General features: G+C 70.9%; 51 protein-coding genes and 2 pseudogenes (2 of these 53 running past the window's edge). 38 read left to right on the top strand and 15 right to left on the bottom strand.

The window, feature by feature from the left end:
- Positions 1-610 carry the 3' portion of a tRNA (adenine-N1)-methyltransferase gene (locus ABZ396_RS13235; protein ID WP_358915346.1) on the top strand. The gene continues 293 nt to the left of window position 1, outside the view, so only the last 610 of its 903 coding nucleotides appear in the window; its start codon lies beyond the left edge, outside the window; its stop codon occupies positions 608-610.
- Positions 611-916: 306 nt separating this feature from the next.
- A complete protein-coding gene (locus ABZ396_RS13230) occupies positions 917-1,498 on the top strand; it encodes a hypothetical protein (RefSeq protein ID WP_358915344.1) in 582 nt (193 codons plus the stop codon).
- Positions 1,499-1,544: 46 nt separating this feature from the next.
- Here the strand turns inward: ABZ396_RS13230 and ABZ396_RS13225 are convergent, their stop codons facing one another.
- Positions 1,545-1,850 carry a ferredoxin gene (locus tag ABZ396_RS13225; protein ID WP_358915342.1) on the bottom strand — a complete coding sequence of 102 codons (306 nt, stop codon included), beginning with the start codon at positions 1,848-1,850 and terminating at the stop codon, positions 1,545-1,547.
- A gap of 546 nt (positions 1,851-2,396) precedes the next feature.
- Here ABZ396_RS13225 and arc point away from each other — a divergent pair.
- The 6 genes from arc (at position 2,397) to prcA (ending at position 8,612) form a co-directional block, all read left to right on the top strand.
- Positions 2,397-4,163 (top strand): proteasome ATPase, encoded by a 1,767-nt coding sequence (gene arc, locus ABZ396_RS13220; protein WP_358915340.1) that lies wholly within the window; start codon positions 2,397-2,399, stop codon positions 4,161-4,163.
- A gap of 244 nt (positions 4,164-4,407) precedes the next feature.
- On the top strand, positions 4,408-5,919 hold the full coding sequence (gene dop / locus ABZ396_RS13215; protein WP_358915338.1) for a depupylase/deamidase Dop: 1,512 nt from the start codon (positions 4,408-4,410) through the stop codon (positions 5,917-5,919).
- A 189-nt stretch (positions 5,920-6,108) separates the two neighbouring features.
- Entirely contained in the window at positions 6,109-6,327 is a 219-nt protein-coding gene (locus tag ABZ396_RS13210; RefSeq protein WP_358915581.1) for a ubiquitin-like protein Pup, read from the top strand.
- A 49-nt stretch (positions 6,328-6,376) separates the two neighbouring features.
- Complete coding sequence (locus ABZ396_RS13205) at positions 6,377-6,982, top strand: endonuclease VII domain-containing protein (RefSeq protein ID WP_358915336.1); 606 nt, start codon at positions 6,377-6,379, stop codon at positions 6,980-6,982.
- Positions 6,934-7,779: a proteasome subunit beta gene (gene prcB / locus ABZ396_RS13200; RefSeq protein WP_358915334.1), complete on the top strand. Its 846-nt coding sequence runs from the start codon at positions 6,934-6,936 to the stop codon at positions 7,777-7,779. The genes ABZ396_RS13205 and prcB overlap by 49 nt, the downstream gene beginning before the upstream one ends.
- 71 nt (positions 7,780-7,850) lie before the next feature.
- Positions 7,851-8,612 (top strand): proteasome subunit alpha, encoded by a 762-nt coding sequence (gene prcA, locus ABZ396_RS13195; protein ID WP_358915332.1) that lies wholly within the window; start codon positions 7,851-7,853, stop codon positions 8,610-8,612.
- A gap of 71 nt (positions 8,613-8,683) precedes the next feature.
- Here prcA and ABZ396_RS13190 read toward each other — a convergent pair whose 3' ends face one another.
- A complete protein-coding gene (locus ABZ396_RS13190) occupies positions 8,684-9,697 on the bottom strand; it encodes a LacI family DNA-binding transcriptional regulator (protein ID WP_358915330.1) in 1,014 nt (337 codons plus the stop codon).
- 89 nt (positions 9,698-9,786) lie between these two features.
- Between ABZ396_RS13190 and ABZ396_RS13185 the strand changes: the two genes are divergently transcribed.
- The 11 genes from ABZ396_RS13185 to ABZ396_RS13135 all read left to right on the top strand — a co-directional run bounded on the left by ABZ396_RS13185 (position 9,787) and on the right by ABZ396_RS13135 (position 21,290).
- Positions 9,787-11,046: an MFS transporter gene (locus tag ABZ396_RS13185; RefSeq protein WP_358915328.1), complete on the top strand. Its 1,260-nt coding sequence runs from the start codon at positions 9,787-9,789 to the stop codon at positions 11,044-11,046.
- A gap of 9 nt (positions 11,047-11,055) precedes the next feature.
- Positions 11,056-12,417 (top strand): Pup--protein ligase, encoded by a 1,362-nt coding sequence (gene pafA, locus ABZ396_RS13180; protein ID WP_059196529.1) that lies wholly within the window; start codon positions 11,056-11,058, stop codon positions 12,415-12,417.
- 104 nt (positions 12,418-12,521) lie between these two features.
- Positions 12,522-13,523: an FKBP-type peptidyl-prolyl cis-trans isomerase gene (locus ABZ396_RS13175; RefSeq protein WP_358915326.1), complete on the top strand. Its 1,002-nt coding sequence runs from the start codon at positions 12,522-12,524 to the stop codon at positions 13,521-13,523.
- A 101-nt stretch (positions 13,524-13,624) separates the two neighbouring features.
- A complete protein-coding gene (locus tag ABZ396_RS13170; protein ID WP_358915324.1) occupies positions 13,625-14,002 on the top strand; it encodes an FKBP-type peptidyl-prolyl cis-trans isomerase in 378 nt (125 codons plus the stop codon).
- Positions 14,003-14,175: 173 nt separating this feature from the next.
- On the top strand, positions 14,176-15,141 hold the full coding sequence (locus ABZ396_RS13165) for a WYL domain-containing protein (protein WP_358915322.1): 966 nt from the start codon (positions 14,176-14,178) through the stop codon (positions 15,139-15,141).
- Between the two features lie 19 nt (positions 15,142-15,160).
- Positions 15,161-16,174 (top strand): WYL domain-containing protein, encoded by a 1,014-nt coding sequence (locus tag ABZ396_RS13160; RefSeq protein ID WP_358915320.1) that lies wholly within the window; start codon positions 15,161-15,163, stop codon positions 16,172-16,174.
- 195 nt (positions 16,175-16,369) lie between these two features.
- Positions 16,370-16,603, top strand: a complete 234-nt coding sequence (locus ABZ396_RS13155; RefSeq protein ID WP_358915579.1) for a hypothetical protein — start codon at positions 16,370-16,372, stop codon at positions 16,601-16,603.
- Between the two features lie 10 nt (positions 16,604-16,613).
- Positions 16,614-16,808: a hypothetical protein gene (locus ABZ396_RS13150; protein WP_358915318.1), complete on the top strand. Its 195-nt coding sequence runs from the start codon at positions 16,614-16,616 to the stop codon at positions 16,806-16,808.
- Positions 16,809-17,067: 259 nt separating this feature from the next.
- On the top strand, positions 17,068-17,361 hold the full coding sequence (gene tatA / locus ABZ396_RS13145; protein WP_358915316.1) for a Sec-independent protein translocase subunit TatA: 294 nt from the start codon (positions 17,068-17,070) through the stop codon (positions 17,359-17,361).
- 47 nt (positions 17,362-17,408) lie between these two features.
- Positions 17,409-18,353 (top strand): twin-arginine translocase subunit TatC, encoded by a 945-nt coding sequence (tatC, locus tag ABZ396_RS13140; RefSeq protein ID WP_358915314.1) that lies wholly within the window; start codon positions 17,409-17,411, stop codon positions 18,351-18,353.
- A gap of 84 nt (positions 18,354-18,437) precedes the next feature.
- A complete protein-coding gene (locus ABZ396_RS13135; RefSeq protein WP_358915313.1) occupies positions 18,438-21,290 on the top strand; it encodes a DEAD/DEAH box helicase in 2,853 nt (950 codons plus the stop codon).
- A 58-nt stretch (positions 21,291-21,348) separates the two neighbouring features.
- Here the strand turns inward: ABZ396_RS13135 and atzF are convergent, their stop codons facing one another.
- Genes atzF through ABZ396_RS13115 form a run of 4 tightly spaced genes read right to left on the bottom strand, consistent with a single transcriptional unit; the run spans position 21,349 to position 27,954 of the window.
- On the bottom strand, positions 21,349-23,004 hold the full coding sequence (atzF, locus tag ABZ396_RS13130) for an allophanate hydrolase (protein ID WP_358915311.1): 1,656 nt from the start codon (positions 23,002-23,004) through the stop codon (positions 21,349-21,351).
- A gap of 17 nt (positions 23,005-23,021) precedes the next feature.
- Complete coding sequence (locus tag ABZ396_RS13125; RefSeq protein WP_358915309.1) at positions 23,022-26,534, bottom strand: 5-oxoprolinase/urea amidolyase family protein; 3,513 nt, start codon at positions 26,532-26,534, stop codon at positions 23,022-23,024.
- A complete protein-coding gene (locus ABZ396_RS13120; protein ID WP_358915307.1) occupies positions 26,531-27,133 on the bottom strand; it encodes an urea amidolyase associated protein UAAP2 in 603 nt (200 codons plus the stop codon). The genes ABZ396_RS13125 and ABZ396_RS13120 overlap by 4 nt, the downstream gene beginning before the upstream one ends.
- Positions 27,130-27,954 (bottom strand): urea amidolyase associated protein UAAP1, encoded by an 825-nt coding sequence (locus tag ABZ396_RS13115; RefSeq protein WP_358915305.1) that lies wholly within the window; start codon positions 27,952-27,954, stop codon positions 27,130-27,132. Before ABZ396_RS13115 ends, ABZ396_RS13120 begins: the two co-directional genes overlap by 4 nt.
- A gap of 185 nt (positions 27,955-28,139) precedes the next feature.
- Between ABZ396_RS13115 and ABZ396_RS13110 the strand changes: the two genes are divergently transcribed.
- From ABZ396_RS13110 to ABZ396_RS13085, 6 genes are all read left to right on the top strand, one after another.
- Positions 28,140-28,766 (top strand): helix-turn-helix domain-containing protein, encoded by a 627-nt coding sequence (locus ABZ396_RS13110; RefSeq protein WP_358915303.1) that lies wholly within the window; start codon positions 28,140-28,142, stop codon positions 28,764-28,766.
- A 358-nt stretch (positions 28,767-29,124) separates the two neighbouring features.
- A complete protein-coding gene (locus ABZ396_RS13105) occupies positions 29,125-30,747 on the top strand; it encodes an ATP-binding protein (RefSeq protein WP_358915301.1) in 1,623 nt (540 codons plus the stop codon).
- Complete coding sequence (locus tag ABZ396_RS13100) at positions 30,744-31,151, top strand: roadblock/LC7 domain-containing protein (protein ID WP_358915299.1); 408 nt, start codon at positions 30,744-30,746, stop codon at positions 31,149-31,151. The genes ABZ396_RS13105 and ABZ396_RS13100 overlap by 4 nt, the downstream gene beginning before the upstream one ends.
- Positions 31,148-31,576, top strand: a complete 429-nt coding sequence (locus ABZ396_RS13095) for a DUF742 domain-containing protein (RefSeq protein ID WP_358915297.1) — start codon at positions 31,148-31,150, stop codon at positions 31,574-31,576. Before ABZ396_RS13100 ends, ABZ396_RS13095 begins: the two co-directional genes overlap by 4 nt.
- Positions 31,557-32,177 (top strand): ATP/GTP-binding protein, encoded by a 621-nt coding sequence (locus tag ABZ396_RS13090; RefSeq protein WP_358915296.1) that lies wholly within the window; start codon positions 31,557-31,559, stop codon positions 32,175-32,177. The genes ABZ396_RS13095 and ABZ396_RS13090 overlap by 20 nt, the downstream gene beginning before the upstream one ends.
- Positions 32,178-32,199: 22 nt before the next feature.
- On the top strand, positions 32,200-33,687 hold the full coding sequence (locus tag ABZ396_RS13085; RefSeq protein WP_358915295.1) for a cytochrome P450: 1,488 nt from the start codon (positions 32,200-32,202) through the stop codon (positions 33,685-33,687).
- Between the two features lie 5 nt (positions 33,688-33,692).
- Here ABZ396_RS13085 and ABZ396_RS13080 read toward each other — a convergent pair whose 3' ends face one another.
- The gene (locus tag ABZ396_RS13080) at positions 33,693-34,640 is read right to left on the bottom strand and encodes an RluA family pseudouridine synthase (protein ID WP_358915294.1); all 948 of its coding nucleotides are present in this window, start codon (positions 34,638-34,640) and stop codon (positions 33,693-33,695) included.
- Between the two features lie 47 nt (positions 34,641-34,687).
- On the bottom strand, positions 34,688-36,217 hold the full coding sequence (locus tag ABZ396_RS13075; protein ID WP_358915293.1) for an amino acid permease: 1,530 nt from the start codon (positions 36,215-36,217) through the stop codon (positions 34,688-34,690).
- Positions 36,218-36,353: 136 nt separating this feature from the next.
- Here ABZ396_RS13075 and ABZ396_RS13070 point away from each other — a divergent pair.
- Positions 36,354-37,030: pseudogene (locus ABZ396_RS13070) on the top strand (ABC transporter permease); the annotation flags it as partial.
- Positions 37,031-37,120: 90 nt separating this feature from the next.
- Here ABZ396_RS13070 and ABZ396_RS13065 read toward each other — a convergent pair.
- On the bottom strand, positions 37,121-37,969 hold the full coding sequence (locus ABZ396_RS13065; RefSeq protein ID WP_358915292.1) for a siderophore-interacting protein: 849 nt from the start codon (positions 37,967-37,969) through the stop codon (positions 37,121-37,123).
- Positions 37,970-38,082: 113 nt separating this feature from the next.
- Positions 38,083-39,027: a 5'-3' exonuclease gene (locus ABZ396_RS13060; RefSeq protein WP_358915291.1), complete on the bottom strand. Its 945-nt coding sequence runs from the start codon at positions 39,025-39,027 to the stop codon at positions 38,083-38,085.
- 171 nt (positions 39,028-39,198) lie between these two features.
- On the opposite strand from ABZ396_RS13060, the gene ABZ396_RS13055 reads away from it, so the two are divergent.
- The 5 genes from ABZ396_RS13055 (at position 39,199) to ABZ396_RS13035 (ending at position 45,318) form a co-directional block, all read left to right on the top strand.
- Positions 39,199-40,272, top strand: coding sequence for a glycine betaine/L-proline ABC transporter ATP-binding protein (locus tag ABZ396_RS13055; RefSeq protein ID WP_358915290.1), 1,074 nt, complete (start codon positions 39,199-39,201; stop codon positions 40,270-40,272).
- Complete coding sequence (locus ABZ396_RS13050; RefSeq protein WP_358915289.1) at positions 40,265-42,052, top strand: ABC transporter permease/substrate binding protein; 1,788 nt, start codon at positions 40,265-40,267, stop codon at positions 42,050-42,052. The genes ABZ396_RS13055 and ABZ396_RS13050 overlap by 8 nt, the downstream gene beginning before the upstream one ends.
- 849 nt (positions 42,053-42,901) lie before the next feature.
- Positions 42,902-43,879 (top strand): hypothetical protein, encoded by a 978-nt coding sequence (locus ABZ396_RS13045; protein WP_358915288.1) that lies wholly within the window; start codon positions 42,902-42,904, stop codon positions 43,877-43,879.
- A gap of 153 nt (positions 43,880-44,032) precedes the next feature.
- Positions 44,033-44,602 carry an XRE family transcriptional regulator gene (locus tag ABZ396_RS13040; RefSeq protein WP_358915287.1) on the top strand — a complete coding sequence of 190 codons (570 nt, stop codon included), beginning with the start codon at positions 44,033-44,035 and terminating at the stop codon, positions 44,600-44,602.
- Positions 44,602-45,318, top strand: coding sequence for a helical backbone metal receptor (locus ABZ396_RS13035; protein ID WP_358915286.1), 717 nt, complete (start codon positions 44,602-44,604; stop codon positions 45,316-45,318). The genes ABZ396_RS13040 and ABZ396_RS13035 overlap by 1 nt, the downstream gene beginning before the upstream one ends.
- On the opposite strand, the gene ABZ396_RS13030 is transcribed toward ABZ396_RS13035, so the two are convergent.
- Positions 45,230-46,348: a TDT family transporter gene (locus ABZ396_RS13030; protein ID WP_358915285.1), complete on the bottom strand. Its 1,119-nt coding sequence runs from the start codon at positions 46,346-46,348 to the stop codon at positions 45,230-45,232. The genes ABZ396_RS13035 and ABZ396_RS13030 overlap by 89 nt on opposite strands.
- Positions 46,349-46,419: 71 nt before the next feature.
- Here ABZ396_RS13030 and ABZ396_RS13025 point away from each other — a divergent pair, with 71 nt between their 5' ends.
- Positions 46,420-47,340, top strand: coding sequence for a LysR family transcriptional regulator (locus ABZ396_RS13025; RefSeq protein ID WP_358915284.1), 921 nt, complete (start codon positions 46,420-46,422; stop codon positions 47,338-47,340).
- Between the two features lie 215 nt (positions 47,341-47,555).
- Here ABZ396_RS13025 and ABZ396_RS13020 read toward each other — a convergent pair whose 3' ends face one another.
- Positions 47,556-48,242: a gamma-glutamyl-gamma-aminobutyrate hydrolase family protein gene (locus ABZ396_RS13020; RefSeq protein WP_358915283.1), complete on the bottom strand. Its 687-nt coding sequence runs from the start codon at positions 48,240-48,242 to the stop codon at positions 47,556-47,558.
- Positions 48,243-48,295: 53 nt separating this feature from the next.
- On the bottom strand, positions 48,296-49,030 hold the full coding sequence (locus ABZ396_RS13015) for an FCD domain-containing protein (protein WP_358915281.1): 735 nt from the start codon (positions 49,028-49,030) through the stop codon (positions 48,296-48,298).
- A gap of 95 nt (positions 49,031-49,125) precedes the next feature.
- Here ABZ396_RS13015 and ABZ396_RS13010 point away from each other — a divergent pair, with 95 nt between their 5' ends.
- From ABZ396_RS13010 to ABZ396_RS12995, 4 genes and pseudogenes are all read left to right on the top strand, one after another.
- Positions 49,126-50,484, top strand: coding sequence for a glutamine synthetase family protein (locus ABZ396_RS13010; RefSeq protein ID WP_358915280.1), 1,359 nt, complete (start codon positions 49,126-49,128; stop codon positions 50,482-50,484).
- Between the two features lie 8 nt (positions 50,485-50,492).
- Positions 50,493-51,872 carry an aldehyde dehydrogenase family protein gene (locus tag ABZ396_RS13005; protein WP_358915278.1) on the top strand — a complete coding sequence of 460 codons (1,380 nt, stop codon included), beginning with the start codon at positions 50,493-50,495 and terminating at the stop codon, positions 51,870-51,872.
- Positions 51,869-52,660: a 3-oxoacyl-ACP reductase gene (locus tag ABZ396_RS13000; protein ID WP_358915277.1), complete on the top strand. Its 792-nt coding sequence runs from the start codon at positions 51,869-51,871 to the stop codon at positions 52,658-52,660. The genes ABZ396_RS13005 and ABZ396_RS13000 overlap by 4 nt, the downstream gene beginning before the upstream one ends.
- Before the next feature lie 39 nt (positions 52,661-52,699).
- A pseudogene (locus ABZ396_RS12995) lies at positions 52,700-52,774 on the top strand (DUF2510 domain-containing protein); the annotation flags it as partial.
- A 753-nt stretch (positions 52,775-53,527) separates the two neighbouring features.
- On the opposite strand, the gene ABZ396_RS12990 reads toward ABZ396_RS12995, so the two are convergent.
- Positions 53,528-54,730 carry an amino acid deaminase/aldolase gene (locus tag ABZ396_RS12990; protein WP_358915275.1) on the bottom strand — a complete coding sequence of 401 codons (1,203 nt, stop codon included), beginning with the start codon at positions 54,728-54,730 and terminating at the stop codon, positions 53,528-53,530.
- Positions 54,731-55,721: 991 nt separating this feature from the next.
- Positions 55,722-56,018 (bottom strand): hypothetical protein, encoded by a 297-nt coding sequence (locus ABZ396_RS12985; RefSeq protein WP_358915273.1) that lies wholly within the window; start codon positions 56,016-56,018, stop codon positions 55,722-55,724.
- A 214-nt stretch (positions 56,019-56,232) separates the two neighbouring features.
- Between ABZ396_RS12985 and ABZ396_RS12980 the strand changes: the two genes are divergently transcribed.
- Both ABZ396_RS12980 and mycP read left to right on the top strand, forming a co-directional pair.
- Positions 56,233-57,048 carry a hypothetical protein gene (locus ABZ396_RS12980; protein WP_358915271.1) on the top strand — a complete coding sequence of 272 codons (816 nt, stop codon included), beginning with the start codon at positions 56,233-56,235 and terminating at the stop codon, positions 57,046-57,048.
- Positions 57,045-57,671: the 5' portion of a type VII secretion-associated serine protease mycosin gene (gene mycP, locus ABZ396_RS12975; RefSeq protein WP_358915269.1), read on the top strand. The gene runs 537 nt beyond the window's last position; 627 of the gene's 1,164 nt are visible here — the first part of the coding sequence; its start codon is at positions 57,045-57,047; its stop codon lies off the right edge, out of view. Before ABZ396_RS12980 ends, mycP begins: the two co-directional genes overlap by 4 nt.

Raw genomic sequence — 57,671 nt, 5'->3', positions numbered from 1 at the left:
CCTCTCCTTCGCCGACATCTTCCCCGGCGCCCGCGTCGTCGAGGCCGGCGTCGGCTCCGGCTCGCTCAGCAGCTTCCTGCTGCGGGCCATCGGCGACCAGGGCATGCTGCACAGCTACGAGCGCCGCGCGGACTTCGCCGAGATCGCCCAGCAGAACGTGGAACGCTACTTCGGCGGCCCGCACCCCGCCTGGCAGCTCACCGTCGGCGACCTCCAGGACAACCTGTCGGACACCGACGTCGACCGTGTCATCCTCGACATGCTCGCCCCCTGGGAGTGCCTGGAGGCCGTCTCCAAGGCGCTCGTGCCCGGCGGCATCCTGTGCTGCTACGTCGCCACCACCACCCAGCTCGCGCGGACCGTCGAGTCCATCCGCGAGATCGGCTGCTTCAACGAGCCGACCTCCTGGGAGACGATGATCCGCAACTGGCACGTGGAAGGCCTCGCCGTCCGCCCCGACCACCGGATGATCGGCCACACCGGCTTCCTGCTCACCGCCCGCCGCCTCGCCGACGGCGTCGAGCCCCCCATGCGCCGCCGCCGCCCCGCCAAGGGCGCCTACGGCGAGGACTACGACGGCCCCAACGCCGACGGCGGCACCGGCCGCTGAGCCGTCCCGTCGTCGTCCGTCGCCGCGTCAACGTACGAGCGCCGCTGCCGAGTTCCCCGACCCGACGGGAGCCCCGCAGCGGCGCTCACGCGTTGACACGACAAGGCGTCGGCGCGGCACACGAGTTGTCCAGCCGGACCCCCGGCCCCCGGACACGCGGGGCCCACCACCGGCACAGCCCCACTCCACTCCACCCCACCTCCCCCCCCGTCGCGGAAGCCCACCCCCGCCGTTCCCACCCACTGTGACGTGTGGCACTATGCAGGCCATCCCCCACCGGCACAGGCCTCGCAGGAGACACTCCTAGTGCAGCAATCCGTGGTCCCGGAGCTCGCTCACACCGACACCCGCCCCATGCACTGGCTCGCCACCGCCACTGCCCTGACCGGCGTTGTCGCCCTGTCATCCCTCTTCCAGCCGGGCGCGGCCAAAGCCGCCCAGCCCACCGCCGGCACCGAGGCCAAGCCCGCCCCCGCGGCCACCGCGCCGCCCAGCACCACCGGCGTGGACTTCCCCCTCGACTGCGGCCCCGTGAAAGAGAGGGTCGTCAAGAAAGCCACCGGCGACCTCGACGGCGACGGCAGACCGGAAACCGTGGCGGTGGTCCACTGCGACTCGGCCATGGGCACCCCGCCCGACGGCGTCTACGTCCTCACCCAGGCCGCCGACGCCACCCGCCCCCGCGTCGTCGCCACCCTCGTCGATCCCAAGGACCGGCTCACCGTCACCGACTTCACCGTCGCCGCCAAAACGGTCACCGCGACCCTGCTCGGCTATTCCTCGGACAATGTGCCCAGTTGCTGTCCGGACGTGAAGACCGGCGCCACCTGGCAGTGGAACGGCCACACCTTCGTCCGCTCCACCCCCGCGGCCACCCACAGCGTCTGACCACCGCACCGGCACGACCCACAGGCCACGCGGGGTGGCCGGAAAGTCACTCCGCGTCCGGCCCGTGGACCTCGACCCGGTCCGTGACCCGGCGCACATGAATGCACTCGCCCGGACACTCCCGCGCCGAATCCACCACATCCGTGAGCAGCGGCAACGGCACCGGGACGGTCGCCCCCTTCGCCTGCAGCAGCTCGTCGTCCACGCCCTTCACATAGGCCAGGCCGTCGATGTCCAGCTCGAACACCTCCGGGGCGTACTGGGCACAGATTCCGTCGCCCGTACAAAGATCCTGGTCGATCCAGACCTCAAGCGCCTCCGCGCCGGCCAGGGCCTCCTGCTGCACGGTCATCTCTCCTGCCGTAGAAAGCGCCGGACAGCCGGACCCGGCGGTCACCCGGTCCCGCCCCGGCGGGTGTTGAACTCCTTCGACCCTACCCCCGCCCGAACCGCCCCCGGCCGTGCCCTCCACCCGTGCCCTCCACCCGCGCACCGACCCATGTCCGGCGCCCTCCGCCCGCGTACACGGCGCACCGGGCCGCGCGAGACGACGGCGCTCGGCCACCGGATCGATCGACTTGAGCCACCCCGCGGCCCATGGCCGCGATCACGCACACCACCCGACTGATTGCTCTGTGTAAGGGATGCCTCACTGGGGCACAACCCCTGAAAGACATCGAAGCGGACAACTCCGGTCAGTCACGAAGGGTTTTGACCGGCCCAGGCCTGGAACACGCAGCTTCTGAATCGCGTTGAGTGGGTATTCACCGGGCACGGGGGAGAAGCGATGGGTGACCGACGACACACCTTGACAGTCTTGGTGATCTAGGGGTTTCAATCGACACCCACCCAGGTAGGGTCTGGAAGCGTCCAGCTCCCCTTGGAGGAGGTGAGGACCGTGGCAGCCCACGACGACGACATGAACCGCGGCATCCGCCCGGGACGAGGGTCCGACGACCCGGCCGGGCAGATTGCCTATCTTGAGCAGGAGATCGCCGTCCTGCGACGCAAGCTCGCCGACTCTCCGCGGCACACGAGGATTCTCGAAGAGCGGATCGTCGAGCTGCAGACGAACCTGGCCGGCGTGTCCGCCCAGAACGAGAGACTCGCGAACACCCTCCGCGAGGCCCGCGACCAGATCGTGGCCCTCAAGGAGGAAGTCGACCGACTCGCACAGCCGCCGGCAGGCTTCGGTGTCTTCCTGCAAGCCATCGAGGACGGCACCGCAGACATCTTCACCGGCGGCCGCAAACTGCGGGTGAACGTCAGTCCAAGCGTCGACCTGGACGCCCTCAGGCGCGGCCAGGAAGTCATGCTCAACGAAGCGCTCAACGTGGTCGAGGCCATGGAGTACGAGCGCGTCGGCGACATCGTCACCCTCAAGGAGATCCTGGAGGACGGCGAACGCGCCCTGGTGCTGGGGCACACCGACGAGGAACGGGTGGTACGGCTCGCCGAGCCACTGCTGGACGTCACCATCCGGCCCGGCGACGCCCTCCTGCTCGAACCCCGCTCCGGCTACGTCTACGAAGTCGTGCCCAAGAGCGAGGTCGAGGAACTCGTCCTCGAAGAAGTACCCGACATCGGCTACGACCAGATCGGCGGCCTCGGCAACCAGATCGAGGCCATCCGCGACGCGGTCGAGCTGCCGTACCTCTACCCGGACCTGTTCAAGGAGCACGAACTGCGCCCGCCCAAGGGTGTCCTGCTCTACGGGCCTCCCGGATGCGGCAAGACGCTCATCGCCAAGGCCGTCGCCAACTCGCTGGCCAAGAAGGTCGCCGAGGTCACCGGCCAGGCCACAGGCAAGAGCTTCTTCCTCAACATCAAGGGCCCCGAGCTCCTGAACAAGTACGTCGGCGAGACCGAGCGGCAGATCCGCCTCGTCTTCCAGCGTGCGCGCGAGAAGGCCAGCGAGGGCACCCCCGTCATCGTCTTCTTCGACGAGATGGAGTCCCTCTTCCGCACCCGGGGCTCCGGCGTCAGCTCGGACGTGGAGAACACCATCGTCCCCCAGCTGCTCGCCGAGATCGACGGTGTCGAAGGCCTGACTAACGTGGTCGTCATCGGCGCCTCCAACCGCGAGGACATGATCGACCCCGCCATCCTGCGCCCCGGCCGCCTCGACGTGAAGATCAAGATCGAGCGCCCGGACGCCGAGGCAGCCAAGGACATCTTCGGCAAGTACCTCACCGAGCGCCTTCCCCTGCACGCCGACGACGTCGGCGAGCACGACGGCAGCAAGGCCACCACCGTCGCCAGCATGATCCAGACGGCCGTGGAACACATGTACACCGAATCCGAGGAAAACCGCTTCCTGGAGGTCACCTACGCCAACGGCGACAAGGAAGTCCTCTATTTCAAGGACTTCAACTCCGGCGCGATGATCGAAAACATCGTCGGACGCGCCAAGAAGATGGCGATCAAGGACTTCCTCGAGCACAAGCAGAAGGGCCTCCGCGTCTCCCACCTCCTCCAGGCCTGCGTGGACGAGTTCAAGGAGAACGAGGACCTGCCCAACACCACCAACCCCGACGACTGGGCCCGAATCTCCGGAAAGAAGGGCGAACGGATCGTCTACATCCGTACCCTCATCACCGGAAAGCAGGGCGCGGACACCGGGCGCTCCATCGACACGGTGGCAAACACCGGGCAGTACCTGTAAGACACAGGGCGGCTGCGGGTGCCCCCACCGGGTACCCGCAGCCGACTGTTTTTCCGGCCAAAACCGGAACCGAGGCGAGCAAGGCAATGACGCAAATGATCTCCCCACCAGCGCAAAGGCGTTCTAGGCTCTTTCCTACCGCCGAGTCGCGCAGTGCGGGGACGGGCACCGCACACGCACCGGAGCGCCAGCGGTACGCGAGCGGAGCCCACGACAGAGGGCTCCGCCGGGCAAGGAGGGCCGCATGACCGTACGGCGAGTAATGGGCATCGAGACGGAGTACGGCATCTCCGTCCCCGGCCACCCCAATGCCAATGCCATGCTCACCTCGTCCCAGATCGTCAACGCCTACGCGGCGGCGATGCACCGGGCCCGCCGTGCCCGCTGGGACTTCGAGGAGGAGAACCCGCTGCGGGACGCCCGAGGCTTCGACCTCGCCCGCGAGGCCGCCGACGCCAGCCAGCTCACCGACGAGGACATCGGCCTCGCCAACGTCATCCTCACCAACGGTGCCCGCCTCTACGTGGACCACGCCCACCCCGAGTACAGCGCCCCGGAGGTCACCAACCCCCGTGACGCCGTCCTCTGGGACAAGGCCGGCGAACGCATCATGGCCGAGGCCGCCGACCGAGCCGCCCAGCTCCCCGGCGCCCAGCCCATCCACCTCTACAAGAACAACACCGACAACAAGGGCGCCTCCTACGGGACGCACGAGAACTACCTGATGAAGCGGGAAACCCCCTTCTCCGACATCGTGCGCCACCTCACGCCCTTCTTCGTCTCCCGCCAGGTCGTCACCGGCGCCGGCCGCGTCGGCATCGGCCAGGACGGCCACGAACACGGCTTCCAGCTCAGCCAGCGGGCGGACTACTTCGAGGTCGAGGTCGGCCTGGAGACGACCCTCAAGCGCCCCATCATCAACACGCGCGACGAGCCGCACGCGGATGCCGAGAAGTACCGCCGGCTGCATGTGATCATCGGCGACGCGAACCTGTCGGAGATCTCGACGTATCTGAAGCTCGGGACCACGGCCCTGGTCCTCTCGATGATCGAGGACGGCTTCATCGCGGTCGACCTGGCCGTCGACCAGCCGGTACGGACTCTCCACCAGGTCTCCCACGACCCCACCCTCCAGCGACTCGTCACCCTCCGCAGCGGCCGCACACTCACCGCAGTCCAGCTCCAGATGGAGTACTACGAGCTCTCGCGCAAATACGTCGAGGAGCGCTACGGCGCCGACGCCGACGAACAGACCAGGGACGTCCTGACGCGCTGGGAGGACACCCTCAACCGCCTGGAGAACGACCCCATGAGCCTCGCGGGCGAACTCGACTGGGTGGCCAAGAAGGAGCTCATGGAGGGCTACCGCCGCCGCGACGACCTCGACTGGGACGCCGCCAAGCTCCACCTCCTCGACCTCCAGTACGCCGACGTACGGGCCGAGAAGGGCCTGTACAACCGCCTCGCGGCCCGCGGGCGCATGAAGCGGCTCCTGGCCGAGGCCGACGTCGAGAAGGCCCGCACGAGCCCGCCGGAGGACACCCGGGCGTACTTCCGCGGCCGCTGCCTGGAGCAGTACGCCGACGACGTCGCCGCCGCCAGCTGGGACTCGGTCATCTTCGACCTCCCGGGCCGGGACAGCCTCCAGCGCGTCCCAACCCTGGAACCACTACGCGGAACGCGAAATCACGTCAAGGAGCTCCTGGACCGCTGCCGCACCGCAGAAGACCTGGTCAAGGTCCTCTCCGGCGGCTGAACGGGTGCTCGGGCCGCACCGGGCGGCCGGGGTCAAAATCCCGCCGCCCGGGAATCATCGAGGTGGCCCCCGTAGGTTGGAGAAACTGCGGGGCCGATGTCGGACCCGGCTTGTAGGGTCTGATCATCACCGATCGGCAGGAAAGCCGACCTGTCGACCATGTCGGGCGAACTGAGCGGGGTGACGGTTATGGCAACCAAGGACACCGGCGGCGGACAGCAGAAGGCCACGCGCTCCACCGAGGAGGTCGAGGAGCAGGTGGCGGAGTCGCAGGCTTCGGAGGACGTCAAGGAGCGTCACGAGAAGCTGAGCGATGACGTGGACTCGGTTCTTGACGAGATTGACGATGTACTCGAGGAGAACGCCGAGGATTTCGTTCGGAGTTTCGTGCAAAAAGGTGGAGAGTAAAGGCGAATTGGTCGCTCTGCCTCCGAAGTGAAGGCGGCGGGGGGAGCGGGTGGCTGACGAGCCGGACGCGAAGCAGTGCAGGAAATGCGGGCGGGATCTGCCTTTTGCGCCGTTCGCACGGGACAGGAATCGGTGCGACGGCCTCCAGGTGCACTGCCGGGAGTGCGTGGCGGAATACAGCGCCGCGCACTACCGGCGTCGCCGGGGGGCCATCGGAAAGATCGTCCGGGAGAAGGCTGAGGTCCCGGAGGGGCACAAGCTCTGTCGGGCATGCGGTGAGGTCAAGCCGCACCGGGAATGGCATGGCAACGCGACCGCTTCTGATGGGCTGTCGACTCGCCGCAAGGCGTGCCGGTCCGCGCGGGGGCGGCAGGACCATCTCAAGCGTCAGTGCGGCATCACCGAAGCCGAACGCGAGGAGCTGATCGCCTCTCAAGGAGGCGTCTGCTGTATATGTCCGTCGGCTCCGCCCGCGCATGTGGATCACTGCCACAAGACGGGTAGGGTCCGTGGCGTACTGTGCTTCAGCTGCAACGCCGCGCTGGGGCAGTTCAAGGATCAGCCCGAGGCCATACGGCGGGCTGCAGCATACGTGGAAGGAAACGCGTGGAAGCCAACACTCGTAGCACCGGGCGTCTACCAGCTGCCTTCCTGACGCCTGGGTCCTCCTCGTTCATGGACTTTCTCGCCGACCACCAGCCGGAATTGCTGCCCGGCAAGCGGCAGTTGCCGCCCACGCAGGGGGTGATCGAGGCGCCGCACGGGACGACGATCGTGGCGGTGACCTTCCCCGGGGGCGTGGTTCTCGCCGGTGACCGTCGGGCCACGATGGGGAACGTGATCGCCCAGCGCGACATCGAGAAGGTGTTCCCGGCCGACGAGTACTCGGCGGTCGGTATCGCCGGCACCGCCGGCCTCGCCGTGGAGATGGTCAAGCTCTTCCAGTTGGAGCTGGAGCACTTCGAGAAGGTCGAGGGTGCGCAGCTGTCGCTGGAGGGCAAGGCGAACCGGCTGTCGACGATGATCCGTTCCAACCTCGCTATGGCCATGCAGGGGCTGGCGGTCGTGCCGTTGTTCGCCGGGTTCGACGTGGACCGGGGGAAGGGGCGGATCTTCTCGTACGACGTCACGGGTGGCCGTTCCGAGGAGCACAACTTCGCGGCGACGGGTTCCGGCTCGATCTTCGCGCGCGGGGCCATGAAGAAGCTGTTCCGTGAGGACCTGAGCGAGGAGCAGGCGGCCACACTGGTGGTGCAGGCTCTGTATGACGCGGCTGACGACGACTCCGCGACCGGTGGTCCCGATGTCGCCCGCCGGATCTACCCGATCATCACCGTGATCACCGAGGACGGGTTCCGCCGGCTCACCGAGGACGAGGCCTCCGGGCTCGCCCGTGCGGTGCTGGCCCGCCGTATGGAGGAGCCCGACGGTCCGCGCGCGGCGCTGCTCTGAGGCGCCCGGCGCTTGTTGTGAAGGTGATCCCAGTGACTTCGACGGAACCCTAAGGAAGGGGACGGATACCGGTGTCGACGCCGTTCTATGTCTCACCTCAGCAGGCCATGGCGGACCGTGCGGAGTACGCCCGGAAGGGCATCGCGCGCGGCCGGAGTCTGGTTGTGCTCCAGTACGCCGACGGCATCGTGTTCGTCGGTGAGAACCCGTCCCGTGCGCTGCACAAGTTCAGCGAGATCTACGACCGGATCGGTTTCGCGGCCGCCGGCAAGTACAACGAGTACGAGAATCTGCGGATCGGTGGTGTGCGCTACGCCGACCTGCGTGGTTACACCTACGACCGTGACGATGTGACGGCGCGTGGCCTTGCCAACGTGTATGCGCAGACGCTGGGCACGATCTTCTCCAGCGCGGCCGAGAAGCCGTACGAGGTGGAGCTGGTCGTCGCGGAGGTCGGGGAGATCCCGGAGGGTGACCAGATCTATCGGCTGCCGCACGACGGTTCGATCGTCGACGAGCACGGTTCGGTCGCGGTCGGTGGCGCTTCGGAGCAGATCAGCAGTTATCTGGACCGTGAGCACCGGGACGGCATGACCCTCGCGGAGGCTCTGAAGCTGGCTGTGACGGCTCTGTCGCGGGAGTCGAACGGCACTCAGCGGGAGATTCCCGCCGAGCGTCTGGAGGTCGCGGTGCTGGACCGCACGCGTCCGCAGAAGCGCAAGTTCAGGCGCATCGGCGGCCCGCAGCTGTCCCGGTTGCTGGAGTCCGACGGTGCCGCCACGGCGACCGAGGAGGCCGACGCGGCCGAGGACTCCGGCGGAGACGTCGAGTAACCCCGCTACCACCCCGCTCAGTGCGGCCCCGCCCGGCGAGTCGTCCGGGCGGGGCGCGGGCGTTTGCGCGGTCAGGGCCGTGGGGGCGCTGTGGAGCCTCGTACGACCAGCTCCACCGGGATGTCCCGCCCCTCCGGTTCGCGGCCCTCCAGGACCGCCAGGAGGGCGTGCATGCCGCGTTCGCCGAAGAGTTCCGCGTCCAGCCGTACCGTCGTGAGTTCTGGGTCGATGGCGGTGGCGAGGGCGAGGTCGTCGAGGCCGGTGACGGAGATGTCGTCGGGGATGCGCAGGCCTCGGCGGCGCAGGGCCTTGTAGGCGCCGGCGGCGAGCTTGTCGTCGTCGCAGACGAGGGCGGTGGGGTGGGGGCCGGGTGACGCCAGGGCGGCTTCCGTCGCCGTCAGGGCGCCTTCGATGGAGATCGGGGCATGGACGGTGCGCACCGAGGTGCCGGGGACTTCCGCCGTGCGTGCGGCCAGCTCACGCGCGCGTACCTCGAAGGTCCAGGAGGCGACGTCGGCGGCCAGGTGGAGGAAGCGGCGGTGGCCGAGGCCGAGAAGATGCTCGGCGACCTGGCGTACGCCGTCGGCGATGTCCAGGTTCACCGTGGCGGCTCCGAGGCTGCCGTCCGGGTCGCTGTCGAGCATCACCAGGGGGAGCTGGTCGCCACGGATGGCGGTGAGGGCGTCGGCGGCCATGGAGGAGGCGATGACGCCGTCGAGAGCGGCCTGGGCGGATGCGAAGGGGTCGCGGGCCTGGCCGATGCCTTCGGGGGAGGGGTAGACGACCACGCCGAAGCCGTTTTCGGCGGCCACGCGGGCGGCGCCGGTGTAGACGCCCGCGAAGAACTCTGTGGTGAGTGCGGGGACGACGAGGAGGACGGTGCGGGTGCGGCCGAGGCGCAGGTTGCGGGCGGCCAGGTTGGGCCGGTAGCCGAGGTCGCGTGCGGCTTCCCGGACGCGTTCGGCGGTGGCCTCGGACACGCGGCCGCGCCATTTGCCGCCGAGCACGAGTGACACCGCCGCCTGGGAGACGCCGGCGGCCTGGGCGACGTCGCGGCTCGTCGGGCGCGTGCTGCTGCGTGCCACCGGGTGTGCGCTCCTTCGTCTGGACGTGCGAACAGCGCACATGGTACGTATGGGAGCGGACGTTATACGTAAAACTTCGGAGGCGGGTCATGACCGCGGGGTACCTGGAGATCCTCAGGGCGAGGCACGCGGTCCGGTTGCTGACGGGCACCTTGGTGGGGCGGTTGCCGAACGCCACGGCCGCGATCGCGATCGTGCTGTTCGTGCGCGCGGAGGGTGGCACGTACAGCCTGGCGGGGGCGCTCGCGGCTGTGTACGGCGTCGCGAACGCGGTGGGCCAGCCGGTGCTCGGCCGGCTGGTGGATGTGCACGGGCAGCCGCGTGTCCAGTTGCCCGCCGCTCTCGTGTCGGCTCTCGCCATGGCCGGCTTCGCCTTCGCCGGCACCGATCCGCTGCCGCTCGCCTACGGGTGTGTGGCCGCGGCCGGGTTGTTCACGCCGCCTCTGGAGGGCGGTCTGCGTGCCCTGTGGCCGAGTGTGCTCGGCAGGGATGACCAGGTGCACACGGCGTATGCGATGGACGCGGTGGCGCAGGAAGTCATGTTCACGGTGGGACCGTTGCTCGTGACGCTGTGCGTGTCCCTGTGGTCGGCGCAGGCGGCCCTGCTGGTGGTGAACGCGGTGGGTGTGCTCGGGGCGCTCTCCGTGGTCCTCTCCCCGCCTTCGCGCGCGTGGCGTTCGGCGCCGCGTGCGGCGCACTGGCTCGGTGCACTGCGGTCGTCCGGGCTGCTGGCTCTGCTGGGTGCGTTTCTGTTCGTCGGGATCGCGCTGGGTTCCATCACGGTGGCGTCGGTGCCGTACGCGGACGAGCACGGCGGTGACCGGGTGTACGGCTGGATGATGGCGGGGCTCGGGCTGGGTGCGCTGCTCGGTGGAGCGGTGTACGGGGCACGGCGGTGGACGGGGGAGCCGGCGGGGCGACTGCGGGTGCAGGTGGCGCTTCTGGCGGTGTGTTATCTGCCGCTGATGGCGATGCCGGGCACGGTGGCCATGGTGTTGCTCACAGTGCTGGCGGGGGTGTTCCTGGCGCCGGCGATCGCATGTGGGTTCGTGCTGGTGGACCGGCATGCGCCGGTGGGGACGGTCACGGAGGCGTTCTCCTGGCTTGTGACGACGTTCACAGTGGGAGCGTCGGTGGGAACGGGCCTGGCGGGTCCGGTCGTCGAGGCGGGCGGGGCGCTGTGGGGGTTCGCGGTGCCGGGCGCGGCCGGGGGTGCGTCGTTGCTGGTCCTGGTGGTCACGGGGCGGGTCCTCGCAGCTCCCGGTGCGGGCGCGGTGGTTGCGGCTTCACCGGAAAATGATCCAAATCGTGCTGTCGAACCCCGTTTCAGCTCAGGGGATCGGGCGTAATGTTCACTCATGGACCGCCGCATTTTCGGGCTGGAGAACGAGTACGGCGTCACGTGCACGTTCAGGGGACAGCGCCGCCTGTCGCCTGACGAGGTGGCGCGGTACCTCTTCCGCCGTGTCGTGTCATGGGGCCGTAGCAGCAATGTCTTTCTGCGTAACGGCGCCCGGCTCTATCTCGACGTGGGCTCACATCCGGAATACGCGACACCCGAATGTGACAACGTGACCGAGCTGGTCACCCACGACAAGGCCGGCGAGCGCATTCTCGAAGGACTGCTGGTGGACGCCGAACGACGCCTGCACGAGGAAGGAATCGCGGGCGACGTCTACCTTTTCAAGAACAACACGGACTCGGCGGGCAACTCCTACGGTTGCCACGAGAACTATCTGGTGGCGCGGCACGGGGAGTTCTCCCGGCTCGCGGACATCCTCATCCCGTTCCTGGTGACCCGGCAGCTGCTGTGCGGCGCCGGCAAGGTGCTGCAGACGCCGCGCGGTGCGGTGTACTGCGTGAGCCAGCGGGCGGAACACATCTGGGAAGGCGTCTCCTCGGCGACGACCCGCTCCCGGCCGATCATCAACACACGCGACGAGCCGCACGCGGACGCCGAGCGCTATCGCCGCCTGCATGTCATCGTGGGCGACTCGAACATGTCCGAGACGACGATGCTGCTGAAGGTCGGTGCCACCGACCTGGTGCTGCGCATGATCGAGGCGGGCACGGTGATGCGGGATCTGACCCTGGAGAACCCGATCAGGGCGATCCGCGAGGTCAGCCATGACATCACGGGCCGGCGCAAGGTGCGCCTGGCCAGCGGCCGTGAGGCCTCCGCCCTGGAGGTGCAGCGGGAGTACTACGAGAAGGCCGTGGACTTCTGCGAGCGGCGCGGCATCCGCACCGGCACGGTCGAGCAGGTGCTGGAGCTGTGGGGCCGCACCCTGGACGCGATCGAGGCCGAGGATCTGGACCGGATCGGCACCGAGATCGACTGGGTGATGAAGTACAAGCTCATCGAGCGGTACCGGGCCAAGCACAACATGACCATGTCTCATCCCCGGGTGGCGCAGATAGACCTCGCTTACCACGACATTCACCGTCGTCGGGGTCTGTATTACCTGCTGGAGAGGAAGGGTCAAGCCGCGCGGATCTGCAATGACTTGAAGATCTTCGAAGGCAAGTCGGTGCCGCCGCAGACGACTCGGGCGCGGTTGCGCGGTGACTTCATCCGGCGGGCTCAGGAGCAGCGGCGGGACTTCACGGTCGACTGGGTGCATCTGAAGCTCAATGACCAGGCACAGCGGACCGTGTTGTGCAAGGACCCGTTCCGTTCGGTCGACGACCGGGTGGAGAAGCTCATCGCCGGTATGTGAGCGAACGCCACACGGGCGCCGTACGTTTACCGTACGGCGCCCGTGTCACGTCGTAGAGTTGCGCGCACGCATCCGCAAGATCGACCGATTACGAGGCTGTTTCCGTGCGCCGACGCTCCCTTCTCCTTGCCGCCGTACCCGCAGGACTGGTCACGCTTGCCGCGTGCGGCAACGACAAGTCCGCTTCCAGCAAGGCCAGCGCGGCACCGTCGGGTTCCGCCTCCTCGGCGCCGCCGCCGAAGATCGTGGAGGGGCCGTTGCCGGCGATCACGGCGGGTACGAAGTTCAACGAGAAGCCGACGGTGGCCAAGGGTTCCGGGGAGCCGTCGAAGAACCTGGCCGTCAAGACGGTGATCGCGGGCAGCGGCAAGGCGGTCGCGGAGAACGACTTCATCCAGGCCAACTACCTCGGGCAGATCTGGTCCACGGCGAAGGTCTTCGACGAGTCGTACGACCGCACGCCGCTGCTCATGCAGCTCGCCCAGGGCAGCATCATCGACGGCTGGCGGTACGGGCTGGCCGGGAGGAAGGTCGGCAGCCGGGTTCTGATGGCCGTGCCGCCGACCTGGGGTTACGGCCCTTCGGGCAACTCGCAGGCGGGTATCAAGGGCACGGACACGCTGGTGTTCGTCGTGGATGTGCTGAACTCGTTCAACTCCAAGAGCTCCAGCACCGGCAAGGAGGTCGCGCAGAGCGACCCCGCGCTGCCCAAGATCGGCACCAACACCGACGGGAAGGCTCCGTCGATCGACATCCCCAAGGCCGACCCGCCGAAGAAGCTGGTGTCGAACTACGTCCTGGAGGGCGACGGCCCGGAGGTGAAGTCGTCGCAGACGATCCTGTGCCAGTTCAAGGGCGTGGTCTGGGACAGCGGCAAGGCCTTCGAGCAGACGTACGACAGCGGGCGGCTGGCCCAGTTCCCGGTGCAGCAGATGCAGGAGGTCGTCAAGGGGCTGGCGCAGGGGATCACCGGGAAGAAGGTGGGTAGCCGGCTGATGATCGTCGTACCGCCGGATCTGGCCTACGGGGACAACCCGCCGAGCGGCGGTGTGGTGAAGAAGGGGTCCACGCTGGTGTTCTCGGTGGACGTGCTGGCCGCGATGTAGGCGATGCGGTCGCGGGAGCCCCGCCGGCCGCGCGGGCGCGAGAGCGGCGGGGATGAAAGACTGTCCGGGTTCCGTGTCGTACACAAGCAGGAGCTAGAGACGTGAGCATCGACAAGCCCGAGGTCGACTTCCCGGACGGCGAGCCCCCGGCGGACCTGGAGATCAAGGACATCTGGGAGGGCGACGGCGAGGCCGCCAAGGCCGGTGACTTCGTCAAGGTCCACTACGTGGGCGTCTCGTTCTCCTCCGGCGAGGAGTTCGACGCCTCCTGGAACCGCGGTACCCCGCTGGACTTCCAGCTCGGTGTCGGCCAGGTCATCCAGGGCTGGGACAAGGGCGTTCAGGGCATGAAGGTCGGTGGCCGCCGCCAGCTGACCATCCCGGCGCACCTGGCGTACGGCGAGCGTGGCGCGGGCTCGATCGCCCCGGGCGAGACGCTGATCTTCGTCTGCGACCTGGTGGGCGTGGCCAAGCGCTGACCGTTCCTGGTCGGAAACCGGCTCGACGAGGGCCCGTGCGGTGTGCGCGGGCCCTCGTTGTCCGTCGTGGCCTGTCCGTTCCGATCCTCGTTGTTTGTACTGGCTTTTGCCGTGACACTCCGGAGCGGTACGGTCATCGGTCAGAAGCACCAAAGGGAAGGCGAAGGGCGTCGATGGCCATTGCCAAGGCCGAGCGGCTGATGAACCTGGCGCTGTGCCTGCTGGGGACGCGGCGCCCGCTCAGCAAGCGCGAGCTGCGCGATTCCATCGAGGCGTACGTCGAGGCCTCCGGTGCGGCGGGAAGCCATGACTCCTTCAACCGTATGTTCGAGCGCGACAAGGACGACCTGCGCGAACTCGGACTGGTGATCGAGACCGTCGAGAACCTGGACGGCGAGGTCGGCTATCTGGCGCGCCGCGGCAGCAACCGCCTGCCCGCGATCACGCTGGACGCCGAGGAGGCCGCCGCCCTGGGGCTGGCCGCCAAGGTCTGGCAGCAGGCCCGGCTCGCCGGCGCGGCCAGCGGCGCCCTGCAGAAGCTGCGCGCGGCAGGATTGCCCGAGGACGTCGACCCGTACGAGGCGCACAGCGCCCTGGAGCCGCGCATTCCCGTGCACGAGGCCGCGTTCGAACCGCTGATGCTGGCCCTCCGCGACCGCCGTCCGGTCGTCTTCGACTACCGCAAGGCCACCGCCGCCCGCCCCGAGCCCCGGCACGTGGAGCCGTGGGCCCTGGAGTGCTGGCGCGGCCACTGGTACCTGGCGGGCTGGGACCGGGACCGGGGTGCCGAGCGGGTGTTCCGGCTGTCCCGGATCACCGGCAGGGTCCGCTCCCGTGGCACCAACTTCACCGTGCCCGTCCCGGACGTGGTGACCGTCCGGGAGACCGTTGCGAGCTGGGCCGGTGAGATCGCCGACCGCTCCGCGCTGATCCGGCTGCGCTCCGGAGCCGGCTACCCCCTTCGGGCGAAGGCCACGGCGGTGCGGGAACTCGGCGACGGCTGGGACGAGTTGGAGATTCCGTACGGGCACGGCCTGGACGCCTGGCTGGTGGAGTTCGGGCCGGACGTGGTGGTCCTGGAGCCGGCCGAGCTGCGCGCGGACGTGGTGGACCGGCTGCGTGCCGTGGCCAAGGGCTGAGGGGGAGCGGAGCAAGACAGTGACAGGCAAACCGGTCAGGCCCGTGAACGCCATCGACCAGACCCGGCGGATGCTCTCCCTGGTGACCTATCTGCGGGAGCGCCCCGGCGCCCGGATCGCGGACGTCGCGCGCGCCTTCGGCATCACCGAGGACGAGCTGGTCTCCGACCTCGATGTGCTGCCCATGTGCGGCACCAGCTTCCGGGGCGGCGATCTGCTGGACATCGACACCGACGGCGAGCGGATCTGGTGGCACAACGCGGCCGCGCTCGGCGAGGAGGCCGCCGAGCCGCTGAGGCTGGCCGCCGACGAGGCGACCGCGCTGCTGGTGGCCGCCCGTGCCGTGGCCACCCTGCCCGGCCTGCGCGAGGGCGACCGGCAGGCGCTGCTGCGGGCCACCGCCAAGGTGGAGACCGCGGCCGGCGAGGCGGCCGGCGCCAGCGCCCGGCTGTCGGTGACCTTCGAGTCCGAGGGCGGGGTCTTCGCCGACGTCGACCGGGCGATCTCCGAGCGCCGCCGGCTGTGGATCCGCTACTACTCCCCGGCACGCGACGAGGTCACCGAGCGCGAGATCGACCCCATCCGCCTGGTCAGCGTCGGTCACACCTATGTGGAGGCCTGGTGCCGCCGCTCCGAGGCCAGGCGCACCTTCCGCCTCGACCGCGTCGCCGAGATCAAGATCCTCGACGAGCCGTCCGCGCCTCCCGAGATCGAGCTGCGCGACCTCTCCGAGGCCCTGGTGCAGCCGGCCGCCGAGGATCCCGAGGTGGTCGTCGAGGTCGGCCCGTCCGGCCGCTGGGTCGCCGAGTACTACCCGCACGACAGCGCGGACGAACTTCCCGACGGCGGGCTGCGTATCACCCTGCGCACCCCCGATCCGGCCTCCCTGCGCCGGCTGGCACTCAGGCTCGGCGGTGACGGCCGGATCGTGTCACCGCCCGAGCTGGCCGACAGCGCACGCCGGGCGGCCCGCGCGGCCCTGGCGGCGTACGACGACCACGAGGTGCACGGCGATGGGGAAGGGCGTGAGTGAGCCGGAGGGGCGCGCCGGTGTCGAGGGGGTGACCGTGCGGAGGCCCGCAAAGTTGAGCACGGTCACCCCCTCCACACCGGCTGAGGCGCCGCGAAGGCGAACGATCAAGAATGAGGGGCGAGGGATTTGAACGAGTCTTCGGGTTCCGGTGTCGCAGGCGCGAAGGATGTGACGGTCGCGGCCGCGTTCGCCGGGATGAGAAGAGTGGTCCCCGTGGTGTTCAAGGCGGGCTGCCCGGAGTGCCGGGGCAGTTTCGAGCTCGCCGCGAGCGCCCTGCGCCTGGCCATCGGAGCCACCAGCAAGACCACGTTCTACTCCTTCACCTGCCCCGACTGCGGAGTCCTGGTCCGCAAGCCCGCGGGCGAGCGGATCATCGAGCTGCTGACCGGCGGCGGGGTCAGGACCCTGCGGCTGCACCCCACCGTCTAGGCTCGCCCGCATGTTCTGGCCGATGTTCGCGGTAGCTGTGGGTTTGGTGGGTCTCGCCGTTCTCGGGGTGCTCGCCGTCCGGGTCTTCCTGGAGGCGCGGCGGCTGGGCGCGCAGGTCGCGGACTCGGCACGGCGCATCAACCGGGCCGCCGAGGACCTGGAGCGGGCGGCGGCCAGTGCCGCCCGTACCGTGGACACCCTCTGAGACCTGCTGTGTAACGTATGTGAGCACTGCGCCATACGCGCTTTGCGTCACTTCGCCCTGTCACGGTGCCCGCCCCGGAAGGTACGCTGCTGAAGCGGCACGGAGAACGAGGCCCGTTCCGCGGACCGGGCGTACGCACGGGGATTGCCTCACGTTTACCCCTGAGCGTTACGATCGCTGCCAGCACGATCACTCGGACGGGTGTCCGACTGATCGGACAGCATCCCACCCAGCCGCCTCGGTGAGAAGGTAAAGACTTATGTTCGGAAGGCTCGGAGCCCCCGAGATCATTCTCATCCTTGTCGTCGTCATCCTGCTGTTCGGCGCGAAGAAGCTTCCGGACATGGCCCGCTCGCTCGGCAAGTCCGCGCGCATCCTCAAGAGCGAGGCCAAGGCGATGAAGGAAGACGGCAACACCGCCTCCACCTCCACCTCCGCCCAGGCGTCCGCCTCCGGCGAGCAGTCCCAGGCCCAGCGCACCATCCAGGCTTCCCCCGGCGACGTGACCAGCGCCCGCCCGGTGAACGAGCCGTCGGACACCACCCAGCGCTGACGCAAGGCCGGTAGCCCCCGGCCTGCCGCACGAGATGAGGACGTGGGTTGCCCAAGTCTGCCCGCAAGCAGGAGAAGGATCCCGAGGGGCGGATGCCTCTCGCGGATCACCTTCGTGAGCTCCGCAACCGGCTCGCGAAGGCCATGCTGGCCATCGTCATCGTGACGGTGGTCGCCGCCTTCTTCTACAACGACATCATCAACTTCCTGACCAGGCCGATCCTCGACTCGGTCGGTTGCCATCAGACCTTCTCGCAGATGGCCAAGGCCAGCGGCAACGAGAAGTGCGCCCAGATCACCATCAACGGTCTGCTGGCCCCCTTCACCCTCGCCCTCCAGGTCTCCCTGACGGCCGGTGTCGTCTTCGCCTCGCCGATCTGGCTGTACCAGCTGTGGGCGTTCGTCGCCCCGGGCCTGCACAGGAACGAGAAGAAGTACGCCTACGCGTTCGTCTTCACCGGCGCCCCGCTCTTCCTCGGCGGCGCCTTCTTCGCGTACAAGGTGCTGCCCACCACCGCCAAGGTGCTGATCGACTTCACTCCGAGCGGCAGCATCGCCAACCTGCTGCCGCTGGACGATCTGCTCCAGCTGGTCACCCGCATGGTGATCGTCTTCGGGCTCTCCTTCGAGCTGCCGCTGCTGCTGATCATGCTCAATCTCACCGGCATCATCACCGGCAGCCGGATGCTCGGCTGGTGGCGGGCCATGATCCTCGGGATCACGGTCTTCGCCGCCGTCGCCACCCCGAGCACCGACCCGCTCTCCATGCTGGCGCTCGCCGGGCCGATCTGGGTGCTGTACTTCGGCGCGGTCCTCTTCTCGCTGGTCAACGACCGGCGCAAGCGCCGCCGCGAGGCCGCGGGACCCGACGACGACGAGGCCTCCGACCTCGATCTCACCCCCGAGGACGTCGGCGAGATCGAGACCGTCTCCGCCAGCCGCGCGCTGCCAGAGGCCCCGGAGCGGGTCAACGGCTACGACGACGTGACCTGACCGGGTCCGTCCCCAGCCATCGAGAGGTGCCCGCGGCCACGCCGCGGGCACCTCTTCGTCGTCCGTTGTCCCATGTTCCGGATAATGATCGTCCTGTTGTCAGTGGGGACCGGTACGCTCGAAAGCACGATGACAGAGGACCTCTCACCGGCCGAGCGGTATGCGGCGGCCCGCAGGCGGGCCACCGAGCAGGCCACCGCGCTCGCGTCTTTCCGCGAGATGTACGACTTCGGCCTCGACCCCTTCCAGATCGAGGCCTGCCAGGCACTCGAAGGCGGAAAGGGCGTACTGGTGGCCGCCCCCACCGGCTCCGGCAAGACGATCGTGGGCGAGTTCGCCGTCCACCTCGCCCTCATGCAGGGCAAGAAGTGCTTCTACACGACACCCATCAAGGCGCTGTCGAACCAGAAGTACGCCGACCTCTGCCGCCGCTACGGCGACGGCATGGTCGGCCTGCTCACCGGGGACAACAGCATCAACCCGGACGCGCCGGTGGTCGTCATGACCACCGAGGTCCTGCGGAACATGCTGTACGCCGGCTCCCAGACCCTCCTCGGCCTCGGCTATGTGGTCATGGACGAGGTCCACTACCTCTCCGACCGCTTCCGCGGCGCCGTCTGGGAAGAGGTGATCATCCACCTCCCGGAGTCCGTGACCCTGGTCTCGCTGTCGGCGACCGTGTCCAACGCCGAGGAGTTCGGCGACTGGCTCGACACGGTCCGCGGCGACACCGAGGTCATCGTCTCCGAACACCGGCCCGTCCCGCTGTTCCAGCACGTGCTCGCCGGGCGCCGGATGTACGACCTGTTCGAGGAGGGCGAGGGCCAGAAGAAGGCCGTCAACCCCGACCTCACCCGGCTGGCCCGGATGGAGGCGAGCAGACCGTCCTACCAGGACCGCAGGCGCGGACGTGCCATGCGCGAGGCCGACCGGGAGCGGGAGCGCCGGCAGCGGTCCAAGGCGTGGACACCGGGACGTCCCGAGGTCATCGAACGGCTCGACTCCGAGGGCCTGCTGCCCGCCATCACCTTCATCTTCAGCCGCGCCGCCTGTGAAGCCGCCGTCCAGCAGTGCCTGTACGCGGGACTGCGGCTCAACGACGACGAGGCCCGGGAACAGGTGCGGGCCCTCGTGGAGGAACGCACCTCGTCGATCCCACGCGAGGACCTGCACGTCCTCGGCTACTACGAATGGCTGGAGGGCCTGGAGCGCGGCATCGCCGCCCACCACGCGGGCATGCTCCCGACGTTCAAGGAAGTCGTCGAGGAACTCTTCGTACGCGGCCTGGTGAAGGCCGTGTTCGCCACCGAGACCCTCGCGCTCGGCATCAACATGCCCGCGCGCTCGGTGGTGTTGGAGAAGCTCGTCAAGTGGAACGGCGAGCAGCACGCCGACATCACGCCCGGCGAGTACACCCAGCTGACGGGCCGCGCGGGCCGGCGGGGCATCGACGTCGAGGGCCACGCCGTGGTGCTGTGGCAGCGGGGGTTCAGCCCCGACCATCTCGCGGGACTCGCGGGCACCCGTACCTATCCGCTGCGCTCCAGCTTCAAGCCGTCGTACAACATGGCGGTCAACCTGGTCGAGCAGTTCGGGCGGCACCGGTCGCGGGAACTGCTGGAGACGTCGTTCGCGCAGTTCCAGGCCGACAAGTCGGTCGTCGGGATCTCGCGTCAGGTGCAGCGCAACGAGGAAGGACTCGAGGGCTACAAGCAGTCCATGACCTGCCACCTCGGCGACTTCGAGGAGTACGCGCGACTGCGGCGCGAGCTGAAGGACCGGGAGACCGAACTCGTCCGGCAGGGCGCGGTCGAGCGGCGGGCAGAGGCGGCGGTGGCGCTGGAGAAGCTGAAGCCGGGCGATGTCATCCATGTGCCGACGGGCAAGTACGCCGGGCTCGCCCTGGTGCTGGACCCCGGGCTGCCCGCCGGGCGGTCCGACGGACATCGTGGCTTCGAGCAGCACGACGGGCCGCGGCCGCTGGTGCTGACCGCCGAACGCCAGGTCAAGCGGCTGGCCTCCATCGACTTCCCGGTGCCGGTCGAGGCGTTGGAGCGGATGCGGATCCCCAAGTCCTTCAACCCCCGCTCCCCGCAGTCCCGTCGTGACCTCGCGTCCGCGCTGCGTACCAAGGCCGGGCACATTCCGCCGGAGCGGGCCCGCAAGAAGCGGTCGCAGGCCGCCGACGACCGCGAGATCGCCCGGCTGCGGACCGCGATCCGGGCGCACCCCTGCCACGGCTGCAACGACCGGGAGGACCACGCCCGTTGGGCCGAGCGGTACCACCGGCTGATGCGGGACACCTCGCAATTGGAGCGGCGGATCGAGGGGCGGACCAACACCATCGCCCGTACCTTCGACCGGATCGTTGCACTGCTGACCGAACTGGACTACCTGCGCGGCGACGAGGTCACCGAGCACGGGAAGCGGCTGGCCCGGCTGTACGGGGAGCTCGACCTGCTCGCCAGTGAGTGCCTGCGGGCAGAGGTCTGGGAGGGGCTCGCCCCCGCCGAACTGGCCGCGTGTGTCTCGGCGTTGGTGTACGAGTCACGCGTCGGGGACGACGCGATGGCCCCGAAGCTGCCCTCCGGGAAGGCCAAGGCCGCGCTGGGTGAGATGGTGCGGATCTGGGGGCGGCTGGACGCGCTGGAGGAGGAGTTCCGGATCACGCAGACCGAGGGCGTCGGGCAGCGGGAACCGGACCTCGGCTTCGCCTGGGCCGCGTACATGTGGGCCTCGGGGGCGGGGCTGGACGAGGTGCTGCGGGAGGCCGAGATGCCTGCGGGGGACTTCGTCCGCTGGTGCAAGCAGGTCATCGACGTGCTGGGGCAGATCTCCGCGGCTTCTCCTGTGGAGGGGTCGACCGTGGGGAAGACCGCGCGTAAGGCGGTCGACCTGGTGCTGCGCGGGGTTGTGGCCTACTCGTCCGTGGGGTGACGGGTGCCCCGCGCCCCGGAAGGGGCGTGGGGGCGCCCCCGAAGAAGGGGCGTGGGGCTCAAGCCTCCTCCAAAAAGGCCCGCCAGCCCCCGTACCGTGTGATCTCCTTTGCGTTCGTCAGTGCGCTCGGTTCACACAGGAAGCCGGGGACGCTTGTGCCGTCTGCCAGTTCCACCCTGCCGAGAGCCATCGGGTGGGGGAGCTGCGCGAGCAGTCGCCCCAGGCCCTCCGCCGGAAGGTGCCAGATCTCCGTCTCGATCGACGCGCCTCCCTCGTCCACCCGCACCAGGCCCGGCTTCGGCGGAGTCGTCGGCAGGGCGTAGAGGCGGTATGCCGGTGCCGTGGTCGTCGTGCGGCTCAGTACCGCCCCCTGCGCCAGGAGTTGGTGGTTGAGGGGCTGGCCCGTCAGGTGCGCGCCCAGCACGGCCAGGCTCACCGTCGGCTCCAGGGAGCGGGCGACGGCGGCCAGGCGGTCGTCGGTGAAGGCGGGACCGATCAGCATCACGCCGAACGGCAGTCCGTTCACCTCTCCCGCCGGCACCGCCACCGCCGCCAGGTCGAAGAGGTTCGTGGAGTTGGTGAAGCGGCCCAGACGGGCGTTGGCGCCCAGCGGGTCGGCCGCCACCTCGGCCAGGGTGGGGTGGCCGGGGGCGGTGGGGAGCAGCAGGGCGTCCGCGTCGGACAGTTCGGCCAGGGCACGGGCACGTAGGGCGGACAAGCGGTCCTGGTCGGTGAAGAGCCGGTGGGCCGGGATGTCGCGGGCCCGGGTGATGATGCCGGCGACAGTGGCGTCCAGACCTTCGCCGCCGGACGAGACCAACTTGTCGATAAAGGTACCCACCGCTGTGTAGCGCTCCGCCACGAACGCGCCCTCGTAGAGCATCGCCGCCGCCTCCGTGAAGGGGGTCAGGTCAAGCGTGCGGATCGAGGCGCCCGCGGCGATCAGGCGGTCCACCGTCTCCTCGTAGGCCTCCAGCCAGCCCTCGTCCAGTTCCCCCAGCTGGTCGCGGGGCGGGACCGCGATCCGCCAGGGGCCCGGGGCCCGCTGGGGGAGGGGCGGGAGCGCGCGGTCCGGCGGGGACGCCAGGTACGACAGCGCCTGCTCGGCCTCCGGGAGCGTGCGGGCGAACACCGTCACGCAGTCGAGGGAGGCGCAGGCCGGGACCACCCCGGCCGTGGGCACCAGGCCCCTGGTCGGCTTCAGACCGACGATGCCGTTGAAGGCGGCCGGGATCCGGCCCGAACCCGCCGTGTCCGTGCCCAGGGCGAAGTCGACGATGCCCAGGGCCACGGCGACCGCCGAGCCGGAGCTGGAGCCGCCGCTGATCCGGGCCGGGTCGACGGCGTTGCGGACCGCGCCGTAGGGGGAGCGGGTACCGACCAGGCCCGTCGCGAACTGGTCGAGGTTGGTCGTGCCGAGGACGATCGCGCCGGCCGCGCGCAGGCGGGCCACCACCGGGGCGTCGGACTCCGGCTCGTAGGCGAACGCAGGGCAGCCCGCCGTCGTGGGCAGTCCGTGTACGTCGATGTTGCCCTTCGCGGCGAACAGGCGCCCGGCGAGGGGGAGCCGCTCACCTCGGGCGACCCGCTCGTCGATCGCGCGGGCCTCCGCCTCGGCCTCCTCCCGCGGGCGCAGGCCGATCCAGATCTCGGGACGGTCCACCGCTTCGACGCGCGCGTAGGCGGCACGGACACGGGACACGGTGCTGGACATGCTCTTGCTCCTCGGGGTCAGTTCGCGGTCGGCGCGACGACGAGCAGTGCCGTCCCCGCCTCCACCTGGTCGCCGGGCCTCGCCAGGATCTCCGTCACCACGCCGGCCATCGGCGCATGCACCCTGGACTCCATCTTCATCGCCTCCAGGGCGAGAAGGGGCTGGCCGGTGGTCACCTCGTCGCCGGGTGCGACGTTCAACTGCCATACGGAGGCCGCGAATTCGGCCTCTATCAGGCAGCCGCCCGGCGGGACGGACACCTGGGCCGGTGCGGTGGACGCGGGCGCCGTCACCGCCTCCGCCCTCGCGAACTCACCGGCCGCCTCCCAGGCGTCGCGCTCCACCGCGAAGGCCCGCTGCTGGCGCGTCCTGAACTCCCTGATGGAAGCCGCGTGTTCGGAGAGGAACTCCTGGTAGGCCGCCAAGGAGAACGTCCCCTCCTCGACGCGCGGCACGAACCTGCCGGAGGTGAGGTCGGCCCGCAGGTCGAGAAGTTCGTCCGCGGCCACCGGATACCACCTGATCCGGTCGAAGAAGCGCAGCAGCCACGGCGAGCCCGGCTCGAACGCGCCGCGCTGCTGCCATCCCGACCACACCTGGGTCGTACGGCCCACGAACTGGTAGCCGCCCGGACCCTCCATGCCGTAGACGCACAGGTAGGCGCCGCCGATACCGACGGAGTTCTCGGCGGTCCAGGTGCGGGCCGGGTTGTACTTCGTGGTGACCAGGCGGTGGCGTGGGTCGAGCGGGGTGGCGACCGGGGCGCCCAGGTACACGTCGCCGAGGCCCAGGACGAGGTACTCCGCGTCGAAGACCGTGCGATAGACGTCCTCGACCGAGTCCAGGCCGTTGATCCGGCGGATGAACTCGATGTTCCACGGGCACCAGGGGGCGTCGTCGCGGACGCCCGCCATATAGCGGGCGATCGCCTCACGGGTCGCCGGGTCGTCCCAGGAGAGCGGCAGGTGGACCGTGCGGGACGGGACCACCATCTCGTCGGTGGGCGGCAGTCCCAGGACGATCTCCCGCACGACGGGCAGGAGTTCGGCCTGGGTGAGAAGACCCGGGTCGGTCTGGATCTGGAGCGAACGGATCCCCGGGGTGAGGTCCGTGACCCCGTGCAGGTCCGCCGCCGTCACCGACTCCATCAGCGCGTGGACGCGCATCCGCAGGGCCAGATCCAGTTGCATCGGGCCGAACTCGACCAGCAGGTTGTCGTCGCCGCTGCGCCGGTAGGTCACGTCCCCGTCGCGGGCCAGCACACCGCCGTCGACGATCTCGGGGCGGGGCGCGCCCGTCACGTCGACCGGGGCGAAGCGGACCGTGTCGCCGGGGCGGAGCTGGCCCAGCTTCCAGCGTTCCCCGCTCAGGACGGTCGCCGGGCAGACGAACCCGCCGAGGGAAGGGCCGTCGGGGCCTAGCAGGACGGGCATGTCGCCGGTGTAGTCGACGGCGCCGACCGAGTACGGGGTGTCGTGGATGTTGGACGGGTGCAGACCCGCTTCGCCGCCGTCGGTGCGCGCCCAGCGCGGCTTGGGGCCGACCAGCCGGACCCCGGTGCGCGCCGAGTTGAAGTGCACCTTCCACTCGGCCGCGTAGAAGTCCCGGATGTCGTCCTCGGTGAAGAACTCCGGTGCGGCATGGGGGCCTTCGACGGCCGCGATGTGCCAGACGGCGGTGAACCGCGGGCGCTCGGCGACGGGCGCACCTTCCGTCACGGCGCCGCCGTGCAGGACGTCACCCGTCCGCAGCGCCCTGCCGCCGTGGCCGCCGAAGCGGCCCAGCGTGAAGGTGCTCGCGCTGCCGAGGAAGGCGGGCACGTCCAGTCCGCCGCCCGCGAAGAGGACGTAGGTGCGCAGTCCGTGTTCCAGGGGGGCGCCGATCTCCAGCAGCCCGCCCGCCGGTACCGTCACCGGCTCCCACTGTGCGACCGGGGCGCCGTCCAGTGTCACCGGGGCCGGGGCGCCGGTCACGCACACGGTCGTCGGGTGGGTGAAGCGCAGGGACGGGCCCTGGAGGGTGCATTCGAGGCCGGGGGCGCCCTCCGGGTTGCCCAGCGCGCGGTTGCCGAGCCGGAAGGAGCGGTCGTCCATCGGACCGCACGGGGGCACCCCGACCTGCCAGTAGCCGGTGCGGCCCGGCCAGTCCTGGACCGTGGTGAGCGTGCCGGCGGCGGCCACCTCGATCCGGGGGGTGGGGTCGGTGACCGTGGCGAGGGTCGCCGTCGAGTGGGTCGCGGCCCGGAAGGCGGGTTCGGTGAGCGCGGCGCGCACCAGACCCAGGTTCGTCTCGATGCCGTCGACACGGGTGCGGGCCAGCGCCTCGTCGAGAGCCCGCAGCGCCCGGGCACGGTCGGGGCCGTACGCGATCACCTTCGCGAGCATCGGGTCGTACGACGTCGTCACCTCGGTGCCGGTCTCCACCCAGCCGTCGACCCGTACCCCCTGCGGGAACTCCACCCGGGTCAACAGGCCGGAGCTGGGCCGGTGTTCGCGGGAGGGGTCCTCGGCGTAGACGCGGGCCTCGACGGCGTGGCCGCGTGGTTCGCCCGGGGCGCGGACGACGTCGGTCTCGCCCCGCGCCAGGCGCAGCATCCAGGCGACCAGGTCGACGCCGTAGATCTCCTCGGTGACCGGATGTTCCACCTGGAGCCGGGTGTTGACCTCCAGGAAGTAGGCCTCCTCCCGGGTCGCGTCGTACACGAACTCGACCGTGCCCGCGGAGCGGTAGCCCACGCCCGCGCACAGGCCGCGTGCGGAGGCGGCGAGTTGTGCGCGCACCTGATCCGGCAGGCCGGGGGCCGGGGCTTCCTCGACCACCTTCTGGTTACGGCGCTGGAGGGAACAGTCCCGGTCGCCGAAGGTGACGACCCGGCCCTGGCCGTCACCGAAGACCTGGACCTCGACATGGCGGGCGTGCTCGACCAGGCGTTCCAGGAAGACCCCGGCGGAGGAGAAGGAGGCCGCGGCGACCCGCTGCACCCGGTCCCAGGCCTCGGTCAGTTCGGCGGCTGACCGACAAGCCGACATACCGATACCGCCACCGCCGCCGGTGGCCTTGAGCATGACGGGATAGCCGATGGCGGACGCTTCGCGGAGTGCCTCGTCCAGGTCCGCCAGCAGTCCCGTTCCCGGCGCCAGGGGCACTCCGGCCGCCTCCGCCGCCGCCCGTGCCGTGTGCTTGGCGCCGAACAGCTCCAGCTGCTCCGGGGTCGGGCCGACGAACACGATCCCGGCCTCCTCGCAGCGCCGGGCGAAAACGGCGTCCTCGGACAGGAAGCCGTACCCGGGGTGGATCGCCCCCGCGCCGGTGTCCTTGGCGGCCTTCAGGACCAGGTCGGCGTCGAGGTAGGACTCCTTCGCCGGGGCCGGGCCGAGCCGTACCGCCTCGTCGGCGAGGCGGACATGGGGTGCCGAGCGGTCGGGGTCGGAGTAGACGGCGACCGTGCGCAGGCCCAGTTCGCGGGCGGTGCGGATGATGCGGACGGCGATCTCGCCGCGGTTGGCGACCAGGAGCGTGTCGAAGCTCATCCGGCGGCCCCGGTCGTCATCTCCACCGCGGTCGGGTCGAAGCCGTTGCACGGGTTGTTGATCTGGGGGCAGTTGGAGACCAGGACGAGGACGTCCCGTTCGGCGCGCAGGGTCAGTTTCCGGCCCGGCGCCGAGAGACCGTCGACGATACCGAGCGTGCCGTCCTTCTCGACCGGCACGTTCATGTACCAGTTGATGTTGGAGACCAGGTCGCGCTTGCCGAGACCGTGCCTCGCGCCCTCCGCCAGGAAGTTGTCCACGCAGGCGTGCTGCGACCAGGTGTGATGGCCGTAGCGGAGGGAGTTGGACTCCTTGGAGCAGGCGCCGCCGACGGTGTCGTGGCGGCCGACCTCGTCGGCGAGCACGGTCATCAGCGGGGTGTGTTCGTTGGAGAGCAGCACGCTGCCGGTGGTGAGGAAGATGCCGCCCTGGGCGTGGATGGTGTCGGGGGCGCTGTAGCGGATCGCCGTGTCGTGGGCGTCGTAGACGAGGAAGTCGACGGCCTGGTTGCCGTGCAGGTCGGTGATGGTCAGGGTCGCGCCGCCGGGGATGACACAGGACCAGGCGGCGCGGGCCGGTACGACGGTCTGCGTGCTCATGCGAGCCCCCTCGCGGCGAGGAATTCGGCGGTGTTCAGGAAGGCGCGGTGGCCCTCGGGGGTGGCGTCCCAGAGCGGGTCACCGGGGGTGGTGGGCGCGGCCCGCCAGGCCAGGACCTCAAGGGCGGTGCTGACGTAGTCGGGGCGCGGATCGGCCGGGTGGGGGACGTTCGCGATCAGTACGGTCAGGTCCTGCTCGGCGCGGAGCGTGACACTGCCGCCGGGACCGGCCGAGCCGGTGAAGTCCAGCGTGCCGTCGTCGCGCACCTCCACGCCCTGGAAGAACGACAGGGACGGCGGCAGGTCGCGCGGTTCGAGACCATTCTTCGCCGCGGCCAGCTTGAACAGCTCGCGGCCGGCGGGGGAGGGCGACTGCGGGGTGCCGTCGCCGTAGCGGTCGGTGTTGCGGACCAGGGTGGAGGTGCCGCACAGCGCGTCGTGCCGGCCGGAGGTGTCGGCGACGACGGAGGCCAGGACCCGGCCCTGGTCGGACAGCAGCAGCACACCCTCGCCCAGGTAGGCGTTCCACTGGACCTTGACCGTGTCGGCGACGTTCAGCCGCTCCCAGGGGCGGTCGGCGACATACAGCAGGAGATGGGCACAGGCGTCGCCGTGCGGGTCCGTCAGGCGCACCTCGGTGCCGCGGGCCAGGACCCGGTGCGTGTAGTTGCCGCCCGCCACCGTCTCCGCCCACACCAGGTGGCCCGCCTCGCACGGTGGGTCCGGCCAGTTGGCGGCTGGTACGACGGGCATGGCCCCGGCGCGGGTGCCCTCCTGGGCGCGGGCATGCGCCCGGGCTCCGTACGTGGTCGCAGTCGCCATCGCTGACCTCCGGCTCCATGAGCTCGTCGTTGTTTCTGTCGCGCGACAGAAATTAGGTGCGAGGCGGGTCGGCGGCGTTGCCGTGGCGTTCCGGCCCGGTTACCGAGGGCTCACCGGGGGAGCGCGGCCCGGCCGCCGGGCAACGTGGTGATCGTCGTACGGTGCCGTGTGCGAGGATCGAACGCATGGGGACGAGCAGTGGCCGACGGGTCGGCCGGCCGCGGGCGGCGCAGCGGCCGGACAGCGGACTGGATCCGCGGGCCGAACTGCTCGTGGCGGCGGCCGAGTTGTTCACCACCCGCGGCTACGCGGCCACCACCACCCGGGCCGTCGCCGAGCGGGCGGGCATGCGGCAGGCGTCGATGTACCACTACGTCTCCGGCAAGGAGGAACTGCTCGCCGAGCTGCTGGAGTCCACCGTCACCCCGTCGCTGGACTGTGCGCGTGAGCTGCTCGCGGACGACGTGACACCGGCCGAGGAGCGGCTGCGGGCCCTGTGCCGGGCCGACGTGGAGCTGCTGTGCACCGGGCCGCACAACCTGGGCGCGCTCTACCTGCTGCCCGAGGTGCACACCGAGCGGTTCGCAGGGTTCCATGCCGTACGGGATGAACTCAGGGACGCCTACCGGCAGTTGATCGGCGCCACGACAGCCGGCGGGGGGCTGGCCAAGGGAGAGCTGGAGCTGCGGACCGATCTCGTCTTCGGGCTGATCGAGAGCGTCATCCTCATCCACCGCTCCGAACCGGAGCGTCCCGTCCACGAGTTCGCCCGCGCCACGGCCGACGCCGCGCTGCGGATCGCCGGGGTCTGAACCCGGCGGCCGCGCCGCCTGTCGGGGGCGTCTGGTCCCCGCGGAGGTTTCGGCTCGGAGGGCTGTTTCACCCGTCACGGTGAGTCATCCTCGTACATCCGTACGCCGTAACGCAACGTGTACGAACAAATGCCCTGCGTGCAAAACGACCGAGGGTACTCCAGTCCTTCGGGTGCTTGGAGGTGCTTGCCGAATATGCCACGGCGCTGATCCGGTCGGACTAAGCTCGCCCGCGGCGCACCGAGTTGAGGTGAATTCGTGCGCCTGTTCCCAAACATACGGAAGATCCTGACTGCTCCATGAACCTTCCCCCCACGAACTTCCCCGACACCCAGCCGATTCGTCTCAGAAGGCATACATGGTGAGTGTGCAATCGCCTCCCAATGGCCGTGAAATCTCCCTGGCGCGGGTGCTGTTGCTGCCCGCCATACTGATGGCCGCGGCGACCGCCGCCGCCGTCGTCCTGGTGGCGGAGGCCGCCCGGACCGCCGTCGGCGTGTGCGGGGCCGTCGGCATGCTGCTGGTGCTCGCGACGGCGGCCGAAGCGGTGCGCCGCGGCCGTAAGCTCCAGGACGCCCGGACCGAGCACGCCCGTCACAGCGCGTACCTGGAACGGCGCCTCGCCGCGAGCGACGAGGAGATCGACCGCCTCGGCAAAGAGGTCTTCCCGACCGCGCTCTACCGGCTGAAGGCCGGCGAGTCGCCCAAAGAGGTGATTCGCCAGGTCTTCGACCTCGACCCCCAGCTGGGCCACGCCCCCGAGTCGCAGCGCCGGCTGATCCGCATCATGCTCGACATCGTCGACGAGGAAGACCTCCAGCGAGACTCCCTGGAGCGCTCGTTCGTCAGCGTCGCCCGGCGCGTCCAGGCCATCGTCCACCAGCAGGCACACGAACTGCGGGAGATGGAGGAGGACCACGGCCGCAACCCCGAGGTCTTCGACGACCTGCTGCGCATCGACCACGGCACCGCGCTGATCGGGCGCCTCGCCGACTCGGTCTCCGTGCTCGGCGGCGGCCGCCCCGGCCGACAGTGGCCGAACCCCGTCGCACTCTACAGCGTGCTGCGCGGCGCCATGTCCCGGATCCTGGAGTACCGGCGCATCGAGCTGCACTCCATCTGCCAGGTCAACATCAAGGGCACCTCGGTCGAACCGCTCATCCACGCGGCCGCCGAACTCCTCGACAACGCCACCCGCTACTCACCGCCCTCCACCAAGGTGCACGTCACCGCCGTCGAGGTGCAGTCCGGCGTGTGCATCGAGATCGAGGACGCCGGCGTCAGCCTCAACGAGGAGGCCCGCACCCGCCTCGAGGGCATCCTGGAGAAGGCCAAACAGGGCAAGGACATCCAGGTCCTCGGCGAGAACCCGCGCCTGGGCCTCTCCGTCGTGGGCCGCCTCTGCACGACGTACGACATGGACGTCTCGCTGCGCGCCTCGGCGTACGGCGGCGTCCGGGCCGTCCTCATCGTGCCCAGCGACATGATGACCACCGACCCGGCACCCGGCATCGCCCACGGTATCGGCGCCACCGGCATCCCGAAGCCGGAACTCGGCGCCCTCGAAGGCCCCAAGCGGCCCCCCAAGAAGCGCCGGCCCACCAGCCCCCGCATCCCCGCCGGCATCTCCATGGAGGACGACGTCCCCGAGGTCACCGAGTGGACAGCGGGCGGACTGCCGCAGCGGCGCAGCAGGATGAAGATGCCGCTCAGTCAGCGGCTCGCCGAGCAGGCCGCCATCGAGCGCGCCGAGCGCGAGGGCAACCCGACCATCTGGTCGCAGCACAAGGAGCCCGAGCCCGAGGAACCGGAGCCCGAACGCCGCGAGCCCGGGCTCTGGGTCGACGCCTTCTGGGAGGGACTCAAGAAGAACAACCCGGGGGTCCACCCGACCGACTTCACCCGGAACCCGACCAAGTACCTGCATCTGATCAACGATCCGGCCGGCACCGACGCCGACGACCAGGGGGACCTCAAGTGATCCAGCAGCGAGGCAACTTCGACTGGATGCTCAAGCAACTCTCGGACGGGGTACCGGGCGTCGAGATGATCGTCGTGCTCTCCGCCGACGGACTGCGCATCGCCCGGCACGGCGGCGACCCCGACGCCGCCGACCGGCTCGCCGCGGCCTGCGCGGGCGTGCAGAGCCTGGCCAGTGCCGTCGCCCAGGAACTCCCGATCAGCAACGGCGACATGAACCTCGTCCTGATCGAGATCGACCGGGGCTACTTCTACCTCATGTCCGCCGGCGCCAACGCCTACCTCGCGGTGCTCGCCGACGTGACCTGCGAACCCGGCCGGATGAGCGAGATGATGCGCGACCTCGTGGTCCGGATCGGTGCCCATCTCACCAGTCCGCCCAGGCGGAACGGGCAGACCGTATGACTCCTCCGCAGCGAAAACGGCGTCGGTCCAAACCGGATCACCTGCCGCCACCGCTCCCGCCCACGCCGCCGGCCCCCGAGAACGGCGGCGAGGACGGCGACAACAAGAACCCCGAGCGGCTCTACGTCATCAGCGGCGCCGACGGCGCACGGGCCGAACTCGACCTGGTCACCTTAATCGTGGCGCGCGCCGACCCCCCGCCCTCGGTCACCCCGGAGCAGGCGGTGCTGCTCCGGCTCTGTCTGGCCCCCCTGTCCGTGGCCGAGCTCTCGGCCTACCTCAATCTGCCGTTCAGCGCGATGACGGCACTGATCACCGAGCTGATCACGGCCGAACTGGTGCAGGCGCGCGCCCCGATCGTCCGCCAGGCGCTCCCCGACCGTTCACTTCTCGAAGCGGTGATGCATGGACTTCAAAAGCTCTGACACGATCCCCGGCCCCCGCACCGAGGACCAGCTGCCGCACACCACGCAGGCCGCGGTGAAGATCGTGATTGTCGGCGGCTTCGGAGTCGGCAAGACCACCATGGTCGGTTCCGTCAGCGAGATCAGACCGCTGACCACCGAGGAGACCATGACCCAGGCCGGCATCGGGGTCGACGACAACTACGGCTCCGACTCGAAGACCGCCACCACCGTGGCCATGGACTTCGGCCGTATCAGCATCACCGACCAGCTGGTCCTCTACCTCTTCGGCACCCCCGGCCAGGAGCGCTTCTGGTTCCTGTGGAACGGCCTGTTCGAAGGCGCCCTCGGCGCGGTCGTGCTCATCGACACCCGGCGCCTGGAAGTCAGCTTCGACGTCATGGGACGCCTGGAGGAACGCGGAGTGCCGTTCGTCGTCGCCGTCAACTCCTTCCCGGACGCACCCCGTTACCCCATCGAGGAACTGCGCACCGCGCTGGACCTGCCCCCCGAGATCCCCATCGTGGACTGCGACGCCCGCCGCCGGGCCTCCAGCCGGGACGTCCTGATGACCCTGGTGCGCTTCCTGCACTCGCTCGCCATGACCGGCGCGCTCACCTGACACCCCTTCCGGAGCGATCACTGTGACGCCTGAATCCCCCTCCCCGGCCGGCACCAGCACGGACCCGGCCCCGCCACCCGGCTGCCCGGCGCACGACCGCGGACCCGGCGGGCTGCAACGGCTCTACGGCGCCGACGCCGACCACCTGAGCGAGCTGTACGAGAAACTGCGCGAGGAGCACGGCGCCGTGGCGCCCGTCCTGCTCCACGACGACGTACCGATCTGGGCGGTCCTCGGACTCACCGAGAACCTCCAGATGGTCCGCACCCCCGCCGTCTACACCCGCGACAGCCGCATCTGGACCCCGCTGCGGGAGGGCATGGTCAAACCCGACCACCCGCTCATGCCGCACATCGCCTGGCAGCCCATCTGCTCCCACGCCGAGGGCGAGGAACACATGCGGCTGCGCGTGGCCGTCATGGGCGCCATGACCACCATCGACCACCGCAGCATCCGCCGCCTCATCGGCCGCTACACCCAGTTGCTGGTCAACGAGTTCTGCCAGAGGGGCCGCGCCGAGCTGGTCTCCCAGTACTCCGAGCACCTGCCGATGGCGGTCATGTGCGAACTGCTCGGCATGCCCGAGGAGTACAACGACCGGATCGTGGAGGCCGCCCGGGACATGCTCAAGGGCACCGAGACCGCGATCGCCAGCAACGAGTACGTCATGGGCTGTCTGACCCGGCTCACCGCCCGCCGCCGGGCCCGCCCCGAGGACGACTTCGCCAGCCACCTCATCACACACCCCGCCGGACTCAACGACGACGAGGTCGCCCAGCACCTGCGGGTCGTTCTCATCGCCGCCTACGAGACCACCGCCAACCTCCTGGCCAACGCGCTGCGCATGGTCCTCACCGAGCCGGGCTTCCGCGCCCAGCTCAACGGCGGCCAGATGACGGTGCCGGAGGCGATCGAGCAGTCCCTGTGGGACGAACCGCCGTTCAGCACGGTCTTCGCCTACTTCGCCAAGCAGGACACCGAACTCGGCGGCCAGCGCATCCGCAAGGGCGACGGGCTGCTCTACGCGCCGGCGCCGGGCAACGTCGACCCGCGCGTCCGCCCCGACCTGAACGCCAACATGCAGGGCAACCGCTCCCACCTCGCCTTCGGCGGCGGCCCGCACGAGTGCCCCGGTCAGGACATCGGCCGTGCCATCGCGGACGTCGGGGTCGACCAGCTGCTGACCCGGCTGTCCGACATCCAGCTCGACTGCGAGGAGGAGGAGCTGCGCTGGCGCGCCTCCATCGCGTCCCGGCACCTGGTGGAACTGCCGGTGCGCTTCGACCCGAAGCCCAAGCAGGACGTGACCCTCATGCCGAGCCCCGCGCTGGTCCCGCCGCAGCGCAACGACTGGCAGGTCGGCACCGCCCGCCCGGCAGCTCCCGCACCGGCCCCCGAGCCCCAGGCGGCCCCGCCCCGACCGGAACCCGCGGCCACGCCAGCCCCGGAACCGGCGCCCGAGCCGCGCGGCATCTGGCCCCGGCTGCGCCGCTGGTGGCTCGGTCACTGACCGGCCTAGACACCGGCCCAGTCCTCGTACGCCTCCCAGGCCCGCAGCGTCCGCCCGCTGCGCAGCCGGTGCTCCACCCCCGTGACCGGATCGGTGAACTCCAGCCTCCGGGCCAGCAGTTGCAGCGGGCGCCGGAAGTCACCGTCCGGCACGGGGCCGGTCACCTCGGGATACAGCGGATCCCCGAGAATCGGCACGCCCAAGGCGCTCATATGGACGCGCAGCTGATGGGTCTGCCCGGTGAGCGGGGTGAGCCGGTACCGCGCCAACGCGCCTTTGTGCTCGACGAGTTCGACGAACGTCTCCGCGTTGGGTTCGCCCTCGACCTCCCGCGCCGCCGGCACCCCGCGCTCCTTGAGGATCCGGCTGCGCACGGTCCGGGGAACGGCGAGTGAGGGATCGTACGGCGCGATCGCCTCGTACTCCTTGCGCACCCGCCGCTCGCTGAACAACGTCTGGTAGGCACCCCGCTCCTCGGGCCGCACCGTGAACAGCACGAGCCCGCCGGTGAGCCGGTCCAGCCGGTGCGCCGCCCCCAGCTCCGGGAGGCCCAGCTCCCGGCGCAGCCGGGCCAGGGCGGTCTCGGTGACGTGACTGCCGCGTGGGGTGGTGGCGAGGAAGTGCGGTTTGTCGGCGACGACGAGGTGAGCGTCGCGGTGGACGACCTCGACGGGGAAGGGGACGGGGGCTTCGGGGGGCAGGTCTCGGTGGAACCAGAGGTAGAGGCCGGGGGCGTAGGGCGTGCGGGCGCCGACGGGGTGTCCGTCGGCGCCCATGACCAACCCCGAGTCCAGCATCTCCGCGACGGCGCCCGGCGCGGCTCCGGAGAGCCGGGCCACGAGGTAGTCACCGACGGTGGCCCAGTCGTCGGAGAAGGGCAACCGGATCCGTACGGGGTCCACCCCTCGGCGCTGGCGGAGGGGGGAAGGCGGGATCGGGGTCTTACGTCGCATTGCAGTCAGGGTATGTGGAGGTGCGTCGAGAACCCGTACCCGAACGGCTACGCCACAGGCTCCGGCACGGCGACCGCCGCTCGGGACTCCGCACGGGTGAGTCGCCACACCGCGCCCAGCCCGACCGTCACCGTCAAGAACAGCACGGTGAACCACCGGAAGTACCAGTGACCCCCCGCCGGGTCGTACACCGCCCCCCGAGGCCACGCCAGATTCACGGTCATCACCAGCCCGTACAGCAGTGCGACCGCATTGACCGGCACCCCCCACCGCCCCAGCGAGAACAACGGCGCCCCGGTCTCGTCCGTCCCCTCGGCGCGGAACTCACCCCGCAGCCGTCGCACCAGCAGCGGCCCGGTGACCATCGCATACGCGAGGTACAGCATCACGATGCACGTCGTCCCGATCGCCAGGAACGCGTCCGGCGAGGCGAAGTTGAGCAGCAGCAACGCGGCGGCCAGCACCCCCACCACCACGGCCGGCGCCCCGGGCATCCCCGTACGGGGATTCACCCGCGCCAGCCGGCCGGCGAACGGCAGCTGCCCGTCACGCGCCATGGAGAACAGCATGCGAGAGGCCGCGGTCTGGATCGCCAGCGTCGCGACCGCGATCGCCACCACCACGTCGGCCAGCAGCGCCCGCCCCAGCCCGTCGCCGAGGCTGCTGGTCAGGACGTAGCTCAGTCCGTCGACCCCCAGGTGCCCGTCGGTCAGGCTCGGCGCGGCCAGCAGACCGGCGAGGACGACCAGGCCGCCCAGCAACCCCGCCGCCCCCAACGCCGTCAGGATCGTCCGCGGCGCCGTCCGTCGCGGCTGGTGCGTCTCCTCGCTCATCTCGCCCGCGCTGTCGAAGCCGATCATCACGTACGCGGCCGTGAACGAACCGACCAGCAGCGCACCCAGCAGGCCTCCCTCGGCGGCCGTCCCGGTGTGGAACGTGATGCCGGGGGAGCGTTTGGAGTGGGTGAGCAGCAGCACGACGATCAGCACCGCGCCGATGATCTCGGCGGTCACTCCGACCCGGTTGATCAGGGACATCACGCGGTTGTCCAGGATGTTCACGAGGGTGGTCAGCACCAGCAGGACAACGCCCAGGACGGCCGCGTTGGCGGCTCCGTCGGCTGAGGTCGGCGCGGCGTCCGTGCCGATGAGCTGGAAGCCGGACCAGAGCGCGGGCAGCACCATCTGCAGGGCCAGCGCCGCCGCCGCGACCACCACGATCTGTCCGATCACCATGATCCAGCCGGCGAACCAGCCGAAGGACGGGTTGGACAGGCGTGAGGACCACTGGTAGATCGCGCCCGAGATCGGATAGCGCCCGGCGAGCTCGGCGAAGCAGGCGGCCACCAGCAACTGGCCGACCAGCACGGCCGGCCAGGCCCAGAAGAAGACCGGGCCGCCGAACGCGTACCCGAAGGCGAAGAACTGGAAGACGGTCGTCAGTACGGAGATGAAGGAGAACCCGGCGGCGAACGAGGCGTACCGGCCGAGGCTGCGGTGCAGCTCCTGGCGGTAGCCGAACTCCTCCAGGGAGTGGTCGTCGGTCTCCTTCAGGGAGCGGTCGTCGGTGGTCGTCACGGCGATACCTGCCTGTCAGGCGGATTTCCTGTCGGGCGACAGAAATTAGGTACGCGCTGTTTCGACGGCGTCACACCGGCATGTCCGGGGCGGGCCCAAGTCCTCACGCCCTTGTGGAGCCCCGTGATCGCGATACATCGTCTGGCTGTTCCTGTTCGGCAACCTCTTCAAGCGGGTTGTCGAGCTGGGCGGCTTCGGCGCCACCAGCTATCTCGCCTACCTGGTGCCGGGGTGGTCGTGATGAGCGCCCTCAGCTCCAACCTGTGGGCGGGCATGGGCACCCTGGAAGAGATCCAGCGGGGCACCCTCGACCGCTTCCTGACCACACCGGTCAGATGGGCCGCGCTGATGAACGGCAACGTGGTGAACAACGGCCTGGTCACCGCCGGCCAGTCGCTGATCATCGTGCTGCTCGGCCTGCTGGGCGGCGCCGACTACCCGGGCGGGATCGGGGGCGTAGGGGTTCTGGTGGTGGCCGCCGTACTGCTCGGCACCGTCTTCGGGGCACTGTCCAACGCGCTCGGCATGCTGGTGCGGGAGCGGGAGTCGATCATCGGGATCAACACCTTCCTGCTGCTGCCGCTGACCTTCCTGTCCAGCGCCTTCATGGCGCCGTCCCAGATGCCCGGCTGGATGCGGCACACAGCCGACTTCGATCCGCTCGACTGGGCGATGGTGGCGGGGCGTTCGGCGATGTCGGCGGATCCCGACTGGGGTGCGGTGCTCGGCCGCGGCGGCGCGCTGCTGGCGCTGGCGGTCGCGGCCGTATGGCTGTCGATCAGGACCTTCCGGTCGTACCAGCGCTCGGTGTGACCGACACGGGAGCGGCGGCACCTCCGGGTGCCGCCGGTCTCAATGCCCACCGCGCAAGGCCCGTGCGGTGGGCGTGGCTTCGCGGGTTTCTCAGGCGGCGGCCGCTCCGCCGCCCTCCTGCTCCGCCTCGATGCGGGCGTTCCACTCGCGCTTGGAGGCCTGCCAGCCGTCCTCGTTGTGACCGAGGCGCCAGTAGCCGGAGATCGACAGGTCCTCGCGCGGGATCTGGCGCTCGACGCGCAGCAGGGCCCGCAGCTCCTTCACGAAGCTCGCCTCGCCGTGGACGAAGGCGTGCACCCGGCCCTCCGGAAACTCCAGCGCCCGCACGGCCGCGACCAGCGCCTCGCCGATGGGCCGCTCGCCCCGGTGCAGCCAGACGACCTCCACATCGGAGTCGATCTTCTGCTCCTCCTCGGGGCCGGAGACCTCGATGAACGCGAAGGTCCTCGCCCCGGCGGGCAGGGACTCCAGGGAGCGGGCGATCGCGGGCAGCGCGCTCTCGTCCCCGGCGAGCAGATGCCAGTCGGCGTCCGTGTCGGGGGCATAGGCGCCGCCGGGACCCATGAAGCGCACGGTCTCGCCGGGCTGGACGCGGCACGCCCAGGGTCCGGCCAGGCCCTCGTCGCCGTGTACGACGAAGTCCAGCGTCAGCTCACGGTGTTCGGCATCCCAGGAACGCACCGTGTAGGTGCGGGTCACCGGCCAGTGCTCGCGCGGGAACTCGGCGCGGATCCGCTCCAGGTCGAAGGGCTCCGGGTAAGTGACGCCTTCCGGGCCGAAGAGGATTTTCACATAATGATCAGTGCAGGTGTCCGCGGCGAAGCCGACCAGTCCGTCACCGCCGAGAACGACGCGCTGCATATGCGGGGTCAGCCGCTCGGTGCGCACCACCCGGGCGGAATGGGGCTTACGCGGCTTACGTCCCGGGCGCTCTGCCATGACCGGCCTCCCTGCTCCACTGGTTAGGTTTACCTAAGTTAGCATCTCCTTTCTCAGTTAACACCTCTTCCATGAACACTTGATGAGCATGTTCTGCCGGCATTCTCCGACGGTCACCCGCCGAGAGTCAGCAGCAGCCGGTGCAGCGACCCGCCCAGCCCCCACCGCGCCGACAGCGCGTCCAGCCGGGCCGGATCACGCGGAACCTTCGGCAGCGTGGTGTCGACGTCCGGCAGCGGGACGTCCCCGGCGACCCTGACGACCGTCGGCGCGACGGCCACATACGGCCGGGCCTCGTCCAGCCGTTTGCGCTGCGACGGTGTGAGCCTGGCCTTCGGGTCGTCGACGGCGGCCATGATGCCGGCGAGGTCGCCGAACTCGGCGAGCAGCTTGGCGGCCGTCTTCTCACCGATGCCCGGCACACCGGGCAGCCCGTCGCTCGGGTCGCCGCGCAGCAGCGCCAGATCCGCGTACCCGCGTCCGTCCACCCCATACTTCCCGCGCAGCCACGCCTCGTCCGTCATCTGCAGCATGCCGACGCCCTTGATCGGGTACAGCACCCGCACCCCGCGCTCGTCGTCCACCAGTTGGTAGAGGTCACGGTCGCCGGTGACGATGTCGACCGGGCCGTCGGCGCGCGCGGTGAACGTGCCGATCACGTCGTCCGCCTCATAGCCCGCGACGCCGACCCGGGCGATGCCGAGCGCGTCCAGCACCTCCTCGATGACCGGCACCTGCGGGGAGAGGGTGTCCGGCACCTCCTCCTCGTCCGGCCCCGCCTCGCGTTCCTCGGCGACCCGGTGGGCCTTGTAGGAGGGGATGAGGTCCACCCGCCACCCCGGCCGCCAGTCGGCGTCCATACACGCCACCAGCCGGTCCGGACGGTGGTCCTTGACCAGCCGGTCGATGAAGTCCAGCAGCCCGCGCACGGCGTTCACCGGCGTGCCGTCCGGCGCCCTCACGGAGTCCGGGACGCCGAAGTAGGCGCGGAAGTACAGGGAGGCGGTGTCGAGAAGCATCAGTCGTGCGGTCACGCCTCGCATCATGCCGTACGGCACTGACGGCGACCCGGTGCTCCGTCCCGCACCGCGGCTTGTGGAGACCTCGTGACCTGGCCGACTGGTGCGTTTGACCTGCACCGAACAGGGCAGGCGCGGCTCCTGTCCCAGGCCCCCGAGGCGCTGGGCCCTGCGTTTCCAGGGCCCTGCGCCCCCGAGAGAGAGGTTCGCGTGTCACCCAGGCTAGAGACCGAGCACCTGTACAAGATCTTCGGCAGACGACCGGACACGGCGGTGGAACGGCTCCGCCAGGGCGCCGACCGGGAGGAACTGCGCGCCGACGGCACCACCGCCGCCGTGATCGACACCTCCTTCCAGGTCGACCCCGGCGAGATATTCGTCGTGATGGGCCTGTCGGGCTCCGGCAAGTCCACCCTGCTGCGCATGCTCAACGGCCTGCTGGAACCGACCGCTGGAAAGGTCCGCTTCGACGGCCAGGACCTCACCGCGCTCACCGACCGCGAACTGCGCCAACTGCGCTCGAAGAAGATCAGCATGGTCTTCCAGCACTTCGCGCTCTTCCCGCACCGCAGCGTCCGCGACAACGCCGCCTACGGCCTGGCCGTGCAGGGCGTGCCCCGCGCCGAGCGCGTCCGCCGCGCCGACGAGGCGCTCGCCCTGTGCGGACTGGCCGGCTGGGAGGACTCCTGGCCCGACGAACTGTCCGGCGGCATGCAGCAGCGCGTCGGCCTGGCCCGCGCCCTGGCCACCGACGCCGATCTGCTCCTCATGGACGAGTCGTTCAGCGCGCTGGACCCGTTGATCCGCCGCGACATGCAGGACCAGCTCCTGGAACTGCAGAAATCCCTGAAGAAGACGATCGTCTTCATCACCCACGACCTCAACGAGGCCATGCGCCTGGGTGACCGCATCGCCGTGATGCGTGACGGCCGTGTCGTCCAGACCGGCACCGCCGAGGACATCCTGCTGCGCCCCGCCGACGACTACGTCGCGTCCTTCACCAGGGACGTCGACCGCTCCCGGGTGCTGACCACCGCCGCCGTCATGGACACCGACGTGGACGGCGACGAGGCGAACTGCGGCTGCGTCACCGCGACACCCGACACCCCGTTCACCGAACTGTGCGCGCTCAGCGCCCGGTTGCCCCACCCCGTCGCCGTCCTGGACCAGGACGACGCTGTCGTGGGCGTCGTACCGCGAGGGCGTCTGGTCGGCTTCCTCGCGGAGGAAGAGGGCGAACCCGTCGTCTGCGACGGCGGAGAGAAGGTGACCGCCCGTGCCTAGGCTGCATCTCGGCGACTGGGTCGACTCCGGCGTGAACTGGCTGGTCGCGCACATGTCCTGGCTCTTCGACGCGATCCGCGCGGTCGTCGAGGGCATGTACGACGGCATCGACAGCGTCCTCACCGCCCCCGAACCCCTCCTGCTGGCAGGCATCTTGGCGGTACTGGCCTGGTGGCTGCGCGGACTGACCGCGGGTGTCCTCGCCTTCGCCGGTTTCGCGCTCGTGGACTCCCTCGACCTGTGGGAACGCGCGATGTCCACCCTGGCGCTGGTCCTGGTCGCCACCGTGATCGCGCTGGTCATCTCGGTCCCACTTGGCATCTGGGCGGCCCGCTCCAGGGCGGTCAGCGCGACCGTACGGCCGGTCCTGGACCTGCTCCAGACCATGCCCTCGATGGTCCTCCTGATCCCGGCCATCCTCTTCTTCGGCCTGGGCACCGCCGCCGGCGTCGTCGCCACCCTGATCTTCGCGCTCGCCCCCGGCGTCCGCATGACCGAACTCGGCATCCGCCAGGTCGACGCCGAACTGGTCGAGGCCGCCGAGGCGTTCGGCACCACACCCAGGGACACCCTGCTGCGCGTCCAGCTGCCGCTCGCGCTGCCGACCATCATGGCCGGCGTCAACCAGGTCATCATGCTGGGCCTGTCGATGGTCGTCATCGCCGGCATGGTCGGCACCGGCGGCCTCGGCGGCGCCGTCAACGAGGCCATCGGCCAGCTCGACATCGGCTTCGGCTTCGAGGCGGGCGTCGGCATCGTCGTCCTCGCCATCTACCTCGACCGCATGACCAGCGCGCTCGGCACCCAGCTTTCCCCGCTGGGCCGCCGGGCCGCGGCCAAGGTCCGCCCCACTCCCTGGACGTACCGCCCCCGCCCGGCCGTCGCCGTCGTCGGTGTCGTCGTCCTCGCTCTGGTAGCGGGCGGCATGGGTGTCTTCGGGCCCTCCTCCGTCACCACCCAGGCGTCCGCCACGAACATCGGCCAGGGCAAGGAGATCAAGATCGGTTACATCCCCTGGGACGAGGGCACCGCCTCCACCTTCCTCTGGAAGGAGATCCTGGAGGAGCGCGGCTACCAGGTCACCACCACCCAGTACGCGGCCGGTCCCCTCTATACCGGCCTCGCCACCGGCCAGCTCGACTTCGAGACCGACTCCTGGCTGCCCACCACGCACGCCGAGTACTGGAAGAAGTACGGCAAGCAGCTCGACGACCTCGGCTCGTGGTACGGCCCCACTTCCCTGGAGCTGACCGTCCCGTCGTACGTGAAGGACGTGAACTCCCTGGCCGACCTGAAGAACCACGCCTCGGAGTTCGGCGGGAAGGTCGTCGGCATCGAGCCCAGCGCCGGCATGATGGGCCTGCTCAAGTCCAAGGTCCTCAAGGAGTACGGCCTGGACGGCAGCTACCAGGTCGTCGACGGCTCCACACCCGCGATGCTCGCCGAGCTCAAGCGGGCCTATGCCAAGAAGCAGCCGATCCTCGTCACGCTGTGGTCCCCGCACTGGGCCTACAGCGACTACGACCTCAAGAAGCTGAAGGACCCCCAGGGCGCCTGGGGCTCCGGCGACGGCGTGCACACCCTGTCCCGCAAGGGCTTCGCCGAGGACAACCCCGAGGTCGGCAAGTGGCTCAAGGACTTCTCGATGACGGAGCAGCAGCTCACCGGCCTGGAGTCCGAGATCCAGAAGGCCGGCCAGGGCAAGGAACAGGACGCGGTGCGCACCTGGCTGAAGCGGACCCCGGGCCTCGTCGACAAGTGGGCACCGACCCCGAAGTGACCGGAGGGACGCTCACCTCCCGAGCCCGCCGCCGGGGCGGGCTGCCGGAACGGGCTTCGAGCCTGCGGGAACCGGTTCCGGGCCTGCAGGGGGTCCTGCCCGGCCGGCTCCGGGCCTTCGGGGTCTCCAGCCCGCGGCTGACGGGGCTCGCCGGGTCGGAGGGGACCGGCCCGGGGGCGGATGTCCTCGGGGCTGATGGTCCGTGCCGGGGTTGACGGGGAACATCCCGGGTCTGACGGTCTGTCCCGGGGTTGATAGGGATCGCCGGGGTCGGAGGGGGCCGGCCTGGGGGAGATGTCTCGGGTCTGATGGTTTGTCCCGGGGTTGATAGGGATCGCCGGGGTCGGAGGGGGCCGGCCTGGGGGAGATGTCTCGGGTCTGACGGTCTGTCCCGGGGTCGATAGGGATCGCCGGCGTCGGAGGGGGCCGGCCTGGGAGAGATGCTTCGGGTCTGGTGGTCCGTCCCGGGTTGATGGGGATCGCCGGGGCTGGCGGAGAGCGGCCTGGGGCAGCTGTGCCGGGTCTGACGGTCTGTCCCGGGGTCGATAGGGATCGCCGGGCTCGGCGGGGACCGGCCTGGGGGAGATGTCTTGGGTCTGGTGGTCCGTGCCGGGGCTGCTGGGATCGCCGGGGCACGCGGAGACCTGCCTGGGGGAGGTGTCCCAGGTCTGACGGTCTGTCCCGGGTTGATGGGGATCGCCAGGGCCCGCGGAGGGGACCGGGCCCGGGGCAGATGTCCGCGGCCGGGATTGGCCATGTGTCGAAGCCCACCTCTCCCGGCCTGCTCCGGGCGGGATCGGGGGCCGTAGCCTCTGACGCCCCGCCCCCGCCCGTTTCTGTGAGCAGCCCGTGATCCGCCAGTTTCTGCCCCTCCTGCTGCTGCTGACGGCGGCGGTGGCCGTGCCGCGGTTCTCCGAGGCGAGCCCGGATCCGGCCTCGGTGGCCACCGCCCGGTTCGAGGAGCTCGCCGCGGATGTGACGCAGGCGGACGGCGCGGACTTCGACGCCCGGGACGACACCGGCCGCCCCATGGACACCGCCGAGATCACCCCGATACCCGAGGCCTACGGCGGCGGCTACCTCGCCGTCTACCACACCACCCTCGCCGACGGCCGCTTCCACGCGGCCATCGCCACCTCCACCGACCTGCGCACCTGGACCCGCCGCCACGACTTCGGCCCGGGCACCAGCCAGCCCTCCCTGCACACCGACGGCACCGGCGGATGGGTCCTCGCCTACGAAAAGGATCCGGCCAACCACATAGCGCTACGGCACTACCCAGGCCTCACCGCCCTGCTGACCGGCACGGCCGACCGCGCGTTCGACGCGCCCCGCTCCCTGTCCCCCTGCGCCGAGGGCACCCCGGACATCACCGCGGTCCACGGTGACGTCGTGGAACTGACCGGCCACTACCGTGCCGACTGTGCCACCGACCGCCAACTCCGCGCCACCTTGCGCTACTTCACCGTCTGGCGGGCCCGCCCGGATCAGCGCCTCGACATGGCCCTCCTGGCCTGGGGCACCGCCGGGAACATCGGGGACCGCTCGCGCATCGAACTGTTGGGGCGCCCCGTCGTCCTGATCGAGGGCCAGCGCCTGCGCGACGACTTCGGCAGCTGGTCGACCTACGCCTACGACCCCGCCTCCGGCCGGGCCGACCGGCTCAGCCTGCGCACCCCCGGCGGCAGCCGCGCGTTCGCCAATCCGTCGGCCACGCTGCTCACCGACCCCGACGGCCGTCCCGCCCTCCTGGTCAGCGTCTTCATCCCGAAGGAGGAGTCCGCGCCCGGCGAGTCCGGCGAGCTCGTCTACTGGCGCGAACTGTGAGGGTCACGCTCACCCGGCGTGACGGGGATGTGACGGCCGCCTGCGACGGTTTGCCGAACATGCGTAGGGTGCAGAGAACCCATCAGAGGGGGCCCGGGCCGATCCAGGGGCACCCGTAGGACGGAACGACGAGCCAAGGAGGGAGCCGGAGCGATGGGCGACCACAAGGACCAGCAGCCCGTGCGGGTGGGCGCGGCAGTCCGGCGGCGCCGCCGCGCGCTGGAGCTCACCCTCGCCGTCGTGGCCGAGCGCAGCGGCCTGTCGGTGCCCTTCCTGAGCCAGATCGAGAACGACAGGGCCCGGCCCAGCCGCACCTCCCTGGAGAAGCTCGCCGACGCCCTGCGCACCACGGCCGTCGAACTCCTCGCCGCCGCCGACCCGGCGTGCAGCGTGGACGTCGTACGCGCCGACGCCACCGATCCGGACTTCGTACCCAAGGTGCGTTCCCTGGTGCGCGGCCACCACCAACTGCACGCCTCGGAGTTCACCGGCGACCATGACGCCGGCCGCGAATTCCAGCACCGCAACGACGAGTTGATGTACGTCGCCGACGGCGCGGTGGAGATCGAGGCCGAGGGCCGCGCCTACCGCCTCGGGCGCGGCGACACCCTCTACCTCACCGGCGGAGTCCGCCACCGCTGGCGTGCGACGGTCCCGGACACCCGGGTGATCGTGGTGGCGGTGGCGGAACACATCGAGGCGGTCCAGGACCGCCCCCGCTGATGCGGGTGGTCTCCCTGGTCCCGTCGCTCACGGAGACGGTGGCCGTGTCCGCGCCGGGCCTCCTGGTCGGCGCCACGAACTGGTGCACCCACCCGGCCGCCCTCGACGTCACCCGTGTCGGCGGTACCAAGAACCCGGCCCTTGACCGGGTCCTCGCCCTCGCCCCCGACCTGGTGATCGCCAACGAGGAGGAGAACCGCGCCCCCGACCTCGACGCCCTGCGGACGGCCGGCGTGGAGGTGCTGGTCACGGAGGTGCGGGAGGTACCGCAGGCCTTCCGGGAGCTGGCCCGGGTCCTGGCCGCGTGCGGTGTGCGCACCCGTCCGCGCTGGCTGGAGGAGGCGGAGGCGGCCTGGTCGAACCCGGGCCCCGCATCGCGTACGACGGCCGTCGTCCCGATCTGGCGGCGGCCGTGGATGGTCCTGGGCAGGGACACGTTCGCGGGGGATGTCCTCAGGCGGCTCGGTCTTGAGAATCTGTTCGTCGCTCACCCCGAGCGGTATCCCCGCATCCCGGTCGGGGAACTGGTCGACGCGCGACCCGACCTGGTCGTCCTCCCGGACGAGCCCTACCGCTTCACCGCCGACGACGGCCCGGAGGCCTTCCCCGGCCTGCCCTGCGCACTGGTCAGCGGACGGCACCTGACGTGGTACGGCCCGTCACTGGCAGAGGCGCCACGCGTACTGGCCGAGGCCCTGCTAGCAGCTCGCCGCTGAGCAGCCCGCGTACGGTGCCGGCGGCGGCCGCGAGCCATCCGGCGACGAGCACGGCGTACAGACCCACCGCCAGCCAGTCGTACACCGCGAGCCCGGTGTGCCGAGCCAGTGCGGCGGCGCCCGTGACACATGTCCCCACCGGGAAGGTGAAGGCCCACCACGTCATGGCGAACCGCATGCCATGCCGCCACGCCCGCACCACATGCGCGACCGCCAGCGCCAGCCACATCAGCGCGAACCCCATGACCGGAACGCCGTAGAGGACGGCGAGGAGGCCGAAGCCGGTGGCGTCCTGGGCCGGGACGACCCCCGGTGCGAGGTCCGCGAAGGCGCCCACCGCGGTCGTGGACTGCCCGAGCGGGCCCAGCACCAGGAAGATCGTGGGAGTGAGCGCGAGGGACAGCGGACCGGTGGTGACCAGCCGGGCGAAGACGAGCGTCAGCATCAGCAGCGTGGCCAGCAGGCTCAGCCCGAAGAGCGTGAAGCAGCCGTAGAGCAGGGTCTCGCGTGGCTGCCCGGGCGGCAGATGCGACGCCAGCCGCGGCCCGAGCGCGGCCGACACCATGGGCGCGACCAGCGGCAGCAGCCACACCGCGGTGGCCTGACCGGGCTCGACCCGATGCCGTACGGCCATCAGGTACGGCACGGCGACTGCGGCCGCGAGTCCCACGGCCGTACCGGCGACGAACAGCACGGAGTCGAGCGCCACGGCCGCGGGCTCGCCGATCCAGTACTGCCCGAGGGCGAGGGCACCGGCGCCGACCGCGAGCAGGGCCATGGAGAGGCAGCCGTAGAAGGGGGCCATGGCGGGGTCGCGGAGGTGGGCGCGGGCCTGGTCGGCGTGGTAGGTCCAGTGCAGGGCCCGGGCGGCCAGCAGGACCACGAGTTGCACCAGGGACAGTGCCCAGAGGCCGACGAAGAGCTCGCGCAAGCCGTCGACGCCGAGCGCGCCGCCGCCGAGGGCGAGGGCTGCGGTGCCCATCACGGAGGCGTACCAGTTGGGGCCGAGATACCGGACTGTGGTGACCATGGGACCAACGGTGCCGCCGGTACGGGGCCGCGACCAGGGAGCCCGTTTCTATGGGGGCATAAGCTGGGGTTATGAGCGAGACGGAGGACCGGGCGGCAGGCGGCACGCTGGCGCACCGGGTGCCGGATCTCGGTGCGCTGGAACTGCTCCTGGCGGTGGCGCGGCTGGGCAGCCTCGGGGCGGCCGCCCGGGAGGTCGGTATCACCCAGCCCGCGGCCAGCAGCCGGATCCGCTCGATGGAACGGCAGCTGGGCGTGGCCCTCGTCGACCGCTCACCACGCGGCTCCCGGCTCACCGACGCGGGGGCTCTGGTGACCGACTGGGCGCGGCGGGTGGTGGAGGCGGCGGAGGTCTTCGACGCGGGCGCGCAGGCGCTGCGGGACCGGCGGGACTCGCGGCTACGGGTCGCGGCGAGCATGACCATCGCCGAGTACCTCCTGCCCGGCTGGCTGCTCGCGCTGCGCGCCCAGCGCCCCGACACGGCGGTGTCCCTGCTCGCCGGCAACTCGGCGGCGGTGGCGGAACGGCTGCTCGCGGACGAGGCGGACCTGGGCTTCGTGGAGGGGCTGACGGTCCCGCGGGGCCTGGACTCGGCGGTGATCGCCCACGACCGCCTGATCGTGGTGACGGCCCCCGCGCACCCGTGGGCCCGCCGCAGGCGCCCGCTGGCCGCGGAGGAGCTGGCGGCAACCCCCCTGATCCTCCGCGAACGCGGCTCCGGCACCCGTCAGGTCCTCGACGTGGCACTGGGCGGCCTGGCCCGCCCGCTGATCGAACTGTCGTCCACGACGGCCGTGAAGGCGTCGGCGGTGAGCGGCGCGGGGCCGGCGGTCCTGAGTGAACTTGCGGTGGGGGAGGAGCTGGCGATGCGGCGGTTGGTGAGCATCCCGGTGGAGGGCATCGCGCTCCGCCGAGACCTGAGGGCGGTATGGCCCACGGGCCACCGCCCGACCGGCCCGGCCCGCGAACTCCTCTCCCTGACCCGCGGCTGACGGCAGAGACCTTCGCTCACCCACCACTCGACTCGGTCGGCAGAGAGCTCAGGTGTACTCAGCCCGTCCGACGCTTGAGGACGAGGCCGTTCAGGCCGAAGCGGGGTCTGGGGGCGCAGCCCCCTGGTGATGGGACGGGTAGGGGCGGCGGGGGCGGAAAACTCCTTGGCCGCACCCGCTCCAGCGCGCACAGGCCGACCCCGCTCCGGCCTCGCTCAGGACGCGGCTGTGACCAGTGCCCGCATCACCCGCAGGTCCTCGCCCATCTCCGGATGCCACTGCACGCCGATGACCCACCCGCGGTCGGCGGGGAGTTCGATCGCCTCGACCGTGCCGTCCGTCGCGTGCGCCGACGCCAGGAGCCCTTCCCCGAGGCGGTCCACCGCCTGGTGGTGGTAGGTGGGGACCGACGTCTCCTCCGGAACCGTCTCGGCGTACCGGGTTCCGGGAACCGGCTTCACCTCGTGGCGGCCGAAGACGCCGGGCACCTCCGCGTGGCCGTCGATGTGCTGGACGAGGGTGCCGCCGAGGGCGACGTTCAGGAGCTGCATGCCCCGGCAGATGCCCAGCAGCGGGAGGCCGGCGGCGAGGGCCGCGTCGATCAGGGCCAGCTCCCAGACGTCCCGGGCGCGGGCCGGGCGGCCGGTGCGGGGGTCGGGTTCGGCGCCGTAGCGGACCGGCTCCACGTCCGGGCCGCCCGCGATCACCAGGCCGTCCAGGCGGGCCACCGTCGCCGCCGCGTGCCCCGGGTCGTCCGGCGACAGAAGCGCGGCCAGGCCGCCCGCCCGCTGGACCAGACGTGGGTAGCCGGCCGGCAGCAGGGCCGCCTCCAGTTGCCAGACGCCCCAGCGCGCCCCGGCCTCCAGGTATGTGCTCACGCCGATCAGCGGCCGTCCGGCCATGGACCCTCCCTCAAAGGTGTGCGTCCACACCTTTATGGCACGGCGACTGGCAGTCACGCCAGAAAACCCCGCAGCAGGGCGGCCGTCCCCGCGCAATGCTCCCGCATCATCTCCCGGGCGCCGTCCGCGTCCCCGTCCAGGACCGCCTCGACCAGGGCGATGTGCTGGCGCTGCGAGTGCTCCAGGTTGCGGACCAGGAGCGGGATGCAGTCGAGGAGGTCGTTGACCGTCGCCCGTACCGCCGCGTACTGGGCGGTCAGGGAGGGCGAGCCGCACAGTTCGGCGATCGTGAGGTGGAGGAGGGTGTCCAGGCGGCGGTACTCCGCGAGCGGTGCCTCGTGGGTGCGGGCCAGCGCATCCCGCAGCCGCTCCGCCTGCTCGACGGTCAGCCCGTGCGCCGCGCACAGTCCCGCCGCGCCCACCTCAAGCACCTCGCGGAAGCGCAGCACGTCCTCGATGTCGACCTCGGCGATCCGGCGCCGCAGCTCGTCCTCGCCACCCGCGTCCGTGCGCGGCAGCACGAACGTCCCGCCGTACCGCCCGCGCCGCGACTCCACCAGCCCCTGGTCCTGGAGCACCTTCAGCACCTCGCGCAGGGTGACCCGGCTGATCCCGAGCCGCTCCGCCAGCTCCCGCTCGGCGGGCAGCCGTTCGCCGCCCGGAACCAGGCCCAGCCGGACGACCTGGAGGATCTGCTCCAGTGCCTCCTCGAAGCCGTTGCCGGCCCGCACCGGTCGCAGTACCGGCGTCAACGGGTCGCCGACAGCGTCGTCCGCGTCCAGCGACATATGGCCGTACCCCCTTCCCAAGCAATGGTTCTCACCAATACCTTAGAGCTCCCGGCCCGGCCGTAGCAGCGCGATGAAGCCCAAGGAGCCCTCCCGTGGCAGACCGCACACCCCCGCTCAGCGTCGAGGAGCTGCACACCCTCGTCGCGAGCGGTGAGATCGACACTGTCGTCCTGGCCTTCCCCGACATGCAAGGACGATTGCAGGGAAAGCGGTTCGCCGCCCGTTTCTTCCTCGACGAGGTCCTCCACCACGGCACCGAGGGCTGCAACTACCTCCTCGCCGTCGACACCGAGATGAACACGGTCGACGGCTACGCCATGTCCTCCTGGGACCGCGGTTACGGCGACTTCGCCATGCACCCCGACCTCACCACCCTCCGCCGTGTGCCCTGGAACGCGGGCACGGCGATGCTCATCGCCGACCTCGCCTGGAACGACGGTTCCCCGGTCGTCGCCGCGCCCCGGCAGATCCTCCGCCGCCAGTTGGAGCGCCTCGCCGAACTCGGCTACACCGCACAGGTCGGTACGGAGCTGGAGTTCATCGTGTTCAAGGACACCTACGAGGCGGCCTGGGACGCGAACTACCGGGGGCTGACCCCGGCCAACCAGTACAACATCGACTATTCGGTGCTCGGTACCGGCCGCATCGAGCCGCTGCTGCGCCGCATCCGCAACGAGATGGCCGCTGCCGGCCTCACCGTCGAGTCCGCCAAGGGCGAGTGCAACCCCGGCCAGCACGAGATCGCCTTCCGCTACGACGAGGCCCTGCTCACCTGCGACCAGCACGCCGTCTACAAGACCGGCGCGAAGGAGATCGCCGCCCAGGAGGGCGTCTCCCTCACCTTCATGGCCAAGTACAACGAGCGGGAGGGCAACTCCTGCCACATCCACCTGTCGCTGACGGACACGGACGGCGCCAACGCCTTCGCTTGCGAGGACGGCATGTCCGAGGTCATGCGGTACTTCCTCGCCGGACAGCTCGCCGCCCTCCGTGACTTCTCGCTCCTCTACGCGCCCAACATCAACAGCTACAAGCGGTTCCAGCCGGGCTCCTTCGCCCCGACCGCGGTCGCCTGGGGGCACGACAACCGCACCTGTGCGCTGAGGGTCGTCGGCCACGGCCGCTCGCTGCGCTTCGAGAACCGGCTGCCCGGCGGAGACGTCAACCCGCACCTCGCCGTCGCCGGCCTGGTCGCGGCCGGGCTGTACGGCGTCGAGCAGAAACTCGAACTCCCCGAGCCCTGCCCCGGCAACGCCTACACCGCCGACTTCGCGCACGTCCCGACCACGCTCCGGGAGGCCGCCGACCTCTGGGAGAACAGCCCCATCGCCAGAGCCGCCTTCGGTGACGAGGTCGTCGCCCACTACCGCAACATGGCCCGCGTCGAGCTGGCGGCCTTCGACGCCGCGGTGACCGACTGGGAGCTGCGCCGCTCCTTCGAACGCATGTGAGGCATGCCTTGTCGCAACTGTACGAACTCGATGTCCTCAACCCGGCCACGGAGGAGGTGATCGCGACCGTCCCCGGCGCCGTGGAGCAGGACGTCGACGCCGCCGTGCGGCGGGCCGCACGGGCCCAGCGGACATGGGCCGCGCTCGCGCCCGCCGACCGGGCCCGGCTGCTGCGCCGCTTCGCCGTCGTCGTCGACGAACAACGCGAGGAACTCGCCCAGCTGGAGGTGCGGGAAGCCGGGCACACCGTCGGCAACGCCCGCTGGGAGGCGGGCAACGTCCGGGACCTGCTGGACTACGCGGCCGGGGGAGTGGAGCGGCTGACCGGCCGCCAGATCCCGGTTCCCGGCGGCCTCGACGTCACCCTCCTCGAACCCCTCGGGGTCGTCGGCGTCATCGCCCCCTGGAACTTCCCCATGCCCATCGCGGCCTGGGGCACCGCCCCCGCCCTCGCGGCCGGCAACGCGGTGCTCCTCAAGCCCGCCGAGACCACCCCCCTCACCGCGCTCCGCCTCGCCGCACTCGCCCTGGAGGCGGGCCTCCCCGAGCACCTCTTCCAGGTGCTGCCCGGCCGGGGCGACATCGCGGGCGAGGCCCTGGTCCGCCACCCCGGCGTCGCCAAGATCGTATTCACCGGCTCCACCCGCGTCGGCAAGCGCATCATGGCGCTCTGCGCCGACCAGGTGAAACGCGTGACCCTCGAACTCGGCGGCAAGAGCCCCAACATCGTCTTCGCCGACGCCGACATCGAGGCCGCAGCGGCCGCCGCCCCGATGTCCTTCCTGGACAACTCCGGCCAGGACTGCTGCGCCCGCACCCGCATCCTCGTCCAACGGTCCGTCCACGACCGCTTCCTGGAGCTCCTCGCCCCCGCGATCGAGTCCGTCACCGTCGGCGAACCGGCCGACGAGAGGACCGACATGGGCCCGCTGATCTCCAGGGCCCAGCTGGAACGCGTCCGTTCGTACGTAGACACCGACGCGCCCGGCATCCGGGGCAAGGCCCCAGAGGGCCCCGGCTTCTGGTTCCCGCCGACCGTCCTCACCGGCGTCGACCCACGCGCGCGCGTGGCCGTCGAGGAGGTCTTCGGCCCGGTCGCCGCGGTCATCCCCTTCGACGACGAGGCCGACGCGATCCGGCTGGCCAACGACACCGACTACGGCCTCTCCGGGTCGGTCTGGACCCGGGACGTCGGCCGCGCACTGCGCGTCTCCCAGGCCGTCAAGGCCGGCAACCTGTCCGTCAACTCGCACTCCAGCGTCCGCTACTGGACCCCCTTCGGCGGCTACAAGCAGTCGGGGATCGGCCGCGAACTCGGCCCGGACGCGCTCACCGCCTTCACCGAAACCAAGAACGTCTTCATCAGCACGGAGGGCCCCGCACAGTGACCGAATCCACCGGAGAGATCGTCTGCCGCCGACTCGTCGGCCGTACCGCCGTCGTCACCGGAGCCGGCAGCGGCATCGGCCTGGCCACCGTGCGGCGACTGGCCTCCGAGGGCGCCCACATCGTCTGCGGCGACGTCGACGAGGTCCGAGGCAAGGCCGCCGCCGAGGAGGTCGGCGGGCTGTTCGTCAAGGTCGACGTCACCGACGCCGAGCAGGTCGAGGCGCTGTTCAAGGCGGCCCACGACACCTACGGCAGCGTCGACATCGCCTTCAACAACGCCGGCATCTCGCCGCCCGACGACGACTCCATCCTGGAGACCGGCCTGGAGGCCTGGAAACGCGTCCAGGAGGTCAACCTCACCTCCGTCTACCTGTGCTGCAAGGCCGCCATCCCCTACATGCGGCGCCAGGGCAAGGGCTCCATCATCAACACCGCGTCCTTCGTGGCGCGGATGGGCGCGGCGACCTCGCAGATCTCGTACACCGCGTCCAAGGGTGGTGTTCTGGCCATGTCCCGGGAGCTGGGCGTCCAGTTCGCGCGGGAGGGCATCCGGGTGAACGCGCTGTGCCCGGGACCGGTCAACACCCCCCTGCTCCAGGAGCTGTTCGCCAAGGATCCCGAGCGGGCCGCCCGCCGCCTGGTCCACATCCCGCTGGGCCGGTTCGCCGAGGCCGAGGAGATCGCCGCCGCCGTCGCGTTCCTGGCCAGCGACGACTCCTCCTTCGTCAACGCCAGCGACTTCCTCGTGGACGGCGGGATCTCCGGGGCGTACGTCACACCCCTGTAGGAGCCGCCTCAACTCCCGCCCTACAGTGCGGGAGTGAGCATGATGCCGCCGCCCGGCTGGTACTCCGATCCTCAGGCCCCGCACCTGGAGCGCTGGTGGGACGGCAGGACCTGGACCGAGTACCGGCGCACCGCGTCCGGCCTCCCCGCGCCGCCGACCCCGGCGGCCGGGGCGCCCGGACGTGCCAAGGCGGTCGCGCTGATATCCGCCGCGGCCGTGCTGGCGCCGGCGATCGCCGGCGGCGCGACCGTGCTCCGCACGGGCGAGGCGCGGGACGGCACAGACACCACGATCAAGGCCGCCCCCGCCGGCCCACCGCCCTCATCCCTCGTCGTCGACCAGCTCAACGGCATCACCCTGCCGGTCCCCACAGGCTGGACCAGCTCCTCGTACCTCGCCCAGGACGACGTAGTGATGACCACAGACGGCACCTGCGACTGCCCGGCCGACACCGGCCGGTGCCGCCACGGCGAGGTCATCAGCCGTACGGCGTCCGATGCCGACGGCGCCTCCCCGCGCACCGTCGGCGAACGGGACGTACCGGAGGCGGCCGAGGCGGCGTACGGCCACGATCCCGGCGGCCGGCGGCCCTTCGGTGGCATCCGGTCCCACCGGGTCGTCAAGGCGGGGCGGGTCGCGGTCGCCGGCCGTGACGGATACCTGGTGCGCCGGCGAGTGAGGACAGCCGAGGGACCCGGCGGATACGTCCAGTCCCTGGCCTTCCCCTCCCAGTCCGGCATCCCGGCCCCGGTCGTCGTCCGGTTCGTCTTCGACGCCGGCCCGGACGGACCGCCGCTGTCCGACATGGACGCGATCACCAGCGGTATACGACCGGTGGGCCAGAAGCCGGCGGGTTGGCGGTACGGGTCAGAGGAAGGTGTGCCCCTCACCCCGGTACGTCGGTACGGTCGCCGTCACCCGGTCGCCCTCGACCAGATGCAGCTCGGCGAACCGCTCGCACAGCTCGCCCGCCTTGGCGTGCCGGAACCACACCTTGTCGCCGACCAGCAGGTCGTCCGCCGCGGAGCCCAGCAGCGGGGTCTGCACCTCGCCGGGGCCCTCCTGCGGGTCGTACGACAGCCCCTGCGGCAGGTACGGCACCGGCAGCCGGTCGGGGCCCGCGGCACCCGAGGCCGGGTAGCCGCCGCCGAGGACGGTGACGACCCCGACCCCGGGCCGCCGTACCACCGGCATGGCGAACAGGGCGGCCGGACGGCCGGTGAACGACGTGTAGTTGTCGAAGAGCCGGGGCACGTACAGACCCGACCCGGCCGCGATCTCGGTGACCGCGTCCTCCGCTGCCGTGGTCTGCACACTGCCCGTGCCGCCGCCGTTGACGAACTCCAGGTCCGGCGCCACCGCCCGGACCGCCCGCACCACCGCGGCGCGCCGCTCGGCCAGCTCACGTCGGGCGGCGGCCTGCATCAGCCGGACCGCGCGGGAGCGCAGCGGCCGGCCGGCGACATCGTCCCCGACCCCGGCGATGTGCCCCTCGTACGCCATGATCCCGACCAGCTTGAAGCCCGGCCGCCGGGCCACGGTCCGCGCCAGATCGGCGAGCTGGGCGGGCGAGTACAGCGGCGAACGCCGGGCCCCGACCCGCAGCCGGCCCCCGAGCAGCTTCAGCGAGGTGTCCAACTCCAGGCAGACGCGCACCACTTCGCTGCCGCTGTCGCGGGCCGCGTCGATCAAGTCAAGGTGGGCCGGGTCGTCGATCATCACCGTCACGGCGGCGGCGAGCTTGGGATCGGCGGCCAGTTCGGCGAACCGGGCCCGGTCGGCGGAGGGATAGGCCAGCAGGATGTCCTCGAACCCCGAGCGCGCGAGCCACAGCGACTCCGCGAGCGTGAAGGACATGATCCCGGCGTAACCGTCCTTCGCGAGGACCCGTTCCAGCAGGTGCCGACAGCGTACGGACTTGCTCGCGACCCGTACCGGCTTGCCGCCGGCCCTGCGCACGAGATCGTCCGCGTTGGCGTCGAAGGCCTCCAGGTCGACGATCGCGAGAGGGGCGTCGAGATGGGCGGTGGCCCGGTCGTAACGGGCCCGGTCGGCGGCGCGCGCAGTCATGAACGAAGCCTGCCAGACAGGATTACCGCAGGGTAGGGGGACGATACGGGCAGATGCCCCGGGGCCGGTGGACTGGTTCCCGTTCGCCCTCGGACAACCCGTAGAGTGACGCGCACGTACGGCGGAACGACTCCGGCCGCCTGGCCCGCGCCGGGATGCGGATCCGCACGTGCGGGTATGCGTGCCCGGGGCGGATGTCTCCGAGCCGGGTAGGACGCCGGCCCGTACGCGGAGTTGGCCCGGGCAGGAGGAAACGGGGGCGCATGAGCACGGAAGCGCGGCACGCCCCGATCCCGCGACGCCCTTCGCCCGACCTCGCGCCACACGCCGACGGCGGAGCCGAGGGCGACGGACCGGAGATCGGTGGGACCGGCCGGGGCGAGGCGCCGCGTGCCGCCGACGCGTCCGGCCGGACCGACGGGCCGGGGTTCTTCGACCGGCCGAACCGGGTGAACTGGTCGCAGCGGACCGACGTATCCACCGGCAGGGCCGACACCACCGGGCGGGACCAACTGCCGGGACGGCCCGGCGTGCAGCAGAGTCGTGAGGACCGGACGAGTCGGGGCGGTGCGGTGGCGCAGGGCGAACAGGGTGCGGGAGACCGGGCTGTCGGCCGCTCGACATCCGCCGAACGCATCACACGGCCCCGCTATCCCGACCTCCGTCCCCCGCAGAGCGCGGCCACCGCGTCCCCGCCTCCGCCCCCCGCCTCGGCCCGCTTCCCGGACACACCACCCACCACGCCCGCAAGCGATACCGACCGCGCCGCACCGCCTGCGCCCTCTGGCCGGGAGCCCGGCGGCACCGTGCCGCCCGCTGCCTCTGGCGGGGAGGCCGGTTGGACCGTGCCGCCTGCGTCCTCCGGCCGGGAGGCCGGCCCCGCCGTACCGCCCGCCGCCTCCGGTCGGGAGCCTCGCTGGACCGAACCGTCCGCGTCGGCAGGGCGGGAGAGCGGACGCGCCGCAGCGTCCCGGCCGCCGTACGGCCCTGGCTACGCGTCCCGGCGTCCGGAGTCCGCTGCTGAGTCGACCGCCTCGCTTCGTCCCGTCCGTGGTGCGGAGGAACCGGAGCCGTCGTCGGACGGGCGGCGCGGTGCCGCCGGACCGGCGCCCTCGTCCTCGGCCGATACGGCCGCGGGCTCCTCACGTGTGACCGGGCCCAGGCGGCCCGAGCGGCCGCGCAGTGACTTCTCGGCCTCCCCCGGTGCGCCCGGTGCGCCGGAGTCGGGCACCGCGTGGAGCCCGCACATGCGGACGTTCCCGGTACCGACGGCCCCGCCGCGCCCCATGACACCTCCGAAGCCCACCGCCCCGCCCCGCCCGACAGACGCCCCTGTTGCCCCGCCCCGCCCCACGACACCCCCGGCCCCCGGCGTCACGCCGTACCCCGCCACGCCGCCTTCCCGTGACACCGCCTCCTGGCCGCACGGCCCCGGCCCGGTCCCGGACCCCGCGATGTCCTGGACCGTCTCCGCGGGAACTCCCGGCAGACACCGGTCCGTTGTGACGTTCGGCGAACCCGAGGGGTACGACGAGCGCGGGTGGGGGCGGTCGTTGATCGGCCGCGTGGCGCCCCATACCGCCGCTGCCGCCGCCTGCATGGTGCTGGGCCTGGGCCTCATCGGCGGTGCCGTGACCGGAAGCTGGATCATCGACGACGACGGTGACGGGGGAGCGGCGAGCAGCTTCAGCTCGGCCGCCGGCCTGTGGCACAACGTGCCCGTCGACGAACTGTTCCCGCCCACCGTGCAGGGCACCGGCGCCGGCCCCGGTGGAGCCGACCGCACCTGGACGCGGATCGCCGTCGCCCCGGCCACCGGCTGCGCCGAAGCCTTCGAGCCGCTGCTGCACAAGGTGCTCGCACCCGTCGGCTGCCAGCGCCTGATCCGTGCGACCTACACCGACGCCACCCAGAGCTATGTGACGACCGTGGGGCTGCTCTTCACGAAGGCCGACCCGGCCGCGATGACCGCCCTCGCCAAGCGGTTCGAGGACGAGCGCCTGGACCGCCGCAGCGACCTGATGCCCCTTCCGTACGCCGCGAAGAACACCGCCGCCGAGCGGTTCGGCCCGCACCAGCGCGCCTCCTGGACGGTCTCCGTGCTCACCGACGCCCCGGTCGTCGCCTACGCCGTCTCCGGCTGGGCCGACGGCCGTACCGTCGACACCCCGCAGCCCGCCGCCGACGCCGAGACGTCCGGCGCGACCACGGCCCCGGCCCAGGCCGGCCTCGGCAACGAGGCCCAGGGCCTCGCCGACCGCATCGAACGGCGACTGCGTCAGAACACCGCAGGCTCGGCAACGGAGAAGCCCTCATGAAACGCCACGCCACCGGGGCCGCGGTGAGCCTGCTGCTCGCCGGCTCGCTCGCCCTCCTGCCGTCCACCACCGCCTACGCCGACAGCATCCGCGCCCAGCAGTGGGGCCTGTCCGCCCTGCACCTCGACGAGGCCTGGCAGACCACCAAAGGCAAGGGCGTCACCGTCGCAGTCCTGGACACCGGCGTCGAGCCCGACCACCCCGACCTCGCCGGCAACGTTCTGACCACCAAGGACATGATCGGATTCGGCGCCCGGGCTGGCGAACGCGACTGGGCCCGGCACGGCACCGCCATGGCCGGCATCATAGCCGGTCACGGCCACGGGGTCGGCAACGGCGACGGTGTGATGGGGGTCGCCCCGGAAGCCAGGATCCTGCCCGTCCGGGTCATCCTCGAAGACGGCGACAGCGCCCGCGGCAAGGCCCGCTCCACCCGGGGCAACGCCCTCGCCGAGGGCATCCGCTGGGCCGCCGACCACGGCGCCGACGTCATCAACCTCTCCCTCGGCGACGACTCCGACTCCGCGCACCCCGAGCCCAGCGAGGACGAGGCCATCCAGTACGCCCTGAAGAAGGACGTCGTGGTCGTCGCCTCGGCCGGCAACGGCGGCGACAAGGGCGAC

The sequence above is a fragment of the Streptomyces sp. NPDC005866 genome (assembly GCF_040629895.1).
GTDB lineage: Bacteria > Actinomycetota > Actinomycetes > Streptomycetales > Streptomycetaceae > Streptomyces.
This window is presented reverse-complemented; position numbering and strand designations above follow the sequence as displayed.

What these genes read in the sequence shown, in the direction of transcription:
- pafA (WP_059196529.1), top strand. Translation starts at nt 11,056, where the DNA reads ATGGACCGCCGCATTTTCGGGCTGGAGAACGAGTACGGCGTCACGTGC.
- dop (WP_358915338.1), top strand. Translation starts at nt 4,408, where the DNA reads ATGACCGTACGGCGAGTAATGGGCATCGAGACGGAGTACGGCATCTCC.
- ABZ396_RS13065 (WP_358915292.1), bottom strand. Translation starts at nt 37,969, where the DNA reads ATGGCAGAGCGCCCGGGACGTAAGCCGCGTAAGCCCCATTCCGCCCGG.
- ABZ396_RS13185 (WP_358915328.1), top strand. Translation starts at nt 9,787, where the DNA reads ATGACCGCGGGGTACCTGGAGATCCTCAGGGCGAGGCACGCGGTCCGG.
- ABZ396_RS13135 (WP_358915313.1), top strand. Translation starts at nt 18,438, where the DNA reads ATGATCGTCCTGTTGTCAGTGGGGACCGGTACGCTCGAAAGCACGATG.
- ABZ396_RS12985 (WP_358915273.1), bottom strand. Translation starts at nt 56,018, where the DNA reads ATGGGGCGCGGCGGGGCCGTCGGTACCGGGAACGTCCGCATGTGCGGG.
- ABZ396_RS13110 (WP_358915303.1), top strand. Translation starts at nt 28,140, where the DNA reads ATGGGGACGAGCAGTGGCCGACGGGTCGGCCGGCCGCGGGCGGCGCAG.
- ABZ396_RS13155 (WP_358915579.1), top strand. Translation starts at nt 16,370, where the DNA reads ATGAGAAGAGTGGTCCCCGTGGTGTTCAAGGCGGGCTGCCCGGAGTGC.
- ABZ396_RS13035 (WP_358915286.1), top strand. Translation starts at nt 44,602, where the DNA reads ATGCGGGTGGTCTCCCTGGTCCCGTCGCTCACGGAGACGGTGGCCGTG.
- tatA (WP_358915316.1), top strand. Translation starts at nt 17,068, where the DNA reads ATGTTCGGAAGGCTCGGAGCCCCCGAGATCATTCTCATCCTTGTCGTC.
- ABZ396_RS13120 (WP_358915307.1), bottom strand. Translation starts at nt 27,133, where the DNA reads ATGAGCACGCAGACCGTCGTACCGGCCCGCGCCGCCTGGTCCTGTGTC.
- ABZ396_RS13040 (WP_358915287.1), top strand. Translation starts at nt 44,033, where the DNA reads ATGGGCGACCACAAGGACCAGCAGCCCGTGCGGGTGGGCGCGGCAGTC.
- ABZ396_RS12990 (WP_358915275.1), bottom strand. Translation starts at nt 54,730, where the DNA reads ATGACTGCGCGCGCCGCCGACCGGGCCCGTTACGACCGGGCCACCGCC.
- atzF (WP_358915311.1), bottom strand. Translation starts at nt 23,004, where the DNA reads ATGTCCAGCACCGTGTCCCGTGTCCGTGCCGCCTACGCGCGCGTCGAA.
- ABZ396_RS13150 (WP_358915318.1), top strand. Translation starts at nt 16,614, where the DNA reads ATGTTCTGGCCGATGTTCGCGGTAGCTGTGGGTTTGGTGGGTCTCGCC.
- ABZ396_RS13015 (WP_358915281.1), bottom strand. Translation starts at nt 49,030, where the DNA reads ATGTCGCTGGACGCGGACGACGCTGTCGGCGACCCGTTGACGCCGGTA.
- ABZ396_RS13080 (WP_358915294.1), bottom strand. Translation starts at nt 34,640, where the DNA reads ATGCGACGTAAGACCCCGATCCCGCCTTCCCCCCTCCGCCAGCGCCGA.
- ABZ396_RS13225 (WP_358915342.1), bottom strand. Translation starts at nt 1,850, where the DNA reads ATGACCGTGCAGCAGGAGGCCCTGGCCGGCGCGGAGGCGCTTGAGGTC.
- ABZ396_RS13030 (WP_358915285.1), bottom strand. Translation starts at nt 46,348, where the DNA reads ATGGTCACCACAGTCCGGTATCTCGGCCCCAACTGGTACGCCTCCGTG.
- ABZ396_RS13025 (WP_358915284.1), top strand. Translation starts at nt 46,420, where the DNA reads ATGAGCGAGACGGAGGACCGGGCGGCAGGCGGCACGCTGGCGCACCGG.
- ABZ396_RS13095 (WP_358915297.1), top strand. Translation starts at nt 31,148, where the DNA reads ATGACTCCTCCGCAGCGAAAACGGCGTCGGTCCAAACCGGATCACCTG.
- ABZ396_RS13020 (WP_358915283.1), bottom strand. Translation starts at nt 48,242, where the DNA reads ATGGCCGGACGGCCGCTGATCGGCGTGAGCACATACCTGGAGGCCGGG.
- ABZ396_RS13125 (WP_358915309.1), bottom strand. Translation starts at nt 26,534, where the DNA reads ATGAGCTTCGACACGCTCCTGGTCGCCAACCGCGGCGAGATCGCCGTC.
- ABZ396_RS13105 (WP_358915301.1), top strand. Translation starts at nt 29,125, where the DNA reads ATGGTGAGTGTGCAATCGCCTCCCAATGGCCGTGAAATCTCCCTGGCG.
- ABZ396_RS13090 (WP_358915296.1), top strand. Translation starts at nt 31,557, where the DNA reads ATGGACTTCAAAAGCTCTGACACGATCCCCGGCCCCCGCACCGAGGAC.
- ABZ396_RS13210 (WP_358915581.1), top strand. Translation starts at nt 6,109, where the DNA reads ATGGCAACCAAGGACACCGGCGGCGGACAGCAGAAGGCCACGCGCTCC.
- ABZ396_RS13165 (WP_358915322.1), top strand. Translation starts at nt 14,176, where the DNA reads ATGGCCATTGCCAAGGCCGAGCGGCTGATGAACCTGGCGCTGTGCCTG.
- ABZ396_RS13115 (WP_358915305.1), bottom strand. Translation starts at nt 27,954, where the DNA reads ATGGCGACTGCGACCACGTACGGAGCCCGGGCGCATGCCCGCGCCCAG.